49 protein-coding genes (2 of these 49 cut by a window edge) are annotated in these 57,671 nt (G+C 69.2%); 13 read left to right on the top strand and 36 right to left on the bottom strand.

Features of this window, described 5'->3' with window-relative positions:
• The 5 genes in view from hutI to hutH are tightly spaced (at most 37 nt apart) and all read right to left on the bottom strand, a layout consistent with a single transcriptional unit that may run on beyond the window.
• Window positions 1–1,219: the 5' portion of an imidazolonepropionase gene (gene hutI, locus HWX31_RS31790; RefSeq protein WP_174963406.1), read on the bottom strand. It extends 5 nt beyond the left edge of the window; 1,219 of the gene's 1,224 nt are visible here — the first part of the coding sequence; the start codon lies at window positions 1,217–1,219; its stop codon lies beyond the left edge, outside the window.
• 9 nt (window positions 1,220–1,228) lie between these two features.
• Window positions 1,229–1,867 carry a HutD/Ves family protein gene (locus HWX31_RS31785; protein ID WP_174963404.1) on the bottom strand — a complete coding sequence of 213 codons (639 nt, stop codon included), beginning with the start codon at window positions 1,865–1,867 and terminating at the stop codon, window positions 1,229–1,231.
• A gap of 2 nt (window positions 1,868–1,869) precedes the next feature.
• On the bottom strand, window positions 1,870–3,558 hold the full coding sequence (gene hutU / locus HWX31_RS31780) for a urocanate hydratase (protein WP_059963416.1): 1,689 nt from the start codon (window positions 3,556–3,558) through the stop codon (window positions 1,870–1,872).
• Window positions 3,559–3,595: 37 nt separating this feature from the next.
• Entirely contained in the window at window positions 3,596–4,291 is a 696-nt protein-coding gene (gene hutC, locus HWX31_RS31775; protein ID WP_059609901.1) for a histidine utilization repressor, read from the bottom strand.
• Window positions 4,292–4,295: 4 nt separating this feature from the next.
• Window positions 4,296–5,819, bottom strand: a complete 1,524-nt coding sequence (hutH, locus tag HWX31_RS31770) for a histidine ammonia-lyase (protein ID WP_174963402.1) — start codon at window positions 5,817–5,819, stop codon at window positions 4,296–4,298.
• A gap of 216 nt (window positions 5,820–6,035) precedes the next feature.
• Between hutH and HWX31_RS31765 the strand changes: the two genes are divergently transcribed.
• The gene (locus HWX31_RS31765; RefSeq protein WP_244143898.1) at window positions 6,036–6,971 is read left to right on the top strand and encodes a glutamate/aspartate ABC transporter substrate-binding protein; all 936 of its coding nucleotides are present in this window, start codon (window positions 6,036–6,038) and stop codon (window positions 6,969–6,971) included.
• A 7-nt stretch (window positions 6,972–6,978) separates the two neighbouring features.
• Here HWX31_RS31765 and HWX31_RS31760 read toward each other — a convergent pair whose 3' ends face one another.
• On the bottom strand, window positions 6,979–7,752 hold the full coding sequence (locus HWX31_RS31760) for a 4'-phosphopantetheinyl transferase family protein (RefSeq protein WP_174963400.1): 774 nt from the start codon (window positions 7,750–7,752) through the stop codon (window positions 6,979–6,981).
• 33 nt (window positions 7,753–7,785) lie between these two features.
• On the bottom strand, window positions 7,786–8,850 hold the full coding sequence (locus tag HWX31_RS31755) for an alpha/beta hydrolase family protein (protein WP_244143897.1): 1,065 nt from the start codon (window positions 8,848–8,850) through the stop codon (window positions 7,786–7,788).
• Between the two features lie 81 nt (window positions 8,851–8,931).
• Between HWX31_RS31755 and HWX31_RS31750 the strand changes: the two genes are divergently transcribed.
• A complete protein-coding gene (locus HWX31_RS31750; RefSeq protein WP_174963396.1) occupies window positions 8,932–9,873 on the top strand; it encodes a LysR substrate-binding domain-containing protein in 942 nt (313 codons plus the stop codon).
• A 34-nt stretch (window positions 9,874–9,907) separates the two neighbouring features.
• Here HWX31_RS31750 and HWX31_RS31745 read toward each other — a convergent pair whose 3' ends face one another.
• Window positions 9,908–10,888 carry an acetyltransferase gene (locus tag HWX31_RS31745; protein WP_174963394.1) on the bottom strand — a complete coding sequence of 327 codons (981 nt, stop codon included), beginning with the start codon at window positions 10,886–10,888 and terminating at the stop codon, window positions 9,908–9,910.
• Between the two features lie 341 nt (window positions 10,889–11,229).
• Between HWX31_RS31745 and HWX31_RS31740 the strand changes: the two genes are divergently transcribed.
• Window positions 11,230–12,597, top strand: a complete 1,368-nt coding sequence (locus HWX31_RS31740; RefSeq protein WP_174963392.1) for an MFS transporter — start codon at window positions 11,230–11,232, stop codon at window positions 12,595–12,597.
• Window positions 12,584–13,633, top strand: coding sequence for a lactonase family protein (locus tag HWX31_RS31735; RefSeq protein ID WP_174963390.1), 1,050 nt, complete (start codon window positions 12,584–12,586; stop codon window positions 13,631–13,633). The genes HWX31_RS31740 and HWX31_RS31735 overlap by 14 nt, the downstream gene beginning before the upstream one ends.
• A gap of 17 nt (window positions 13,634–13,650) precedes the next feature.
• Here the strand turns inward: HWX31_RS31735 and HWX31_RS31730 are convergent, their stop codons facing one another.
• Window positions 13,651–14,235 carry a hypothetical protein gene (locus tag HWX31_RS31730; protein WP_174963389.1) on the bottom strand — a complete coding sequence of 195 codons (585 nt, stop codon included), beginning with the start codon at window positions 14,233–14,235 and terminating at the stop codon, window positions 13,651–13,653.
• Between the two features lie 269 nt (window positions 14,236–14,504).
• On the opposite strand from HWX31_RS31730, the gene HWX31_RS31725 reads away from it, so the two are divergent.
• Window positions 14,505–15,605, top strand: coding sequence for a fatty acid desaturase (locus HWX31_RS31725; RefSeq protein ID WP_174963386.1), 1,101 nt, complete (start codon window positions 14,505–14,507; stop codon window positions 15,603–15,605).
• A 494-nt stretch (window positions 15,606–16,099) separates the two neighbouring features.
• Entirely contained in the window at window positions 16,100–17,194 is a 1,095-nt protein-coding gene (locus HWX31_RS31720; protein WP_244143896.1) for a glycoside hydrolase family 191 protein, read from the top strand.
• 110 nt (window positions 17,195–17,304) lie between these two features.
• Here HWX31_RS31720 and HWX31_RS31715 read toward each other — a convergent pair whose 3' ends face one another.
• Genes HWX31_RS31715 through HWX31_RS31705 form a run of 3 tightly spaced genes read right to left on the bottom strand, consistent with a single transcriptional unit; the run spans window position 17,305 to window position 22,934 of the window.
• Complete coding sequence (locus HWX31_RS31715; protein WP_059749891.1) at window positions 17,305–17,931, bottom strand: hypothetical protein; 627 nt, start codon at window positions 17,929–17,931, stop codon at window positions 17,305–17,307.
• Between the two features lie 22 nt (window positions 17,932–17,953).
• Entirely contained in the window at window positions 17,954–21,871 is a 3,918-nt protein-coding gene (locus tag HWX31_RS31710) for a tetratricopeptide repeat protein (RefSeq protein WP_174963384.1), read from the bottom strand.
• Complete coding sequence (locus tag HWX31_RS31705) at window positions 21,861–22,934, bottom strand: endo alpha-1,4 polygalactosaminidase (RefSeq protein WP_415493195.1); 1,074 nt, start codon at window positions 22,932–22,934, stop codon at window positions 21,861–21,863. Before HWX31_RS31705 ends, HWX31_RS31710 begins: the two co-directional genes overlap by 11 nt.
• 472 nt (window positions 22,935–23,406) lie before the next feature.
• Between HWX31_RS31705 and HWX31_RS31700 the strand changes: the two genes are divergently transcribed.
• From HWX31_RS31700 to pelG, 5 genes are all read left to right on the top strand, one after another.
• Window positions 23,407–23,634: a hypothetical protein gene (locus HWX31_RS31700; RefSeq protein ID WP_174963379.1), complete on the top strand. Its 228-nt coding sequence runs from the start codon at window positions 23,407–23,409 to the stop codon at window positions 23,632–23,634.
• A 76-nt stretch (window positions 23,635–23,710) separates the two neighbouring features.
• On the top strand, window positions 23,711–25,156 hold the full coding sequence (locus HWX31_RS31695; protein WP_174963377.1) for a PelD GGDEF domain-containing protein: 1,446 nt from the start codon (window positions 23,711–23,713) through the stop codon (window positions 25,154–25,156).
• Entirely contained in the window at window positions 25,143–26,075 is a 933-nt protein-coding gene (locus HWX31_RS31690) for a lipopolysaccharide N-acetylglucosaminyl transferase (protein ID WP_175934007.1), read from the top strand. The genes HWX31_RS31695 and HWX31_RS31690 overlap by 14 nt, the downstream gene beginning before the upstream one ends.
• A gap of 15 nt (window positions 26,076–26,090) precedes the next feature.
• Complete coding sequence (pelF, locus tag HWX31_RS31685; RefSeq protein ID WP_425129535.1) at window positions 26,091–27,764, top strand: GT4 family glycosyltransferase PelF; 1,674 nt, start codon at window positions 26,091–26,093, stop codon at window positions 27,762–27,764.
• Between the two features lie 102 nt (window positions 27,765–27,866).
• Window positions 27,867–29,237 (top strand): exopolysaccharide Pel transporter PelG, encoded by a 1,371-nt coding sequence (gene pelG, locus HWX31_RS31680; protein ID WP_174966155.1) that lies wholly within the window; start codon window positions 27,867–27,869, stop codon window positions 29,235–29,237.
• A 47-nt stretch (window positions 29,238–29,284) separates the two neighbouring features.
• Here the strand turns inward: pelG and HWX31_RS31675 are convergent, their stop codons facing one another.
• The 14 genes from HWX31_RS31675 to HWX31_RS31610 all read right to left on the bottom strand — a co-directional run bounded on the left by HWX31_RS31675 (window position 29,285) and on the right by HWX31_RS31610 (window position 41,345).
• A complete protein-coding gene (locus HWX31_RS31675; RefSeq protein ID WP_059660838.1) occupies window positions 29,285–29,905 on the bottom strand; it encodes an HAD family hydrolase in 621 nt (206 codons plus the stop codon).
• A 76-nt stretch (window positions 29,906–29,981) separates the two neighbouring features.
• Complete coding sequence (locus tag HWX31_RS31670; RefSeq protein WP_174966156.1) at window positions 29,982–30,587, bottom strand: type II secretion system protein; 606 nt, start codon at window positions 30,585–30,587, stop codon at window positions 29,982–29,984.
• Window positions 30,584–30,973 carry a type II secretion system protein gene (locus HWX31_RS31665; RefSeq protein WP_059609923.1) on the bottom strand — a complete coding sequence of 130 codons (390 nt, stop codon included), beginning with the start codon at window positions 30,971–30,973 and terminating at the stop codon, window positions 30,584–30,586. The genes HWX31_RS31670 and HWX31_RS31665 overlap by 4 nt, the downstream gene beginning before the upstream one ends.
• Before the next feature lie 13 nt (window positions 30,974–30,986).
• The gene (locus HWX31_RS31660) at window positions 30,987–31,520 is read right to left on the bottom strand and encodes a type II secretion system protein (protein ID WP_174966158.1); all 534 of its coding nucleotides are present in this window, start codon (window positions 31,518–31,520) and stop codon (window positions 30,987–30,989) included.
• Between the two features lie 24 nt (window positions 31,521–31,544).
• On the bottom strand, window positions 31,545–33,848 hold the full coding sequence (locus HWX31_RS31655; protein ID WP_175934006.1) for a type IV pilus secretin PilQ: 2,304 nt from the start codon (window positions 33,846–33,848) through the stop codon (window positions 31,545–31,547).
• Window positions 33,849–34,478, bottom strand: a complete 630-nt coding sequence (locus HWX31_RS31650; protein ID WP_174965698.1) for a hypothetical protein — start codon at window positions 34,476–34,478, stop codon at window positions 33,849–33,851.
• The gene (locus HWX31_RS31645; protein ID WP_174965699.1) at window positions 34,475–35,038 is read right to left on the bottom strand and encodes a hypothetical protein; all 564 of its coding nucleotides are present in this window, start codon (window positions 35,036–35,038) and stop codon (window positions 34,475–34,477) included. Before HWX31_RS31645 ends, HWX31_RS31650 begins: the two co-directional genes overlap by 4 nt.
• Complete coding sequence (locus HWX31_RS31640; protein WP_174965700.1) at window positions 35,035–35,565, bottom strand: hypothetical protein; 531 nt, start codon at window positions 35,563–35,565, stop codon at window positions 35,035–35,037. The genes HWX31_RS31645 and HWX31_RS31640 overlap by 4 nt, the downstream gene beginning before the upstream one ends.
• Window positions 35,562–36,428, bottom strand: coding sequence for a hypothetical protein (locus HWX31_RS31635; RefSeq protein ID WP_174965701.1), 867 nt, complete (start codon window positions 36,426–36,428; stop codon window positions 35,562–35,564). Before HWX31_RS31635 ends, HWX31_RS31640 begins: the two co-directional genes overlap by 4 nt.
• Window positions 36,409–38,136, bottom strand: coding sequence for a GspE/PulE family protein (locus HWX31_RS31630; RefSeq protein ID WP_174965702.1), 1,728 nt, complete (start codon window positions 38,134–38,136; stop codon window positions 36,409–36,411). The genes HWX31_RS31635 and HWX31_RS31630 overlap by 20 nt, the downstream gene beginning before the upstream one ends.
• Before the next feature lie 12 nt (window positions 38,137–38,148).
• On the bottom strand, window positions 38,149–39,351 hold the full coding sequence (locus tag HWX31_RS31625; RefSeq protein WP_174965713.1) for a type II secretion system F family protein: 1,203 nt from the start codon (window positions 39,349–39,351) through the stop codon (window positions 38,149–38,151).
• A 56-nt stretch (window positions 39,352–39,407) separates the two neighbouring features.
• Window positions 39,408–39,857: a type II secretion system major pseudopilin GspG gene (gene gspG, locus HWX31_RS31620; RefSeq protein WP_174965714.1), complete on the bottom strand. Its 450-nt coding sequence runs from the start codon at window positions 39,855–39,857 to the stop codon at window positions 39,408–39,410.
• Between the two features lie 183 nt (window positions 39,858–40,040).
• Window positions 40,041–40,715 carry a response regulator gene (locus tag HWX31_RS31615; protein ID WP_244143895.1) on the bottom strand — a complete coding sequence of 225 codons (675 nt, stop codon included), beginning with the start codon at window positions 40,713–40,715 and terminating at the stop codon, window positions 40,041–40,043.
• Window positions 40,716–40,748: 33 nt separating this feature from the next.
• Entirely contained in the window at window positions 40,749–41,345 is a 597-nt protein-coding gene (locus HWX31_RS31610; RefSeq protein ID WP_415493198.1) for an SCO family protein, read from the bottom strand.
• 622 nt (window positions 41,346–41,967) lie between these two features.
• On the opposite strand from HWX31_RS31610, the gene HWX31_RS31605 reads away from it, so the two are divergent.
• Window positions 41,968–43,101 carry a sensor histidine kinase gene (locus HWX31_RS31605; RefSeq protein ID WP_174965703.1) on the top strand — a complete coding sequence of 378 codons (1,134 nt, stop codon included), beginning with the start codon at window positions 41,968–41,970 and terminating at the stop codon, window positions 43,099–43,101.
• A gap of 32 nt (window positions 43,102–43,133) precedes the next feature.
• Here HWX31_RS31605 and HWX31_RS31600 read toward each other — a convergent pair whose 3' ends face one another.
• Window positions 43,134–43,925: a response regulator gene (locus tag HWX31_RS31600; RefSeq protein WP_244143894.1), complete on the bottom strand. Its 792-nt coding sequence runs from the start codon at window positions 43,923–43,925 to the stop codon at window positions 43,134–43,136.
• Between the two features lie 556 nt (window positions 43,926–44,481).
• On the opposite strand from HWX31_RS31600, the gene HWX31_RS31595 reads away from it, so the two are divergent.
• Window positions 44,482–45,114 carry a lytic transglycosylase domain-containing protein gene (locus HWX31_RS31595; RefSeq protein WP_174965704.1) on the top strand — a complete coding sequence of 211 codons (633 nt, stop codon included), beginning with the start codon at window positions 44,482–44,484 and terminating at the stop codon, window positions 45,112–45,114.
• A 53-nt stretch (window positions 45,115–45,167) separates the two neighbouring features.
• On the opposite strand, the gene HWX31_RS31590 is transcribed toward HWX31_RS31595, so the two are convergent.
• The 9 genes from HWX31_RS31590 to HWX31_RS31550 form a co-directional block, all read right to left on the bottom strand.
• On the bottom strand, window positions 45,168–45,677 hold the full coding sequence (locus HWX31_RS31590) for a hypothetical protein (protein WP_059616276.1): 510 nt from the start codon (window positions 45,675–45,677) through the stop codon (window positions 45,168–45,170).
• 138 nt (window positions 45,678–45,815) lie between these two features.
• Window positions 45,816–47,030, bottom strand: a complete 1,215-nt coding sequence (ccsB, locus tag HWX31_RS31585) for a c-type cytochrome biogenesis protein CcsB (RefSeq protein WP_415493197.1) — start codon at window positions 47,028–47,030, stop codon at window positions 45,816–45,818.
• An 81-nt stretch (window positions 47,031–47,111) separates the two neighbouring features.
• Window positions 47,112–47,783, bottom strand: a complete 672-nt coding sequence (locus HWX31_RS31580; protein ID WP_059650009.1) for a c-type cytochrome — start codon at window positions 47,781–47,783, stop codon at window positions 47,112–47,114.
• A 156-nt stretch (window positions 47,784–47,939) separates the two neighbouring features.
• Window positions 47,940–49,325, bottom strand: a complete 1,386-nt coding sequence (locus HWX31_RS31575) for a cytochrome C (RefSeq protein WP_174965705.1) — start codon at window positions 49,323–49,325, stop codon at window positions 47,940–47,942.
• Window positions 49,326–49,480: 155 nt separating this feature from the next.
• Window positions 49,481–51,133 carry a c-type cytochrome gene (locus HWX31_RS31570; protein WP_174965706.1) on the bottom strand — a complete coding sequence of 551 codons (1,653 nt, stop codon included), beginning with the start codon at window positions 51,131–51,133 and terminating at the stop codon, window positions 49,481–49,483.
• Window positions 51,130–51,966 (bottom strand): LolA-like protein, encoded by an 837-nt coding sequence (locus tag HWX31_RS31565; RefSeq protein ID WP_174965707.1) that lies wholly within the window; start codon window positions 51,964–51,966, stop codon window positions 51,130–51,132. Before HWX31_RS31565 ends, HWX31_RS31570 begins: the two co-directional genes overlap by 4 nt.
• Before the next feature lie 44 nt (window positions 51,967–52,010).
• The gene (locus tag HWX31_RS31560) at window positions 52,011–52,829 is read right to left on the bottom strand and encodes an outer membrane lipoprotein-sorting protein (protein ID WP_244143892.1); all 819 of its coding nucleotides are present in this window, start codon (window positions 52,827–52,829) and stop codon (window positions 52,011–52,013) included.
• A 63-nt stretch (window positions 52,830–52,892) separates the two neighbouring features.
• On the bottom strand, window positions 52,893–53,387 hold the full coding sequence (locus tag HWX31_RS31555; protein ID WP_174965708.1) for a hypothetical protein: 495 nt from the start codon (window positions 53,385–53,387) through the stop codon (window positions 52,893–52,895).
• Window positions 53,388–53,430: 43 nt separating this feature from the next.
• Window positions 53,431–57,671, bottom strand: partial view of a choice-of-anchor Q domain-containing protein gene (locus tag HWX31_RS31550; RefSeq protein WP_174965709.1) — the 3' portion only. 4,069 nt of this gene lie beyond the right edge of the window; the window shows 4,241 of its 8,310 coding nt (coding positions 4,070–8,310); its start codon lies beyond the right edge, outside the window; it ends in the stop codon at window positions 53,431–53,433.

The following is a 57,671-nucleotide window of genomic DNA, read 5'->3' as shown; positions in this document are numbered from 1 at the left end:
CGTTCGTGCGGCGAAACACGGTCGCCCCGCCGCGCACGACCTGCTCGCACAGCGGGCGGCCGATCCAGTAGGCGAGCTCCGCGAGCGAGCCGACCGACCACACCGCGAAATCGGCCTGGCGGCCGACTTCGAGCACGCCGTGCCGGCCTGCGCGGCCAAGCGCCGCGGCCGCATGGCGCGTGACGCCCTGCAGCACTTCCGGCACCGTCATCCGGAACAGCGTGCAGCCGAGGTTCAGCGTCAGCAGCAGCGATTCGAGCGGCGACGTGCCCGGGTTGTGATCGGTCGCGAGCGCGATCGGCACGCCATGCTTGCGCAGCAGGTCGAGCGGCGGCAATTGCGTCTCGCGTATGAAGTAGTACGCGCCGGGCAACAGCACGGCGACCGTGCCGGCCGCCTTCATCGCTTCCACGCCGGCTTCGTCGAGAAATTCGAGGTGATCGGCGGACAGCGCGTGATAGCGCGCGGCAAGCGCGGTGCCGCCCGCGTTCGACAGTTGCTCCGCGTGCAGCTTGACCGGCAGCCCGCGCCGCGTCGCGGCCTCGAACACGCGCTCGGTCTGCGCGAGCGAGAAGCCGATCCGCTCGCAGAACACGTCGACCGCGTCGACGAGCCCTTCGTCGGCGAGCGCCGGCAGCATCCGTTCGCACACCTCGTCGATGTACGCGTCCGCGCGGCCCGCGTATTCGGGCGGCAGCGCGTGCGCGCCGAGGAAGGTCGTGTAGACGGTCACCGGGAAGCGCTCGCCGAGCTGCCGCGCGACGCGCAGCATCTTGCGCTCGCTCGCGAGGTCGAGCCCGTAGCCCGACTTGATCTCGATCGCGGTCACGCCTTCGGCGAGCAGCGGCTGCAGGCGCGCGGCGGCCTGCACGAACAGCGTCGTCTCGTCGGCCGCGCGCGTCGCGCGCACCGTCGACACGATCCCGCCGCCCTTCCGCGCGATCTCTTCATAGCTGACGCCCGCGAGGCGCTGCGCGAATTCGTCCGCGCGCGTGCCGCCGTACACGAGGTGCGTGTGACAGTCGACGAGCCCCGGCGTCACCCACGCGCCGTGCAGGTCCTCGCGCGCCCAGTGCGCATAGCCGTGCGGCAGCGCGGAGAACGCGCCGAGCCAGACGATCGCGCCGGTTTCGTCGACGGCAATCGCCGCATCGTCGATCGTCTCGTCGGGGTGGCCGTGCGGACACAGCCTCAGGTGATGCCAGACAGTCGGTTTCATGCGTTCCGTTCAGTTCGTATCGGTAGCGTCGAGCGACACGGCGAGCAGCGCGCCGTCGCCGCTCATCGCGACGTCAAGCGCACGCTGCAGCCCGTCGAGCCGCAGCGTGTCCAGTTCTTCCAGCGTGTGGGTGGCGCCGTCGAGCGCGACCTGCACCGTCCCCGCCGCGCAGAACAGCAGCACGGTGTCAGCACGCGCGATGCGATGCGTGCCGGCGCGCCACACGGCGACCGACCCGCGCGTCGTCGCGCGGCGCGTCATCAGGTTGAAGTCGCGCGTCGGGCCGTCGTGCAGCGTCGCGTCGATCGCCGTTTCGCCGGCGAAATCCGCGCGCGCGAGCGGCGCGTCGAGCACGTGCCGCGCACCGCCTTCGCCGGCGAGCGTCATGCCCGCGCCGGACAGCAGCATCAGCGTGCGGTCGACGCCTTCGAAGCGCGAGAACGGCCCCGCCGCGGCGACGTCCGCGACGCTCACGCGCCACGCGAACGCGTCGAGCGCGGCGCCGGGCGGCGCCCCGAAGGAAGTCCCCTTGGGGGAATGCGCGGCGATCTCGCGCGTCACGCCGCCGCCGTTCTTCCACGGCGACGCGACGAGATCCGCTGCACGGATCATCGTCGCGTTCACCGGCGCCTGGTCGTGCGCCGTCATGCTCAGCGGCCGAGCATCGGCAGCTTCAGGCCGGCTTCGCGGGCCGTCTGCTGCGCGAGTTCGTAGCCGGCATCCGCATGGCGCATCACGCCCGTAGCCGGATCGTTCAGCAGCACGCGGCCGAGACGCTCGTGCGCTTCGGCGGTGCCGTCCGCGACGATCACGACGCCCGAGTGCTGCGAGAAGCCCATCCCGACGCCGCCGCCGTGGTGCAGCGACACCCACGACGCGCCGCCCGCGGTGTTCAGCAGCGCGTTGAGCAGCGGCCAGTCGCTGACGGCGTCCGAGCCGTCCTTCATCGATTCCGTCTCGCGGTTCGGGCTCGCGACCGAACCCGTGTCGAGGTGATCGCGGCCGATCACGATCGGCGCCTTCAGCTCGCCGTTCTTGACCATCTCGTTGAACGCCTGGCCGAGGCGGTAGCGATCCTTCACGCCGACCCAGCAGATCCGCGCGGGCAGGCCCTGGAACGCGATGCGCTCGCGCGCCATGTCGAGCCAGTTGTGCAGGTGCGGATCGTCGGGGATCAGCTCCTTCACCTTCTGGTCGGTCTTGTAGATGTCCTCAGGATCGCCGGACAGCGCGACCCAGCGGAACGGGCCCTTGCCTTCGCAGAACAGCGGCCGGATGTACGCCGGCACGAAGCCCGGGAAGTCGAACGCGTTCTCGACGCCCATTTCCAGCGCCATCTGGCGGATGTTGTTGCCGTAGTCGAGCGTCGCCGCGCCGCGCTGCTGCAGCGCCAGCATCGCGCGCACCTGCACGGCCATCGACTGCTTCGCGACCTTCACGATGCTCTGCGGATCGACCTTCTGCGCTTCGCGCCATTGCGCGACCGTCCAGCCCTGCGGCAGGTAGCCGTTGATCGGGTCGTGCGCGCTCGTCTGGTCGGTCACGCAGTCCGGCGTGATGCCGCGCTCGACCAGTTCCGTGAACACGTCGGCCGCGTTGCCGAGCAGGCCGATCGACACCGGCTTGCCGGTGCGCTTCGCTTCCTCGATCATGCCGAGCGCCTCGTCGAGGGTCGTCGCCTTCTTGTCGACGTAGCGGGTCTTCAGGCGGAAGTCGATGCGCGTCTCGTCGCATTCGACCGCGATCATCGAGAAGCCGGCCATCGTCGCCGCGAGCGGCTGTGCGCCGCCCATGCCGCCCAAGCCGCCCGTCAGGATCCAGCGGCCCGACGGGTCGCCGTTGAAGTGCTGGTTCGCGACCGCGAAGAAGGTTTCATAGGTACCCTGAACGATGCCCTGGCTGCCGATGTAGATCCAGCTGCCGGCCGTCATCTGGCCGTACATCATCAGGCCCTTGCGGTCGAGCTCGTTGAAGTGGTCCCAGGTCGCCCAGTGCGGCACCAGGTTCGAGTTCGCGAGCAGCACGCGCGGCGCATCCTTGTGCGTGCGGAACACACCGACCGGCTTGCCCGATTGCACGAGCAGCGTCTCGTCCTCGTTCAGGTCCTTCAGCGACGCGAGGATCTGGTCGTAACACTCCCAGTTGCGCGCCGCGCGGCCGATGCCGCCGTACACGACGAGCGCATGCGGGTGCTCGGCGACTTCCGGGTCCAGGTTGTTCTGGATCATCCGGTACGCGGCTTCCGCGAGCCAGGTCTTGCAAGTCTTCTCGCTGCCGCGCGGCGCGCGGATCGTGCGCGTCGGATCGAGACGGGGATCGATGTGTTTCGGATGGTTCATGACGACTGCTCCCGAGGGAAATGGAAAATCAACAGATTCAGAAATGCCCGGTGAAGCGATAACGGCTGCCGGGATGCCACAGATTCGCCACCGAGGCGACGACGCCCTGCGACCAGGTGCGCCGATGTAAAACCAGACACGGTTCGACGTCGTCCATCCGAAGCTGCTCGCGCCGCTCCGGCGCGGGTGCGGCCGCTTCGATCCGGTACTCGACGCGCTGCAGCGGAGCCGCGCGCATCAGGTACTGGTTCGGCGTCGTGTTCGTAAAATCCTGCTCGGCGTAATCCGGCGCGACCGCCGGATTCACCCATCGCTCTTCGAGCTGCACCGGCTCGTCGTTCTCGAAATGCAGCACCTGCGAGTGAAACAGCTTCGCGCGCACCGCAACCTGCATCTCGTCCGCAAGCGCCTCGTCGGCCCTCACGATCTCGAGGCCGAGCACGCTCGCGCGATGCGCGTGCCCGCGCGCGGCCACCTCTTCCGAGATGCTGCGGATCGCCACCAGCGTCGACTCGTACTTCGGCCGCGCGACGTAGGTGCCCGCGCCCTTCATCCGCGTGAGCACCTGCTCGGCCGTCAACTCGCGCAGCGCGCGGTTGACGGTCATGCGCGCGACCTTGAACTCGCGGGCCAGCTCGTTCTCGGACGGCACCTGGTCACCCTCCTCCCACTCGCCGGCGTGGATGCGGGCCAGGATGAAATCCTTGATCTCCTGGTAGACCGGTGCGCTCATGGGCTTACTGTTCCGACGCGAACGAGAACGGCGCGACCTTCGCGAACGCGCGCTCGCCAACCAGCTTCGCGATCACCGCGATGTCCGGCGCGAAGTAGTGGTCGAGCTCGTAGTGCGCGACCTTGCTGCGGATCGTCTCCATCACGGGCGCCAGCTTCGGGCTCGTGTGATGCGGCGCGCGCAGGTCGACGCCCTGCGCGGCGGCCAGCAGTTCGATCGCGAGGATGTGCTTCGTGTTGTCCGCGATGTCGGCGAGCTTGCGCGCGGCGAACGTCGCCATCGACACGTGGTCTTCCTGGTTCGCCGAGGTCGGCAGCGAGTCGACCGACGCCGGGTGCGCGAGCGTCTTGTTTTCCGACGCCAACGCGGCCGCCGTCACGTGCGCGATCATGAAGCCCGAGTTCACGCCGCCGTCCTTCACGAGGAACGGGGGCAGGCCCGACAGCGTCGCGTCGATCAGGAGCGCGATGCGGCGCTCGGCCAGCGCGCCGATTTCCGATGCGGCGAGCGCGAGGTTGTCGGCCGCGAACGCGACGGGTTCCGCGTGGAAGTTGCCGCCCGACAGCACTTCGCCGGTGTCCGGGAAGATCAGCGGGTTGTCCGACACGGCGTTCGCCTCGACCAGCAGCACGTCGGCCGCATGGCGCATCTGGTCCAGGCACGCGCCCATCACCTGCGGCTGGCAGCGCAGGCTGTACGGGTCCTGCACCTTGTCGCAGTCGCGGTGCGACTGGTTGATCGGCGAGCCTTCCAGCAGGTCGCGGTAGGACGCGGCCGCGTCGATCTGGCCTTGGTGGCCGCGCAGCTCGTGGATGCGCGCGTCGAACGGCTTCACCGAGCCGGCCGCCGCGTCGACCGACAGCGCACCCGCGACGAGCGCGGTGCGGTACAGGTCTTCGATCGCGAACATGTTGTCGAGCGCCAGCGCCGTCGACGCCTGCGTGCCGTTCAACAGCGCGAGGCCTTCCTTCGCCTGCAGCGTGAGCGGCGCGAGGCCCGCGACGCGCAGGCCGTCGACCGCGCTCGCGCGCTCGCCGCGGATGAACACTTCGCCGACGCCGAGCAGCACGGCCGACATGTGCGCGAGCGGCGCGAGGTCGCCCGACGCGCCGACCGAGCCCTTCACCGGGATCAGCGGCAGCACGTCCGCATTGAACAGCTTGATCAGCGCGTCCATCACTTCGCGACGGATGCCCGAGTGGCCGCGGCCGAGGCTCGACAGTTTCAGCGCCATCAAGAGGCGCACCGACGAGCGCGCCATCGGCTCGCCGACGCCGACCGCGTGCGACAGCACGAGGTTCTTCTGCAGCAGTTCGAGCTGATCGTGCGGGATGTGCGTGCTCGCCAGGCGGCCGAAGCCCGTGTTGATGCCGTAGGCCGGGTCGCCCTTCGCGGCGATGTCGGCCACCGCCTTCGCGCCGGCGTCGATCTTCGCGAAGCTGGCGGGGTCGAGCACGAGCTGCACCGGTTCGCGGGCGATCTTGCGCAGTTGCGGGAGGGTCAGGTAACCGGGGGTCAGCGTAATCATGTGAGCAATCCTGTCTAGACAAGTTCGAGATGGATGCAGTGTAGCCATCCGAACTTGTCTAGACAACCCGTTTTCCCCCGATTTCGACTCGGGAGTTTCCCTGATGCCCGGAACGGTCCGCAGGCCGGCGCGCCCTGGATCGGCATTTATCACATGTTGCGATTATTTTTGTCTTGGCAACATACGATTCATACCATCCGCTTTGGAGAAGTCGCCATGAACACCCCGTCCCGTTCGTCCCCTTGGTCCGGTTTCGCCGCCCTGCTCGCCCGCTGCACGTTCGCCGCCGCCTGCGCCGCGGCCTGCGCGCCGCTCGCCGCGGAGCCGCTCTCCGGCACGCTCGCGAAGATCCAGCAAAGCAACGTGATCGCGATCGGCCATCGCGAGACGTCGGTGCCGTTCTCGTACGTCGACGCGAGCGGCAGGGTGATCGGCTTCTCGCAGGACCTGTGCGACCGCGTGATCGCCGCGGTCAGGGCGCGCACCGGCAAGCCGGACCTGCAGGTGCGCTTCATCCCGGTCACGTCGCAGAACCGCATGCCGCTCGTGCAGAACGGCACGGTCGACCTGGAATGCGGCGTGACGACGAATCTCGCCGCGCGTCACGCGCAGGTCGCGTTCTCGACCACCTTCTTCGTCGCGACGACGCGCCTGCTCACGCGCACGACGTCCGGCATCCGCGACTTCCCCGACCTGGCCGGCAAGACCGTCGTGACGAACCAGGGCACGACGTCCGAGCGGCTGCTGCGCAGGATGAACGAGGAAAAGAAGATGAACATGCAGATCATCAGCGCGAAGGACTACGGCGAGGGGCGCCTCACGCTCGAATCGGGCCGCGCGGTCGCGTACATGATGGACGACGTGCTGCTCGCGGGCGTGCGCCAGCTCGCCGCGAAACCGGCGGACTGGACGATCGTCGGCACGCCGCAATCGTCGGAGGCCTACGGCTTCATGCTGCGCAAGGACGATCCGCAGTTCAAGGCGCTCGTCGACGGCGTGCTCGCGCAGGCGATGAAGAGCGGCGAGATCAATGCGCTGTACGACAAATGGTTCATGAAGCCGGTGCCGCCGAAGGGGCTGTCGTTCGACTTCCCGATGAGCGACGTGATTAAGGCGCGCTACGCGGCGCCGAACGACACGCCGCTCGAATGAGCGGCGCTCACGCGCGCGTCCACGCGACGCACGCCGCGTAGCCGGGCGCCGCGTCGAGCCACGCCGCGTCGAAGCCGGCCACGCCGGCCGCGGGCGCGGCGGGCGAGACGACCTCCACCGCCGGCGTCGCCGCATCGCGCGGCGGCACCACCGCAAACGCCCGCAGCCCGCCGCCGATGCCGGTGCCGAGCGCCTTGAGCAGCGCTTCCTTCGCGGACCACACGTGCATGAACGCGTCCGCGCGCGCGGGGTCCGGCAGCGCGTCGAGATAGGCGGCTTCGCCGGGCGTGCACACTTCGCGCGTCAACCCGCGCCAGTCGGTCGCGCGGTCGCAGCGCTCGATGTCGACGCCGACCCGGCAGTCGGCCGACCACGCGATCAGCGCGTGATCGCCCGCGTGCGACACGTTGAAGTCGAGCGGCGGGTGATGCGCGTGATGCGCGGGATCGAGCGCCGGGCGGCCGGCTTCGCCGACGATGAGCGCCACCGCATGCGGCGCGATGCCGAGCTGCGCGCCGAGCACGTCGCGCAGCGCGACGCGCGTGCCCGCGCTGCGCACCGCGTCCTGCGATCGCAGAAAGCGCCCTGCCCGCGCACGCTCGGCGTCGCTCAACGCCGCATACGCGGGCGACGCGAGCGGCACCTGCCAGTCGAAATCGACGCGCACGACCTGCACGCCCGCGCGGCGCGCGGCCGCCGGCACGTGGAGCGGATGCGCACGATAGGCACGATGCGCGGCGGGCGCGTCGCAGGCGGAATCGGGAACGGACGGATTGGGCATCGATGCGGGACCGGCAGGACGAAAGGTCTGATGTTAATCGATCGCCGTGCGCACGACCGTGCCCGCCGGCGCATGCCACGCCCGCGCCGCCGCGTGGCGCGCATGGACGACGCCCGGCGCATCGGCCGGCAGCGCGCCGTGCTGCAGCCAGTGCAGTGCGACCGGCCACAGCGTGCCGGCGAAGCGGCTGTGGAAGAACGCGAAGTGCCCGATCGCATCGACGCCGATATCACGCGGCGCGATCCGCAGATGCGTGACGTCGCTGCCCGTGTAGTAACCGATCAGCCGCTCGATCGCGGCGACGGTGCCGAATGCGTCGTCGTCGAGCCCGATCGCGAGCATCGGCGCGGTGAGCGCCGCGAAGCGCTCGGGCAGCTCGGCGCGGCTCGCGACGTGCTCGGCGTGCGGCGCGCGCGCATAGGCGTCCTCGAAGCGCGGCCGCGACCGCGCCCACGACAATGCGACGCCGCGCGGCGTGTCCTCCATCCAGCCGAGGCGCTTGGCCGGCACGTAGCCGCAGGCCGCCGCGAGCATCGGCATCGCGACGTGCCACTTCCACCACATGCGCCGCCGCTCGGCCGGCAGGTAGTCGCGCCAGTATGCGTACTGCGCGCCGACCGTCAGCACGCGCCGCACCCGGCGATTCGACGCCGCCAGCCCGAGCGCGAAGCCGCCGATGCTGTGCGCGACCACGTCGAGCGGCTGGCCGGGAAACGCGTCGCGCGCGTACTGCAATGCGGCCTCGCAATCGAGCCGCCCCCAGTCGAGCCAGTTCGCGCGCAGCCCGGCGAGCCGCGCGGGCCGCGACCCGCCGATGCCGCGATAGTCGTAGACCAGCACGTCGCGCCCGTGCGCGAACAGCCATGCGGCGAAGCGGAAGTAATAGTCGCAGCGCACCGACGTCGCGCAATTCACGACGGTGACCGGCCGTCCGGCCGCGCCGCCGCTGTCGACTGGAGTTGGCGCTTTAGCGCTTACTCCAGTCCCATGCAAAGCTGTATGCCGCCACGCGTGACCGCGCAGCACGTAGCCGTCCGCCGCGCGCAGCGTGACCGGCTCGGGCGGCAACGCGCCGGCCGCCTCGTTCGAATCCGTCATCGTGTCTCCTCGCGCGGGCCGAACTTGACGCATCGCGCAAACTCAACCAATCTTGCTGCTTCGTTCGCATGAATCCAACGCATGTCAACGCCTCTCGTCCGTCTCCCGTCTCTGGACCTCGTGCGCGGCTTCGTCGCCGTCGGCCGCCGCATGAGCATTACGCTCGCCGCGCAGGATCTGTGCGTGACGCAATCCGCGGTCAGCCGCCAGGTGCATGCGCTCGAAGCGCATCTCGGCGTCGCGCTGCTGCAGCGCGGCTACCGCAAGATCGCGTTCACGCCCGAAGGCGAGCGCCTGTTCCGCATCGCCGACGCCGCGCTGCACAGCCTGCAGGACGCCGTCGGCACGCTCACCGCCGCGCGCGAGCGCCAGCCGGTCACGATCACCGCGAGCATCGGCGTCACGGCGCTGTGGCTGCTGCCGCGGCTCGGCCGGCTGCAGGCTCGCCATCCGGAGATCGACCTGCGCGTCGCCGCGAACGACAAGGTACTCGATTTGCGCGCCGAAGGCATCGACCTCGGGATTCGCTACGCGCCCCTCGACCGTGCGCCGGAAGGCGCGCTGCACCTGTTCGACGAGACGGTGGTGCCGGTCGCGCACCCCGCGCATGCGACGCGGCCGATCGCGGATGCCGCCGCGCTCGCGGGCCACGTGCTGCTCGAATTCGACGGGCAGCCGCAGACGCAGTTGCAGTGGCACGACCATCTGCGCGCGGTCGGGCTCGGCGACGCGCGCCCGAAGAGCGTGCTGCGCTTCAACCAGTACGACCAGGTGATCCAGGCGGCGATCGCCGGCCAGGGCATCGCGCTCGGGCGGCTCGCGCTCGTCGCGCCGATGCTCGCGGACGGCCGGCTGACGGTGCTCGGGCCGCGCCGGCCCGCCCCGCAGAACGGCTACGCGTACTGGCTGTACCAGCGCGACCCGACGCCGCGGCGCGAGGTGGCCGAGGTGCGCGACTGGATTCGCGCGGAAGCGGCCGAATGCGACGCGGCCGTGCGCGCGCAGGCCGCCGCGCAGGAGTAACGCTCCCCTGCGTGCGGCCGAACGCGACCCGACGTCAGTCCAGCCGGAACGCCGCCTCGAAGCGCGCGACGAACGCGTCGAATTCCGCTTCCGGCAGGTGGTTGATGCCGGCGGCGCGCTTGCGCCCGCCGCCGGTCGGGAAGGTGCGGCAGAAGTCGTCGGCGCCGAGCGGCCGGCCGTCGGGCACGCGCACGCTGACGCAAAGCCCGCCGTCCGCGCGCGGCGACAACACCGCGAGCGCGACACCGGGCGCATTGCGCACGCGCTCGTTCGCGAGCATGCCCGTCGCGCGCCGCGCCCACGCCTGATCGGGCATCCGGATCAGCGTCGCGCCCGGCACCTCGCGCAGCGGCGCCAGCGCGCGGGCGCGCGCCAGGTCGTCGCGGCAGCCGTCGCGCAGCGCGGCGAACACCGGCGTGCCGCGCACGAAGTCGAGCGGCTCGGCGCACGGCAGCATCGCGTCGGCCAGCGCCGCGGGATCGAAATGCAGGTCGCCGACGCAGTCGCCGTACGCGTTGTAGTTCAGGTAGCGCCCGAGCGCCGCGAGCGTGCGCGCGTGCTCCGCGTCGATGCCGTGCGCGTGCGCAAGCGCGTCGCCGAGCGCCGGCAGCTCGTCGCCGAACGCCGCGACGATCGCCCAGTGCACGTGAGCGCCGCCGAGGTAGCGGTTCACGAGCGCGCTCGTGCACACGTCCGCCGCCGTGTCGATATGCGCGTCGAAACCCGGATCGTCCGGCAGCGCGCCCGCGAAGTGATGGTCGAAATAGCGGATCGCGACGCCGTCGCGCAGCAGCCGGGCGACGGCGTCGCGATTCTGGTCGTGCGACACGTCCAGCACGGTGACCCGGTCGCCCGCGCGCGCGTCGACCCGCGCCAGCAGGCGCACGTCGCGCTTCACGCCGGTGACGAGCGCGCCCCGCTCGCCCTCGGCGAGCCGCAGTTGCTGAAGCGCGCACAGGCCGTCCGCGTCGCCGTTGAACGCGAAGAAGTGCCGTCGGCCGTCGAGTGCCCGCATCGTCCGTTTCCCTGTTCTGCAACGCGGCGTGGCGCTGGAGCCGCTGCCGGTCGCGTCGATCACCCGATATTTTGACGCGACGGCGAGCACGGCCGTCAATACCGCGCCGCCGGGGCAGCGGCAATCCGGTGCCCGACAGGCTAACCATGTCATACGTCATCAGATATCAAATCGACTCTTCCAAGCCGATCCGATCGCAACGAAACCCGGAAACCTGCAACTTCCCGGGTAAACCCGCGACGCCGGCGAGCGCGCCTGAGCGTAACATGTCATACGACGACATACTACATAACCTCGCCGCGCCAGCGCCCCAAACGCCGTCGCCCCGACCGGAGACACCCTTGAACCCGCCCTCGCCCGCCCGATCCGGCCGCGACCCGCTCGCGTCCGCCGTCTCCAAAGTGAAATGGCACGTGCTGCCGCTCGTGCTGATCATGTTCATCGCGAACTACATCGACCGCGTCAACGTCGGCTTCGTCGACCGCCATCTCGAGGCGTCGATCGGCATCGGCGCGGCCGCCTACGGGCTCGGCGCCGGGCTGTTCTTCGTCGGCTACGCGCTGTTCGAGGTCCCGTCGAACCTGCTGATGCAGCGCTACGGCGCGCGCGTATGGCTCGCGCGCATCATGGCGACGTGGGGCCTCGTCGCGGCGTCGATGGCGTTCGTGTGGAACGACACGTCGTTCTACGTGCTGCGCTTCCTGCTCGGCGCGGCCGAGGCCGGCTTCTTCCCCGGCGTCGTGCTGTACCTGACGCAATGGCTGCCGCCGCAGGAGCGCGGCAAGGCGATGGCGATCTTCCTCGGCGGCTCGGCGTTCGCGTCGGTGCTGTCCGGCCCGCTCACGGGCGCGCTGCTGTCGGTCCGCGGCCTCGGCCTGCAGGGCTGGCAGTGGATGTTCCTGATCGAAGGGCTGTTCTCGGTCGTGCTGTGCGGCGCGAGCTGGCTGCTGCTGAAGTCGCACATCCGCGACGCGACGTGGCTCACGCCGGACGAGCGCAGCGCGCTCGAACACGCGCTCGACGACGAGCGCGCGAAGCGCGACGTGCGTTCGCGCGTGCACGTGCCGGCGCTCGCGCTGCTGAAGGATCCGCAGATCGCGCTGTTCTGCTTCCTGTATTTCTCGATCCAGCTGACGATCTACGCGGCGACCTTCTGGCTGCCGACGATCATCCGCAGGATGGGCGGCCTCACCGACTTCCAGGTCGGGCTGTACAACACGATTCCGTGGATGATCGCGATCGGCGCGATGTACGGCTTCGCGGTGCTGTCCGCGAAATGGAAGCATCCGCAGCGCTGGCTCGCGTGCGCGCTCGTGCTGGCCGCGTGCGGGCTGTTCGCGTCGACGTCGCACGATCCGGTGTGGTCGTTCGCGTCGATCTGCTTCGCCGCGCTCGGCTTCAAGGCCGCGTCGTCGCTGTTCTGGCCGATCCCGCAGGGCTACCTCGACACGCGCGTCGCCGCGGCCGTGATCGCGCTGATCAACTCGATCGGCAACCTCGGCGGCTTCGTCGCGCCGACGGCGTTCGGCTATCTGAAGCAACATACGGGTTCGATCACGGGCGGCCTGTATGCGCTCGCGATCGCGTCGCTCGTCGCCGCGCTCGCCGCGCTGTTCGCCCGCACGCACCGGCGCGGCGACCCGCCGCGCGGCTTGCCGGCCGACGAACCGCTCACCTCCTCCCCGATGCTCCGCCATGCCGAACACTGACCGCCTGACCGTCATCGTCTCGAACGCCGTCGACGGCGATCTCGCCACCTTCTCCCTGGACGCCGGCGGCACGCTCGCGCCGCTCGGCCGGCATCCGGCCGGCGACGCCGTGATGCCGCTCGCGCGCAGCGCCGACGGTTCGCGGCTGTACGCGGCGACGCGCGGCGAGCGGCCGTCGATCGTCGCGTTCGACGTCGATCCGGGCGCCGCCGCGCTCACGCGCGTCGCGTCGGCCGCGATCGACGCGAGCCTCGCGTACCTGACGCTCGACGGCAGCGGCCGGTGGCTGCTGGGCGCGTCGTACGGCGGACACGCGCTGAGCGTCTACGACGCCGCGCGCGTGCGCGACGGCGACGGCGTGCCGCTGCAGGTGATCGGCGGCATCCCGAACGCGCATGCGGTGATCGTGTCCGCGGACGACCGTTTCGCGTACGTCAGCTCGCTCGGCTCGGACCGGATCTTCTGCTTCGAGCTGGCCCACGACATGCGCGGCCTGCGCGCGATCGAGCGCGGCGAGGCGCGCGTCGAACGCGGCTTCGGGCCGCGCCACCTGCGGCTGTCGCGCGACGGCCGGATGCTCGTCGCGGTCGGCGAGTTCGAGGCCCGGCTCGCCGTGTTCGCGCGCGACCCCGACAGCGGCCGGCTCGGCGACGCACGCGTGACGCCGCGCCCGGCGATGCTCGCGCAACTCGCGCCGGGCCACGCTCGGCCGCCGGCGCCGGCCGAGCCGGCCGTCTGGGCCGCCGACCTGCACCTGAGCCCGGACGAGCGCTTCGCCTACGTGTCGGAGCGCACGACGAGCCGGCTCATCTGCTATCGCCGCCATGCGGACGGCGCGTTCGAAGCCGTGCACGCGACCGACACCGAAATGCAGCCGCGCGGCTTCGCGATCGATCCGTCGGGGCGGTTTCTCGTCGCGTGCGGCGAGCGCTCGGAGCACGTGTCGGTGTATGCGATCGCGCCCGAGAGCGGCGCGCTGTCGCTGCGCACGCGCGTGCCCGGCGGACGCGGCGCGAACTGGATCGCGATCGTGTGACGCGGCAAGACGCGCGTTCATGACGCGCTCCGGTCGCGCGCGATCGCCAGCGCGGCGTCGACGTCGCCACGGCGATAGGCGGCGCGAACGGCAGCCGCCCGGGCCGCCAGCACGTCCTGCGCGGGAAGCGCCCGCAACCGCACAACGACGCGCGGCAACGGGGCAAGTTGCTCCCGCAGGCGAACGATCAACCGGCAGCACGGCGACGCCGCCTCGGGCGCGTCAGGGTGCAACGCAGCGTCGGCGAGCCCGGTCACCCACCGGACGGCCGGATCGTGCCGGGTCGCGTCGAGATGCGGCAGATAACGCGCATCGCCTGACAGCGCAATCAGCAGCGCAGCCCAGTTGATGCCCGGCCACACGTAATGCCGGGTCAGGTCGGCCAGCAGCGCATCCGTCAGCGCGGACAGGCTTTGCTGGCACACGTAATGGAAGTCGAGCGGCGCGTACCGCACCTGCGGATAGCCGCGCAGCACATGCTCGAGTTCGGCGCCGGCGTCGACGACGTCCGCCAGGAACCGTTCGGCCGAAGCGGGCCGGTTCAACCTGAGGGACGGAACGTGCGAGAGCAGGCGGTAGACATCGTCGGGCAGGTAATGCATCGCAAACCTCATTGTCGCGGGAGCCGGACAGCGCGCGACGAGCGGCAACGCATCGCCTCCTCGCTTCGCCCCGGATCGGGCCGCGGCATGTCACCCCGGCATCTTGCCCCAACCTCTGCCGCATGAACATCACGCGCGTCGAAGGCAACGGCCCGCAATGGCCCGAAATGACACCGCCATTGGCACCGCCGGCCCTCGCGCGCCGTGTGGCGCACGCCTATGCTTGACGCATCGGCATAGCGCCCCACTCTTTTGCAGGAAACCGGTCGATGAGCCAGCGAGCCCGCATCACGTTCCGCAACGACGCGGAGAAAGTCGCCTACGTGCGCCGCGAGGTCAACGCGGCGAGCGACGCGATTCGCGCGCGCTTTCCGCTGCTCGATAACCAGAACCTCGTCGGCGCGGGCGTGATGGCCGTGTGCGTCGCAGCGCTGCTCGCGATCGCGTGGCTGCATGCGCGCGGCGCGCTCGCGTGGTACGTCGCGCTGCCGCTCGCCGCGTTCGCGACGTCGCTGATCCACGAGCTCGAACACGACCTGATCCACCTGATGTACTTCAAGAGGACGCCGTGGGCGTACCACCTGATGATGGCGCTGTGCTGGCTCGCGCGGCCCGGCACGATCAATCCGTGGACGCGGCGGCGCATGCACCTGCATCACCACAAGGTGTCCGGCGGCGAATCGGACCTCGAGGAGTTCGGGATCACCAACGGCGAGCGCTGGGGCGTGAAGCGCCTGCTGATGCTCGCCGACGGGATGCTCGCGGTCGCGCTGCGCCCGGCCGCGATGCGCCGCAAGCTCACGCAGTACGTCGCCGCGCAGCCCGTGCAGCACGCATCCGAACGCGCGCGGCTGCGTATCGAGCAGGGATCGTCGTACCTGCCGGTCGGGCACCTGTACTACGCGCTGTGGCATGCGTTCATCGTCTACCACGTCGGCCTGTTCGCGCTTGGTGCATTCGGCCATGCGGTCGCCGTGCCGCCGTTCGTCGAGCACGCGATGCGCGTCGTCGATTTCCTCGCGGTGGTCTGGCTCGCGCCGAACTTCGTGCGCAGCTTCTGCATCAATTTCGTCAGCTCGAACATGCATTACTGCGGCGACATCGATTCGCGCAACGTGATCCAGCAGACGCAGGTGCTCAATCCGTGGTGGATGCTGCCCTTTCAGCTGTTCTGCTTCAACTTCGGCAGCACGCATGCGATCCACCATTTCGTGGTGCGCGACCCCTTCTATATTCGCCAGCTCACGGCGAAAACCGCGCATGCGGCGCTGCGCGAAGCCGGCGTGCGCTTCAACGACGTCGGCACGTTCGCGCGCGCGAATCGCTGGGGGCCGTATCGCCCGGCGCGCGGTGCGCAGGCCGACTTGTAACAGAAACCGTAACGAGCGGTAATTCCTTCGCGTTCATACGAAATCCGACGCATGCCGCGCGATGCACCGGCACCGCGCGGCATCGCGCTTTTCTGCGCCCATTCCTCTGTTCTTACGTGTTGTTACGCGGTATACATCTCGTTACCTTCGAAAAAATCCTGCTCGGTTAAAGTCGGTCTCCAATTGATTTAAATCATCCGATTTAATTATCGATTGGTCTTATTAATAACAATCTTGCTCTCTCCATCAGCCCGGCGCGCGGCGGTTGCGTGCGACGGCGGAGAGTTGGCGGCGTCCAAAGCCGCCACGCGTTCGGCTCTGTCGGTGTCACGGCAGGCCCGTCGAACGTCGCTTGCCGATTCCCCTGATTGCAGCTGCGCACCCTCACGGGCGCCGCGTCGTCGCGCGCGCCGTTTCGTCGCGGCGTTGTGTCAGGGGGTGTCCTCCGGTTGCGCGCAACCGGCCTCCGCACCACATTGAACAGGAATCTACCGATGCGAAAGATTGCCCCGTTGGCTCTCTCCCTGATCCTCCCCGTCATGCTGGCCGCCTGCGGCGGCGACGACGGCGGCACCCAATCCGCCAGCGCCCTGAAATGGAACGGCGGCTGGGGCGGCTGGGGCGGCTCGACCTCCACGTCGTCGACGGGCTCGACCTCGACGTCCGGAACGACCTCCGGCACGACGTCGGGCACGACCTCCGGCTCCACGACAACCACGACCACGACCGCGACGAGCGGCCCCGGCTTCCCGGTTGCCGCGCCGTGGATGACCTACTACGGCGACGCGTCGGGTCTCGACCTGAACCGCGCGGCCACCACGTTCCGCGTGATGGACATCGACCTCGATCCGGGCACCGGCAACTTCACCGCCGCCCAGGTCGCGACGCTGAAGAACAACGGCCAGAACAAGGTGCTGAGCTACCTGAACCTCGGCTCGTGCGAGCACTGGCGCGACTACTGGAACAGCGCGCCGAGCGGCTTCGTGTCGTGCGGCGCGAACAAGACGGCACAGCTCGGCTCGTACCAGGGCTATTCGGACGAGACGTGGATGAACGTCGGCAACGCCGACTACCAGAACCTGATCCTCAACTACGTTGCGCCGCGTCTCGTCGCGCAGGGTGCGGACGGCTTCTATCTCGACAACATGGAAATCGTCGAGCACGGCACGTCGACCAGCAACGGCCCGTGCGACGCGTCGTGCAGCCAGGGCGGCCTCGACCTCGTGCGCAAGCTGCGCCAGAAATATCCGAACCTGCTGATCGTGATGCAGAACGCGACCAGCGACGTCACGCGCCTCGGCACCACCGGCGGCGTGAAGTACGCGAGCCTGCTCGACGGCGTCGCGCACGAAGAGGTCTACCAGCCGAGCTACGACCAGGGCGCGGAGCAGGAACTGCTGAACTGGAAGAGCATGAACCTCGCGCCGGGCGGCCATCCGTTCTGGATCGCGACCGTCGACTACGTCGGCTCGTGCACGAACACCGCCGACGCGTCGAGCGCATACACGTCGGCCCGTTCGAACGGCTTCTCGCCGTACGTGTCGGACGCGAGCGCCGGCCAGGGCACGGTCTGCTACTGGGGCTTCTGATCCCCGTGATGCGTCGCGCGCCGCGCGCGTGACGCAACCGGAGGCCGGGCGCCCCGCCCGCCTCCGGCTTCACCCCTCCATGCGGCGCCCGCCCGGGCGCCGCACGCACGCTACGACCGCGCGCGCCGCTCGCCGGACCCGACGACGGGCGTCAGCAACTGCCGCACCAGCCCCTGCGCGACGCTCGTCGCCGCATCACGGCTCCAGCCCGTGCGGCTCGCGGTGCCGCTCCACACCACCGCGCCGGTCTGCAGGTCGATGATCTGCAGCGCGATGCCGATCGCCGGCTCGCCGTCGACCCCGACCTTGTACCGCCACTCGTTCACCGCACCCGTCAGCCCGTAGCGCAGGTGGTTGTCGGTCGCCCACTTCTTCGCCTTGCCGACGTCCGTGCCGGTCCAGTCGACGAACATCCCGTCGTCGCCGGGCGCGCGATACTCGCGCACGTCGGTGTAGCCCTGCGCGCGCAGGAAGCCCGCGACGATCGACGCCGCGCGCTGGCCGGCGTTCGCGGTCTCGGTGTTGTTCTCGATCGGCAGGACGGCCCAGCCGGTGTTCGCCATGCGCAGGTCGCTGTTGCCGCCGTTCGCCTCGAACGGCGACACGGGGCCGCTGTCGACCTGCGCGCAGCCGGCGAGCAGCGCGCCCGCCGCGGCCAGCGCCAGCCACCAGCGGCGGGCGGTCCTTCCGTGCCGCGCCGGCTTGTCCGCCGCATGCGGCGATGCGCTCTCGTTCATTTCGCTCTCCTTGCTTGACGGGTCAATACATCCAGCGATAGCGGATGCCGACTTCGGTGAAGGGCGTCGACTGGTTCGACGACGCGCTGGCATGGGTGATGTAGAGGCCGAGCTGGTCGTGGCCGAGCACGCTGCCGACGACGCCCGCCGTCACGCGCTCGCCCCACTTCGCATTCGAGTCGTACAGCGGGCCGACCTCGAGGAACGGCCGCCAGCGGCGCGAATAGCCGTCGAGCAGCCCGTTGCCGAAGCCGCCGAGCAGCGCGACCTGCGTGAAGTTTCGCGGCACGAACAGCGGCGCCGTCAGCGGCACGCCGTTCGGCGCCATCTGCTGCAGCAGCGCGCCCGGCGTGCCGTTCGCGGTGTACGCGCCGTGCGTGACGGCGACGCGCACCGTGAAGTCCGGATACGCGATGCGCAGCTTGTAGCCGCCGTCCGCGGTGATCAGCGTGCCGTGGCCGAGGTACGAGCGGTCCTGCCCGTAGAAGCGCGCGTATTCGACGCGCGCCCGCGTGAAGACGTGCGGGTCCGGCTGGAACGCGACCGCGCCGACGACGTTGTCCTTCACGCCGCCGACCTGCAGCTGCGACGATTCCGTCGCTTCCTGGTTGCGCCCGAGCGAATAGCTGAAGCTCAGCGGCCGGCCCTCGAACAGCGCGCCTTCGATGCGCACCGTCGTGAAGTCGCGCAGCGCATTGCGGCGGCCGAGCACGAGCGCTTCGCGATCGATCGTGCCGTAGCGGCGCAGCACGCCCTCGAAGTTGCGGTCCTTGCCGGGCACGCCGGGCAGCGACGCGTCGCCGTGCTGCGCGCGGTCGACGTAGCGGAACGCGAACGCGAGCGTCGGCGTGATGCGCACGCCCGCGCCGATGCTGGTCTCGTAGAACAGCAGCGGCCCCGTATGCAGATACCGGAAGCCCGGCGCGATCGCCTGCGCGGTCGGCATCACCGCATCGACGTAGGTCGCATGCATCGCGTCGTTGTCCGGCAGCAGGTTCTGCGCCCGCGCCGCATCCTGCTGCGCCGCTTCGACGCGGCCCGCGCGCTGCTCGACGGCGATCTGCGTCGCGACCGGCATCGGATCGGTCGGATCGTCGAGCATCTGCGTCAGTTTCGCCGGATCGTCGTCCGCGAGCGCGAGCGCGGCCTTCGCGTACGACGGCTGCGACAGGTGACGGGTGTAGCGCCACGCGAGCCAGTCGCGCTCGAACTCGTACGCGTCGTGCGACTGGCTCCACGCGAGCAGCGCCTCGCTCGCGACCGCCGAATTGCGCTCGTCGCGGCGGGTCAGCGACTGGGCGGTCGCCGGCGGCAGCATCGACAGGTCGCCGAGATCCGCCGCCGCCTTCGACGCCGGCGCGGCACCCGCCTGCTCGTCGCGGCGCAGCAGCTCGATCAGCAGCCGCTTCGACGCATCGCCGCCCGCGAAGCGGTCGGTGAGCGCGATGAAGCGCACGCGCGCCATGTCGTATTCGTCCGGCGTCATCCGAGGCGGCCGGCGCTGCTCGATCCGCTCGCGATGCAGCTTCTTCCATGCGGTGCGCCGGATCTGCCACGCCTCGTCGGTCTGCCCGTCGAGCTCCAGCGCATCGGCGACCGTCAGCCGCCACAGCATGTCGTCGCGATGCGACGGCAGGTTCAGGCGCAGGAAATGCAGCGCGGCGCGCGCATCGCCGAGCTGCAGGTAGGCCGCCGCATACGCGGCCGCGAGCGGCGTGTCGGCGGTCGCGCGCGACCGGTACGCGCGCAGCGCGGCGCGCAGTTCGCTCGCGCTGCCCGCGTCGTTCAGCAGCCAGATCAGCGCGACCTGCGCGTTCGCATCGTCGGGCTGGATGCGCAGCACCGCGCGCACGTCGTCGATCGCCCGCGCGGGCTCGCCGACGAGCCGCCAGTATTGCGAGCGCGCCATCAGGTATTGCGGATCGCGTTCCGCGGCGGCCGCCTGCGCGGGCGTCAGCGAATTCAGCAGCGTCGCGATGCGCTCGTACGCGCGGGCGCGGGTGTAGTAGTACACCGCGCGCCGCAGGTCGCGCAGCTCGCCGGTGCGGCGGTACGCAAATTCGGCGACGCGGCCCGCGTCGAGCGGTTGATCGTCGAGCGCGTCGATCATCTGCTCGAGGTCGCCCGGCGTTTCGCGGCCGCCCTTCAGCAGGTGCCGCGAGCCCTCGACGACCACGTCCGGCTTGCCGGCCAGCTTGCCGAGCGTCGCATACAGCCGCCAGTACGCGTCGGTGTTCGCCGCCGTGCCTGCCGCGGGCTTCGCCTTCTCCAGCGCCGCGAGCGCCTCCGCATAGCGATGCTGGCCGTACAGCGCCACCGCGATCTTCGTCGCATACGCGGGGTTCGGGCCGTAGTCGTGCTCGAGCGTCTGCCAGGTGCGCAACGCCAGCGCGTCGTCGCCGGTGCGCTCCGCGAGCGCCGCGGTGCGTTCCAGCACCGGCTGGCGCAGCGCGCCGTGCGCCTGCATCGCGAGGAAGCGGATCGCCGCGCCCGGGTCGGCGCGCCCCACCTGGATCGCGACGTACGCATCGATCCATTCGAGCTGCTTGCGGCGATCGACCTTCGCGCCGCCCCGCTCGAGCTCGTGCTGCATCGCGGCGAGCAGCGCGCGATCGTCGCGCAGCGCGGGCGCGAGCCGCAGCACCTGCTGCCACGACGCTTCGTCGTTGCGCGTCTTCGCGAGCCACAGGTACGCGTCGAGCGCGACGCGCGGCCGGTTGTTCCAGGTCGCGACCTGCGCGAGCCGCTCGTGCCACACGACGGAATTCGGGTCGCGCGCGAGCGCATGGCGCGCGACCTCCTCCGCTTCGCGCAGCTTGCTGTTCTGCAGGTAGACCTTGAATGCGAGTTCCTCGTCGGACGGCTCGGCCGCTTCGCCGGACGCGTTCCCGGGCTTCGCCGCCTTCTCCGCCGCCGACGGCGCGACGTCGTTGGCCTCGTCGGCCTCGTCGGCCGACTCGCCCGGCGCCTTCGCCGCCTGCGCGACGCGCACGACGTGCGGCCCGTCGCGCCAGCGCCATACCGCGAGCGTGAGGCGCGGCGCGTCGGCCGCGTCGCGGCGCGCCGCCGACGGCGCCGCGTCCGCGCGCTTCGACGCGCCGTGCAGGTTCATGAGCTGGTTCGTGTAGTCGGCGGCCAGGTCGGGTCGGCCCGCCGCCATCGCCAGCGAGATCAGGAAGCGCAGCGTGCGCGCATCGGTCGCGAGCTCGCCGACGTGCTCGCGCGCGGCGAGCATCGCATCGCCGAGCAGATTGCCGCCCTGCAGCGCCCGCAGCCCCGCGAAGAACAGCGTGCGCCGCTCGGCTTTCGACGTCGCGCGCTCGCTCGCCGCGAACGCCGCGTCGGCGGCCTCGCGGTAGTGCCCGCCCGCGAGCTGCGCAGCCGATTCCTTGTTGAGCCAGAAGATCGCGCGCGCCGGCTCGCGCATCGCGAGGCGATGGTAGCAGCGCGCGGCGAGCCCGCCGTCGTTCAGCGCGGTCGCCTTGACCGCGAGCATCTGCAGCTGCGCCGGCGACAACGGCGCGTTCAGCGCATCGTTGAGCAGTGCATCGAGTCGCGCGATCCGGCCGATGCGCTCGGGCGCGCCTTCCGGCAGCGCGTAGAGCCGCTGCTCGGCAAGGCCGATGCCGGACAGCAGCGCGCGCAGCCTGACGTCGGCATCCGGCGACGCGCGCAGTTGCGCGATGAGCCGCTCCGCATCGTCGTAGCGGCCTTCGCCGATGTATTCGCGCGCGAGTTGCTCGACGGCATGCGCGTTGTTCGGGTCGGCGCGCAGCCACGCGCGCAGATACGCGACGGTGAGCATGTCGGTCTCGCGGCTGTCGAGCAGCGCGCGTTCGAGCGTGCCCCGCGGAAACACCGCGACGAGCGACAGCGCGACGGCCGCGCCGAAGCCCGCGATGCCGAGCGGCGAAACGATTCGTTTGCGGTCAGATTGCACGGTCGGCCCCCATGTCGACGAATGGCGCGCGACCGGCCGCCGGCGCTGCGTCGCGGCGTTCCGCGCGCACGGCCTCGCGTGCCGCGAGCGCCGCCGCGCGCAGCCCCTGCGCGAACGCGCCGACGCCGACGACGTCGAGCGCCGGCCCCGTCACGTACGGAATCACGCCGGCCGCGCGGATCCGCGCCGCGGTGTCGTGCGCGCACGCGTCGTCAGCCGGCGGGCAATAGTCGATCGACACGACCGGCAGGCCGTACGCCTTCGCGGCGCTCACCTGCAGCATCAGCCACGCGCGATCGGCCGGCGTCACTTCGGTATAGCGCTGCTGCGCCTGGTTCCAGCCGCGATAGAGCGACTCGAACGCGACCGCATACACGCTCGCATGCACGCGCGGCAGCAGCTCGAAGCCGCGATTCAGGATCAGCCGCGCGGTCGGAAAGCGCGCCTTGATCGCGTCGATCACCGCGACCACGCCCGCTTGCTGACGCGCGCGCTCGGCATCGGTCTTCGCGATGATCTGGTAGGAGTCCAGCGTATCGAGGAAGAAGCCGCGAAAGCCGCGCGCCCACAGCGGCGCGATCACGTGCTCGACATAGAACGCCGGCCATTTCGGCATCGCCTGATCGACGACCGCCGAGCCCCACGCGCGATTCTCGCCGCGCAGCCATGCCTTCGGGATGTCCTTGAAATACCGGCGCGCGGCCGTCACTTCGCCGACGCTCACGTAGGCGAGCCACGTCGTGCGCGACGTGTCGGCCGCACCCGGGTCGAAGTCGCTGTCGGGCTCGACGACGACGCTGCCGAACGACGACAGCGCGACGACCGGCACGTGCGCACCATAGAAGAACGCGAAGGTGGGAAGCGGCGCGACGGCCGCGCCGGCGGCGCCCGCGCGCGCTTCGCCCGCGTCGGCCGTGGCAAGCGGCGCCGCGAACGTGGTGGCGGAATCGGCTGGAAGCGGAGCCGTGTCGAGAGAAGCGGCCTGCGCCGACGCCGACAGCGGCGCGAGACACGCAATGAGCGTCCTCGCGCCGACCAGGCGACGTCGAATCCTCCCCAACATGACCATGCCCCCCGGGCCCAACGGCTGTTGGCTTTGCACTGCGAACCCCTGTGTTGTCATTCTTGCGTCGCGGCGCGCCTTCCCTGTTTCCGTGTCCCGAAGCACACGAACGCGCCGCGCTGTCGAATCGATCGCGCATGAAAGCGCGATGCCTTGGATGAAGAAATAGACCAAGACATTTCGAAGTTCAAGGCGGGAACCTTGCAGGATCACGAAACGTCGGGGCGGACTTTCCCGTAGTGCATGCGGACAATGCGAACCCTTGCCGCACGCTGTTGCACATCTGTTACGCGCCGCCGCAAGCCGGCCTGCGCCACGCGCCGACGGCCGGCGGCGACGGCAATGCGCGATCCCGTTGCACGCGCACCCGGCAGATGCCGCCCCACATGTGCGCGGCAGGCCGCGCCGGCCCGCGGCGCACCGATACGGGTGCAGATGTATCAGCGATGAAACGAAATTCGAGCGATTCAGCGTGCGCGCTGCCGCGGCGCACCGTCCGTCCGCGCTTGCGCAAGGTGGCCCGATCACTGGTACGTTATTTGCGTTTCCGCGAGGGGCAGCATCGACGGCGCAGGCCGTCACCGTACCGGTGATCGGCGTCAGCTTCGACGCCGGCGTCGAAGCCTGCGGCGGTCAGCCGATCTCCAGCATTGTGCTGCCCGCGGGCGACGTGCTGACGATTCCGGGTCCGGCACCGTGAGGCTCGGGAGGACGGCAGGCACACGGCCCGCACGGCCGCTACACACGACAACGATCCGGATGCGCGAGGTTAAGCGATGGCCCTTGACACCAAATCGACACGACTCGACGCGGGCATGGACGCGCAGGCCGACGCGCCGCCGCGCGACCGGCGCCCCGGCCTGCGCGCGCGCTTCGCGCGGCGTGCGTCGGCCGCGCGTTTCGCGTCGCTGCTGCCGCGTGACCACGCGGCGGCGTATGTCGCGCTCGAAACGCTGGTGCTGTCCGTCGTCGTCTTCGCGCTGTGCCGCGTGCTGTCCCCCGCCGATCCGCTGCTGATCGGCAAGGCGTTCCCGTGGATGTGGCTGCTGCCGCTGTTCGTCGCACTGCGCTACGGCACCGTCGCCGGCCTCGGCGGCGGCGTGCTGCTGTGCGTCGCATGGGGGGTGTTCTATGCACGCCTGCCGCTCGCCGACGTGTTTCCGCGCGACTTCTTCGTCGGCGGCTTCATCACGATGCTGGTCGCCGGCCAGTTCAGCGACACGTGGGCCACACGGCTGTCGCAGGCACGCGTGTCGAACGCCTACCTGAGCGAACGCCTGTCCGTGCTGACGAACAATCAGTACCTGCTGCGGCTGTCGCACGACCAGCTCGAGCAGGACCTGCTGGTTCGGCCGTCGACGCTGCGCGACGCGCTCGCGCGGCTGCGCGCGATGATGCTGCACGACGACGCCGGCCCGGACGCGGCGCTGCCCGGCGCGCAGCGCTTTCTCGACACCGTCACGCACGCGTGCCAGCTCGAGGCGGCACAGATCCACGCGCTGCACGACGGCGTACCGGCCGCCGTGCCCGTCGCCGCGACCGGCGCGCCGTTCGATTTCGACGCCGACGATCCGCTCGTCGTCGCCGCGCTCGACGAGCTCGCGCTCGCGCACCTGCAGTCGCTCGACGCGCGCGACCGCGCACACACCCGCTACGTCGCGTGCGCGCCGCTGATCGGCGCCGGCGACGAAGTCATCGGCATGCTCGTCGTGTCGCAGCTGCCGTTCCTCGCGCTGACCGCCGACAACCTGCAGCTGATGTTCGTGATGGGCAGCTACTACGCGAACGGCGTGCGTCACGCGGCCGTCACGCGCGACGTGCTGCAGGCGTTCCCGGATTGCCCGTACGACTTCGCGCTCGAATATGCGCGGCTCGCCGACCTGCAGCGCACGAGCGGCATCGCGTCGTCCGTGGTGCGGCTGCGGTTCGACGCGAGCCACCAGGCGCAGGCGATCTTCGATCACATCGAGCGGACCAATCTCGACTTTCACGTGCAGTGGATCGTGCGTGCCGGCGGCACGTGCGCGCTGCTGTTCCTGATGCCGCTGTGCGACGAGGTCGCCGTCGACGCGCAGCTGCAACAGATCGAAGCCGACGTGCACAACCGCTTCGGAGTCGGCTTCACGGACGCGCGCATCGTCGCGCGCTGGGCGCCGCTCGCCGGCGCGCCGTCCGACGGCGTGCTGCGCCAACTGCTGGCCGACCGTGATGACCTCGCGTGACCCTGCCCCGCGTGCGTCGCGCAACGCCCGCGCCCGCACCACCCGCGCCGCGCCGCCCACGCCACCCGCGCCACCCGCGCCGCCCGCTTCGCCGCGTCGGCGACCGGCGTGGCCGGGCGGGCGCGCGCTGCTCGCGTCGCGCGAGGCCGGCCGCTGCGCGGCCGACGCGATTGCGCGCCTCGCCGCGCGCCTGCGCGCGTTCGCGTTTCCGCGTCTCGACGAAGGCGCGCTGATCGCGCTCGTGCGCGAGCCGCAGTTCGCACCGCACCTGCTCGCGACGCTCTCGTATGCGCAGGAACACCAGGTGAAGGAAGGCCTGCTGAACCGGCAGGCGGCGGTCGGCCGCCGCGTGACCGCGCTCGTCGCGATGCAGACGATGCCGGTGCGCGCCGCCAGCCCGATCCTGCACGGGCTGCTGAACGATCCGGCCGACGACGTGCGCCTGCTCGCCTACGGCATGCTCGACAAGAGCGAGAAGCGCGTCACGCAGCAGATCGACGTCGAACGTGCGCGGCTCGCGCGGCGGCTGTCCGACGACGAACGCTGCCGCGTCGACAAGACGCTCGCCGAACTGTATTGCGAGCTGGTCTACGCGCGTCTCGTCGAAGGCGACGTCTACCGCAACGCGCTCGAGCAGGGCGACGCACACGCGGTGTGCGCGCTGCGCCACCAGCCGCTCGACGGCGCGCTGTGGCGGCTGCGCGGCCGCCTCGCGTTCGAGACCGGCCGCCTCGACGACGCCGACGCGATGCTGAAAAAAGCGATCGACTGCGGCTTTCCGCGCATGCGGGTGCTGCCCTATCTCGCCGAGATCGCCTACCTGCGGCACGACTACGCGGCGGTGCGGCGCTGCCTCGACGGCCTGCCGGCGGTGCCGCCGCACCGGCTCGCGCCGATCGCCGACTACTGGAATACGTGACGAGGAACGTCCACCATGATGCGCGACTCCGGTCTCGACACGCCCCCCGGCAACCGGCCGGCCACCGTCACCGATGCGCTCGGCAACGTGCTGCCGCGCGCGGCGTGCGCGGACATCGGGCTGCTGCTCGAGGGCACCTATCCTTACGTGAGCGGCGGCGTGTCGTCGTGGGTGCACGACATCATCCGCGCGTTTCCCGAGTACACGTTCGGCCTGTGCTTTCTCGGCAGCAAGCCGGACGACTATCCGAAGATGTCCTACCCGCTGCCGGCCAACGTCGTCCACCTCGAGCTTCACTACCTGTACGACGCCGATCCGCCGTCCGGGCACGTGCACAGCGTGCCCGGCAACCGCGACGCGTTCGAGCGGATCGCGCTGCTGCACGAGCAGCTCCGGCGGCCCGCCGACGCGCCGCTCGACAACCGGCTCGTGCGGCGCGTCGTCGACGACCTGACCGAAGAGCACCGGCTCGACGAGGCGCAGTTCCTGTACAGCCAGGAAGCGTGGACGTTCCTGACCGACCAGTATCGTGCGTACTGCAGCGACCCGTCGTTCTCCGACTATTTCTGGTCCGTGCGCCTGATGCACCGGCCGCTGTGGAAGCTCGCGCGCATCGCCGAGCAACTGATCCCGATGCGCCTGTATCACGCGGTGTCGACCGGCTACGCGGGCTTTCTCGGCGCGTTGCTGCGGCACCGCCAGGGGCGGCCGCTGCTGATTTCCGAGCACGGCATCTACACGAAGGAACGCAAGATCGAGCTGTTCCAGAGCCAGTGGATCCGCGACAACCGCAACCTGATCGAATACGACGCGTCGCACATCGGCTACTTCCACGAGATGTGGGCGCGCTTCTTCGAGGCGCTCGGCAAGATGACCTACGCGGCCGCCGACGACATCGTCGCGCTGTACGAAGGCAACCGGCGCCGCCAGATCTTCGACGGCGCGCCGCCGCCGAAGACGCACACGATTCCGAACGGCGTCGACCTGCGCCGCCTCGCGCCGCTGCGCCGGCTGCGGCCCGCCAGCGCGCCGAAGGTGCTGTGCCTGATCGGGCGCGTCGTGCCGATCAAGGACGTGAAGACCTTCATTCGCGCGATGCTGACCGTGGTGCGGGCGATGCCGGACGCCGAGGCCTGGATCGCCGGGCCGGAAAGCGAAGACCCGTCGTACGCGGCCGAGTGCCGCGAACTGATCGACCGCCTCGGCCTCGCGGGCAAGGTGACGCTGCTCGGCATGCAGCGCATCGACGAGCTGCTGCCGAAGATCGGCGTGCTGGTGTTGAGCTCGATCTCGGAGGCGCTGCCGCTCGTGATCCTCGAGGCGTTCGCCGCGGGCGTGCCGGTCGTCACGACCGACGTCGGCGCGTGCTGCGAGCTGATTCACGGCTCGGACGCCGACGACGCCGCGCTCGGCGCCGCGGGCCGGCTCGTGCCGATCGCGGACCCGGCCGCGCTCGCGCACGAGGCGCTCGCGCTGCTCGCCGACGACCACGCGTGGTGCGCAGCTCAAGCCGCCGGCATCGCGCGCGTCGAGCGCTTCTATTCGCAGGAGCGGATGGTCGGCGCCTATCGCGCGCTGTACTCGATGCTGGCCGGCGCGCCGGACCGGCACATGCCGGATGCGGGACGCGCGGCCGCCGCCGCGTCGGCGTGTCCGTACGCGGGCGCGCGGCCGGCGGCGCGCGGCTAGCGGCCAGCGGCGCGCGGCCAGCGCCGCGAACGAAGGGCTTGCGCCGGCCGCCGGCACGCCGCTGCAAGCGACGGCAACCGGCCCGGGACGAAGGAGCGATCGATGTCCGCCATCGGAATCAAGCTGCGCCGGCTCATCCGGCACAATTCGCTGCTCGGCATCATGCGCGCGTATGCGTATGCCGGGATGGTCGGCGCCGGGCCGTGGATCTGGTCGATCGTCGGCATCCTGCTGGTCGGGCTGCTCGGCGCGTCGCCGCTGTTGCCGAACGCGATCGTGTCGGATTTCCAGGTGTCCGCGACCTACCTGATCGCCGCGAGCCTGATCGTCACCGGCCCGATGCAGCTCACGCTCACCCGCTTCACGAGCGATCGCCTGTTCGACCGGCAGCTCGACGCGATCCTGCCCAACTTCACCGGCGCGCTGCTCGCGGTCACGGCCGGCGCGATCATGCTGGGCCTGCTCGCCGCCGGCTTCGCGTTCGACGCGCAAAGCGCGCTGTATCGCGCGCTGATGGTCACCGGCTTCGTGCTGCTGTGCGACATCTGGACCGCGAGCGTGTTCCTCGCGGGGCTCAAGCAATACAGCGGCATCCTGCGCGCGTTCTTCGTCGGCTACGCGGTGACGACGGTGGCCGCGGTCGCGCTGAAGCGCTTCGGCCTCGAAGGGCTGCTGTACGGTTTCGTGCTCGGCCAGACGCTGTTGCTGCTGTTGCTGCTGATCCGGGTCTACGGCGGCTTCCCGGCGTCGCGCGTGGTCTCGTTCGACCTGCTGCGGCGCGCGCACCACTATCCGGCGCTGCTGCTGATCGGCTTGCTGTACAACCTCGGCATCTGGATCGACAAGATCATGTTCTGGTATTCGCCGAGCTCCGGACAGGCGGTGATCGGGTCGCTGCATGCGTCGGTCATCTACGACATCCCGATCTTCCTCGCCTATCTCGCGATCACGCCGGGCATGGCGGTGTTCATGCTGCGCGTCGAGACCGAGTTCGCGGGGCACTACGGCGCGTTCAACACCGCGATCCGCGAAGGCGGCTCGCTGCAGCAAATCGAATATGCGCACGACGCGATGGCGCAGTCGCTGCGCAGCGCGCTGTTCGACATCGTCAAGGTGCAGACGCTGACCGTGCTGGTCGTGCTCACGACCGGCCCGCTGCTGCTCGAGACGATGGGCATCTCGCGGCTCTACATGCCGCTGCTGTCGGTGCAGGTGATCGCGACCAGCCTGCAGATGGTGTTCCTCGCGATCATGAACAGCTTCATCTATCTCGACCGGCAGCGGCCGGCGCTCGCGCTGATCGCGCTGTTCTGCGTGCTGAACGGGTGCCTGACCGCGGCGTCGCTCGCCGCCGGCCCGGTGTTCTACGGGTACGGATTCGCGATCGCGCTGCTCGTCGTGGTGCTCGTCGGGATGAGCTGGCTGGACCGGAAGCTCGATACGCTCGAATACGAGATCTTCATGCTGCAGTAAGCGGCGCTCGCGCGCCGCGATCCGCTGTCCACGCCAGGCGTCGGTCGTCACGCATCGATCGGCGGCATCGGCCCCTGCCCGCGAATCCACGCCCAGTTCGCGCGCTCGGCCATCTCCTTGTCGCCGCGGCTGTCGCCATACGCGAACAGCTGCCGAGGCGGATGCTCGCCCCACCACGCGCTCAGCCGCGCGACCTTCTGCGGCCCCCAGCAGTTCTCGCCGTCGAGCCGGCCGGCGAACGCGCCGCGCTCGAACGCGAGCCGCGTCGCGAGCACCGCGTCGAAGCCGGCCGCCTTCGCCCACTTCTCGAGGTACAGCGACGGCGACGCGCTCACCAGCACGAGTTCGTGGCCGCGCGCGCGATGCTCGCGAATCCGCTCGAGCATCTCGGGCCGCACGAGCCGCGGCAGGTCCGTCGCGACGAAGCGGCACGCGGCCGCCTCCAGCGCGTCCTCGCGCATCGGCCCGAACGCGAACCACGCGAACTTCGCCTTCGCGTCGCCGCGCGACAGCCGTCCCGCCTTCATCGCGGCGATCCACGGCAGCGCGCGCAGCCCCGCCCACGCGAAGCGCGGCGTGCCGATCGCGGAGCGGACGAAATGGCGAAAGCTGTCGGAAGTGGTGATGGTGCCGTCGAAATCGAACGCGGCAACGATGCGGTCGGTCATGAAAATCGGTCGGAAAGTCGTTCGGAAGCCCCCGAAGATAACAGAGACTTCGCCGCGCGCGCCGATCCGCCGCGCGTCACCGCAACCCGGACCGCTGCTGCCCCGGCAGATACCCGCCGAACCCGGACAGGCTCGGCGCGCTGGCCGCCGCATCGGACGCGGCCTGCGCGGCGGCCGGCGCCGCATCGCCGGCCGGCATCGCCAGGCCCGGCGCGAGGTAAAGGAACTTCCACTTCGCGTAGGTCTGCTCGCCGTCGAAATCCGCGTATTGCGGCGGAAAGCCCGCGCGCTTGACGGTGGCCCGGTCGACGCTGCTGTAGACGCCGTAGAAGCGGTCGGCTCGCCACAGGAACATCCAGTCGGTCCGTCCGGTCAGCGGGTCCGGATACGCGCGCCGCAGATGATGCATCGGCTTCGGGAAACGGGTGTCGTCCACCAGATCGTCGACGCTCGCCGGGTACGCGCGAGCCAGGCCGTAGTAGCGCACGATCGCCTTGCGGTACTGGTCGCCGGCGAACAGCAGCTGCTTCTCGTCTTCGCGGCGCCGTTGCAGCGCCCAGACGTCCAGCGCGCCCGCCAGCGCGATCGACATCAGCATCAGCGCGATCAGCAGCGCGAGCAGCACGAGCCCGCGCTGACGCGCGGCATGCGCCCGGCACGCGGCCCGGCCGGCCGCGCTCATCGCGCCGCTCCCGCCGCGTGCGGCGGCTCGCCCTGTGCGCTGCTCGCGGGCGCCACGTCGTAGACCCCCGGCTTGGTCTCGTCCGGCGACGCGATCACCGCCCATTTGTCGTCGCCGTTCACGGGATCGACCGGGACCACGCGCAGGTAATGCTTCGCGACCAGTTCGTCGAGCGTCTCGGGATACTGGCCGTTGTCGCCGAAGTACTGGTCGATCGCGTTGCGCATCACCGCGATGTTCTGCTGCCGGACCTGCTCCTTGCCGCGTTCGATGCTGTGCAGGTAGCGCGGCACCGCCAGCGTCAGGAGCAGGCCGATGATGGCCATCACGACCACGATTTCGATCAGCGTGAAGCCGCGCGATCTGCGCATGCGAGCGGGTTTCATGATGGGTGCACCGTCACCATTGTCTGTACGGGATGCCGTTGATGCCGACGCGCGCGGATTTCGACGTCACGTCGAACACGTCCTTGCCTGCCGCGTCGGTTCCGGACGATGCGCCGGACGACCCGCCGGCCGCCTGATCCGGCGGCTGGCCGTAGGCGCGCACGTTCCAGGTCTCCTCGGGCGGCGTATCCGGGTCGCCGGTGAAGAACGGATCACGCGGCACGCGGCGCAGGAACATCAGCAGGCCGCCCTTGGGGTCCCGCGCGTCCTTCACGCCCGTCACGAGCACGCCCAGCGACGGCGGATAGCCGGACGCTTCGGCATCCTTTTCGATCTTCCCCGCGTCGCTCGCGTCCTTGTATGCGTCGAGCGCGGTGCGGATCTCGCGCAACGCGGCGCTCAGCTCCTGCTCTTTCTGCCGCTGCACGATCAGCTCGGAGAACGGCATGATCGCGAGCGCGAGGATGCCCACCAGCGCGAGCGTGATCACCATCTCGATCAGCGTGAAGCCGCGCCGGGCGTGATGCCCCGTGCCGCCGATGCGCATCGTGCCGTTCCGGGTCGCCACGGTTCAGTTCCCGCTCTGGACCGGGTGCAGCGGGTTTTCGCTCGGGATGTCGCCCGCCGGCATCCGCAGCGTCGACGGCGGCGGCGCGGCCGCGGCCGGGGCTGCGGCGGGCGCCGGGGGTGCCGCAGGCGCCGGCGATGCCACCGGCGTCACGGTGGTGCCCGGAGCCGGTTCCGCTTCGTTGCCCGCCGGTTCGGCCGCCTGCGCCGCGCCCTGCGCAGGCTCCGCCGCCTTCGCGGGCGCCGTCGCCGGCGCGGGCTGCTGTCGCGAGAAACGCCCGCCGTACGGTTCCGGCGGCGGCGTCGTGCGCGGTGCGGCCGGCAGCTGCCCGAACGCGCCGCTCTCCGGCGAAGGCAGCGCGCGGGTCGCCGCCGCGCCCAACGCCGAAGCCGCACTGGCGCCGGACGTGCCGCCGCCGACGCTGCCGGGCACCGGCCGCGCCTTGGGCCGCGCGGCCGCCGCGGGCTCCGCGGCCGCTTCCGCGTTCAGCGCCACGGGATCGAGCCGCAGCTCGTCCGCGTGCACGTTGACGTCGGTGCCCGACCACACTTCCTGCGTGTCCGCATCCGCCGCGACCTGCGGCCGGATGATGTGCGGCGTGATCTGCAGCACGATCTCGGTCTTCTTGTGATCGCCTTCGTGATCCGAGAACAGGCGGCCGAGCAGCGGCAGCTGCCCGAGCCCCGGCACCTTGTTCGCATTGCGGCGGTCCTCGTCCGAGATCAGCCCGCCCATGATCTGGGTTTCGCCGTCCCGCAGCCGCAGGCTCGTCGATGCGCTGCGCGTGCCGATCTGATACGCGAGCGAGCTCAGCCCCTGCGAATTGCCGCTCTGGATCGTATTGGTGATGTTGCTGACCTCGAGATTCAGCTTGATGCCGACGTCGCCGTCGCGATAGACCTGCGGCTCCACTTCGAGCTTGATGCCGACATCGAGGTACTGGATCATCTGCGTGAACGACGGGCCGCTCGTGCTCGGCGTGCTCGAGCTCGAAATCACCGGCACCTTGTCGCCGATCATGATGCGCGCCTTCTCCTTGTTGCGCGTGCGGATGCGCGGGCTCGCGAGCAGGTTCGCATCGGTGTCCGTGAGCTTGAAGTCCGCGGTGGCGGACAGCCCGCTGACGTTCAGCGCATTGACCGGCAGATGGTGCAGCGCGCCCCAGGTATTCACCGTGCTCGGCGTCGACACGGTGAACGAGTTGGGCCAGTTGATGCCGAGCTGCGACATCCGCTCGTGCGACACTTCCAGCACCTCGACTTCGAGCATCACCTCCGGCTCCGGCAGGTCCTGCGCGGCGATCATCTCGTCTGCCACCTTGATCATGTCCGGCGTGCCGCGAATCGTCACGGTGTTCGCGCGCTCGTCGATCACGACTTCCTTCACTTTCAGCAGGCTCTTCAGCAGCGACTGGATCTGCTTCGCGTCGACGTTCGACAACTGGAACGTGCGCACCTTGAGTTCCTGGTATTCGAGCTCCTTCGCCGGCGTCGCCGGGTAGATGAACAGCGTGTTCGCGTTCATCTGCTTCTTGTCGAGCTGGTTCTGCAGCAGGATCATGTCGACCGTGTCCTGCAGCGACGCGTTCTGCACGAAGATCGTCGTCTTCAGGTCGGCCCGCACGTCGCGATCGAAGATCACGTTCAGTCCGGAGGTGCGCGACAGCGCCTCGAAGACCATCCGCACGTTCGCGTCGCGGAACTGCAGCGATACCGGCGTGCGCATGATCGACGACGCGGCGAGCTTGTCGTCGCGCTCCGCGTGCTGCTGCCGGCGCTTTTCGTCGAGCTCCCGCTGCATCCGCAGCGCCATCGCATTGGCCGGATTCTCGACCAGCACGCGGTGCACGCGATCGGCCGCCTGCGCATACGAGCCGCGCTTCATCATCCGGTCGGCTTCCTGCAGGATCGCGAGGTGCTTGCGGTCCTGCTCGATCATCGCGCCGATCCTGCGCGCGCGCTCGCTGCGCGGGTCGAGCTCGGTCGCCATGAAGACGGACCGGGCCGCGGCGTCGAACTGGTTGTCCAGGCGAAGCCGGTCGGCGTTGTCGAGGAGTTCGTCGATTTCGGCATCACGGTCGTGCATCGCGTCGATCTTCACCTGCGCGTTGGTCGGATCGTCGTGGAGGTTCGGCACGTGTGCGCAACCGCCGCACGCGAGCACCGCCGCGGCGATCGCCAGCGCGCGCTTCGTCGTGGTCCGGCTCGCCGGCGTGCAGCGGGAATCGAACGGGGTGACAGGCACGACGCCTGTCGATGGACCGCTGTTCCCGTCGCGGCGCGCCCCCCGTGTGCGTGAGGTTTTCATCTACTTTCCCTCCACTGGAATGGACACCACCTGCGTCTGGTTCAGCGGCAGATAGGTCAGCACCACGTTCGACGCCGATACGGAGTCGACACGGTACTGGCCATCGATCACGTCGCCGGGCGACACGATCAGCAACTGATCGCCGTTGCTGAGAAATACCTGCGGCTTGTCCGCCTTCGCATCCAGTTCGCCGACGTAGGAAAACGGCACCGGGGGCGCCGTCGGCGGCGCCGGGCGCGCGGTGGGCGGCGGCGCCTCGACGGGCGGCGGCGGCTGCCATGACGACGCGGTGAACGGATCGTTCGCCGATGCGACGGACACCGGCGCGCGCAACGCGGCGAGCTGCTCCCGCGGCGTCGGCGCGGGCGTGGGCGTATCGGCAGATGCACGTGGCGCCGCAACGGCCGCAGACGCAGATGCCGCAGACGCCGCTTGCGACGGCAGCGCACGATGCCCGGCAACCGGCCGAGCGCCCGCGTCGTCGCGATGCAGGCGGTCGAACGCCGCGCGCGGCGACGGCGCCGGCGACGCCGCGACCAGCATGCGATACCCGACGACGCCGGCGACGATGCAGCACAACGCCAGCGCGATGCGTGCGACGGCAGCGGGTTTCAATGCGGCCGGCTTCATGGCTGCGCGCTCCGGTAAACGAGCTCGAAACGCACGCGCGCGTCGAGCACGTTGCCGTTCACGGCGGGACGCTCGACGTGGATTTCCTGCAGCGCCGCATTCGGCACGTTGTTGAGCACCCGCGCGACGAATCGACGGATCGCGCCGTACTGATCCTTGACGGGCAGCAGCACCTGATAGCGCGCGAAGCGCGCGCCCGAATCGGTCGTCACCTGGTACTCGGCGGCCCCGAGCGTCAGGTTGCTGTCGCGCGCCTGCGCGAAGATCGACGCGATGTCGTCCGCGCTCTGCGAAAAGCGCGGGAACAGGTCGGGCAACGCGTCGAGCGCGACCGCTTCCGCCGCCGCGTGGCGCCCGCCCGCCGGATGGCCGCGCGCCGCCCGCGCGAGCCCCACCGGGTCCCGCAGCGCGCGCGTGTCGGCTTCCACGTTCGAGGCGGCCGCGTACAGAATCGCCGCCGCGCCGAGCGTCAGCACGCCGGCGAGCCCCGGCAGGCCGAACGCGCGCCGCAATTCGTAGCGCAGCGTGAGCAGCGAGTCGCGCAACCGGGCCGCTTTCATGATTTCCTCCAGACCGCCGTGATCTGGAAGCGCACCGGCTTGCCCGGCACGTTGTTCTCGATCACGTGACCGTTGAGCACCGCTTCGCGCAGCAGCACGCTCGCCTGCAGATACTTCAGGTAGGCGACCATCGCGTCGAGGTTCTTCGCTTCGGCGGTGATGCGGATCTGGCTCTGCGCCGGGTTCTGGTCGATGCCGATCAGCGCGACGTCGTGGTCCGGATAATCCTCGACGATCGAAAACAGGTCCTGCCACGGCACCGTCAGTTCGCGCAGGACCGCCTGGCCCTGCTTCTCCGCAAGCTTCGCCGCCGGGGTCGGCGGCGGCTTCGCGACATGCCGCTGCGCGAGCGTCCGATGGCGGACGGCCTCGATCGCCGCCTGCGCGCGATCGTTTTCCGCATACGCGTGCCACAGCCGTGCGCCGCACGCGATCAGCAGCACGGCGGCGGCAGCCAGCAGGATCACGCCGCCCGCCGCGGGGCGCGCGCGGCGCCGGCCGAAGTCGATGTCGACGAGCGGAATCATTGCGCCGCCTCCATCAGCCGGCGCGCGAGCGACCCGTCGAGGGCCGGCTGCGGCGGGCGGATCGCCGCCGCGAAACGTTCGGCGAACGGCGCGGGGTCCATGTCGATGCCGCACAGGTAGATCCGGCATTCCTCGCGCTTCAGGCCCGCCCGCGTCGCCGAACGCTCGAACAGTTGGCCGGCGAGTTCGGCGAGCCGCGACGCGTCGCCCGCATCGCCCGCGAACAGGCGCTGCGCGTCATAGGCGGCCCAGCCGACGCGTTCGATCATCACCGCCTGCATCAGCTCGCCGGCGACGAACAGCAGCAGCGCATCGCCGTCGCAGCCCGCCGCGATCCGGTTCAGCATCTGCGGAAGACACGCCCGCACGCTGCGGATGCGCATCGCGCTGGCGGCGCACGCTTCGTGCATGCCGTCGTGCAGCGCGCGCGGCAGCGCGCTCGCGAACAGCGCGCGGCCGCCGTGCTGCACGCACCAGCGCACGACCAGCGCATCGCCGTCGATCCCGCAGGTGTCCGAAAAATGCGCGAGCGCGACGGCTTCGAGCTCGCGCGCGCGCAACGTGCGGAAGTCGCCGCGCAGGATCGCGTGGTTGCACCAGAAATCGTCGAGCACGACGTATGCACTGCGTATCATCGGCGCGGCGCTTGGCTCCGCGCCCTGCTGCGCGGCGCCGAGCGCGGCGCGCAGCGCATCGAGCACGCCCGGCTCGGTGCCGAACTGCGCATCGGGAATCGCGACGCTGACCGGCTCGGCGACCGGCGCCCGCTTGCGCAGGTACCACCGTCCGCGCGTGCGGGCGCCGACGACGACCTCGCGGGCGCCGACGCCGATCGCAACCGGACTATTCAACCATCGTGACACGGTTGATCTCCTCGAGTGTCGTTTCGCCGCGCCGGACCAGCTCGATCGCCGCCGAGCGCAGCGTCGTCATCCCGCCGCGCAGCGCCGCCGCCTTGATGTGCCCGAGCGGCGCGCGCTCCGACAGCAGTTGCCGCAGCTCGTCGTTCATGCGCAGCGCCTCTGCGATCGCACGCCGCCCGCGATAGCCGCTGCCGCGGCACATCGCGCAGCCCGCGCCGCGGCGAAACAGGTAGCTGCCGGCCGCGTCCGGGTCGATGCCGGCGCGCACGAGCGCGTCCGCGTCGACCGTGTCCTCGGTCAGGCAGTCCGCGCAGCACTGGCGCAACAGCCGCTGCGCGATCACGCCGTTGAGCGCGGACACGAAGCTGTACGGATCGACCTCCATGTTCGTGAAGCGGCCGATCACGTCGAACACGTTGTTCGCATGCACGGTCGTGAACACCTGGTGCCCGGTCAGCGCGGCCTGCACGGCGATCTGCGCGGTTTCGGGATCGCGGATCTCGCCGACCATGATCTTGTCCGGGTCGTGCCGCAGGATCGAGCGCAGCCCGCGCGCGAACGTCAGGCCCTTCGCTTCGTTCACCGGAATCTGCAGGATTTCGCCGAGCTGGTACTCGACCGGGTCCTCGATCGTCACGATCTTCTCGAGGCCGTCGTTGATCTCGGTGAGAATCGCGTAGAGCGTCGTGGTCTTGCCGCTGCCGGTCGGCCCCGTGACGAGCAGCATCCCGTACGGCATCGACGCGATCGCGCGCATGAAGCGCGTGTCGGCCGGCTGGAAGCCGAGCGCCTCGAGCGTCAGGCCGCCCGCGGCCTGCGACAGCTGGTAGCGGTCGAGAATCCGCAGCACCGCGTCCTCGCCGAACTGGTTCGGCATGATCGACACGCGGAAATCGATCTCGCGCCCCGCGTACAGCGCCTTGAAGCGCCCGTCCTGCGGCACGCGGCGCTCCGCGATATCCAGCTCGGAAATCACCTTCACGCGCGACAGCACCTGGTCCGCGACGTCGCGCCCGTCGATGCGGCCGACCACGGTGAGCACGCCGTCGACGCGGCACTTGATCATCAGCCCGTTCGCGCGGCATTCGAGGTGGATGTCGCTCGCCAGCATCTTGAGCGCGTCGTAGATCGTCGAGTTGAGCAGCCGCACCACCGGGCTGTCGTCGCTGCTGATGCCCTGCAGCGTCAGCGCGAGCGACGCCGGGTCGGCGGTGCGCTGGATCGGATCGTCGAACGCGAGCGAGTCCATCGCGCGCACGTCCTTCTCGCGCACGGTCAGGTATGCATTGAGGTCGCCCGCGCTCGCGAGCGCCCAGCCGTACGGCACCGCCGGCCGCGCGCGCATCCGGTGCTCGACCCAGCCGCGGGTGCGCGCATCGAGCGGATCGGCAACGGCGAACAGCAGCGCATTGCCGTCATCCGGGTGGCGGAAGCACACGCACAGCCGCGCCGTCGCGTCGACGAACGGCACCACGTCGAACTCCGGCTCGAGCCGGTTCAGCTCGCGCATGCCGATCGGCTTCATCCGGAATTGCGCGGCGAGCTGCGCGCGCAGCTCGTCCGCGCCGAGCGACGTGCGCGCCATCAGCTCCTCGAGCGCGCGAATGCCTGAACCGTGCCGCTCGGCGAGCGCGCGCAGCGTGTCGCGCAGTTCGGCTCCCGCGTCGGGGAGCGTTTCCGATGGGGGGGTGACGGTATCCACGTGCATGCCTCAGGCGGTCTATTGAATGCTCGACGCGATTTCGAAGATCGGCAGGTACATCAGCACGACGATTCCGCCGATGACCACGCCGATCACGATCATCATCGCGGGCTCGATCAGCCGCGAGATCAGGTCGATCGTGCGCGCGACCTGCGCCTCCTGGAACGCGGCGATCCGGTCGAGCACGCGGCCGAGGCCGCCGGTCTTCTCGGCCACCGTCAGCAGCCGGTACGCGATCGCGTTCGCGAGGCCGGCCTGCTGGAATGCGTCGGAGATCCGGGCGCCGTTGCGCACCTGCTGCAGCGCGAGCCCGAGCGCGGCCCGGTCCGCGCCGCCGACCAGTCCGCGCGCGAGGTCGAACGCGCGCACGGCGGGAATGCCGCCGTCGACCAGCATCGCCGTCGTGCGATAGAACTGCGACTGGCGAAACACGCGGAAGTGCTGCCCGATGCCGGGCAGCGCCAGCAGGCGATCGGCGAGCCAGATCCGCAGCGCCGGCCGGCGCAACGCGATGGCCGTCGCCACGGCCAGCACCGCGAGGCCGATGCCCAGCCCGGCGCCGTGCGCGTGCACCATGCCGCCCCACGCCATCAGCAGGCGCGACATCAGCGGCAATTCGCGCCCGCTGTGCTCGAGGAGCGTCGCGAACCGGGGCACGACGAAGCCGAGCAGGAACAGCACGACGGCCGCGCCGACGAACAGCAGGACCGTCGGATAGATCGCCGCCGACACGACGCGCGCGCGCAGCTCGTGGAGCGTCGCGCTGTTGCGCGAATAGCGCGTCAGGCTGCCGGCGAGCCCGCCGGTCTGCTCGCTCGCCTTCACGCACGCGACCAGCACTGGCGGGAAGACGTCGCCTGCATGCTCGAGCGCCGCGGACAGCGACTGCCCCTCTTCCAGTTGCCGCAGCAGGTCGCGATAGACCTGCGCGGACGCCTCGCGCCGCTCGTTGCCGCCGAGCGTGCGCAGCGCGTCGACGACGCCGACGCCCGCGTCGAGCAGCGCCGCGAGCTCGCGCGCGAACAGCTCGACGTTCAAGCGCGCGCCCGGCATCCCGAGCCGGTTCGCGCCGCGCCGCTGCCGCCGCGCGTCCGCGCTCACCGACACGACGCGAAAGCCGCGCGAGCGCGCGAGCGCGGTCGCGCTCGCCGGTGAATCGCTGTCGACGCGAAGCGTCTGGACCGAGCCACCCGTATCGAAGACACGCAGCACGAACTTCACGTCGACTCTCCTTGCCAGCCCGCTCACGGCAGGCGCGAGCACCGCGCCCCGCCTCCCTACCACGACGAGATCGTCACGTTCTCGCCGGTGCCGCCGCCGCGCCCGTCCTTGCCGAGCGAAAACAGGTCGTAGTCGCCATGCTCGCCGGGCGAACGATACTGGTACGGCCGATCCCACGGGTCCACCGGCACGGCCTTCTGCAGATAGGGGCCGCTCCACCGCGCCGCGTTCTGCGGCTTGTTCACGAGCGCGTCGAGACCTTCCTCGGTCGTCGGATAGGTACCGACATCGAGCCGGTACTGATCGAGGGCCTGGCCGAGCGACACGATCTGCGCGCGCGCGATCTTCACGTTCGACTTGCCGACCTGCTCGAAATACCGTGGCGCGACGAGTCCCGCGAGCAAGCCGATGATGACCATCACGACGAGCAGTTCGAGCAGCGTGAAGCCGCGGCTTGCGCACGCGCGGCAAAGCGGCGCGGCGCCGCGCCGCACATGCCCCGGCACGCCGGGCTGGATCGAGGACGATTCGTCGCGCACGGCTTCCTCCCTGTATCGACCCGCCGCTTCAGCGCCGCTGAAGCCCTTGAATGCATTCTTGTTCAGGTCGATACGGGCCAGAAGTAGGGAGTGCCGTCCATCGGCATGGGTAAAGCCCCCCCAGTTGCTCCACCCGTTTTTGGCGGGTTTTCACACCCGGTCGTCGTCGCTCAGCGCGAGCACGCCGATGTCGATCGCGAAGTGGACGAGGCCGGCGAGGTTCGCGATGCCGAGCTTGCGCATCAGGTTCGCGCGATGCTTTTCCACCGTCTTCGGGCTGAGCTTCAGGCACTCGCCGACCTGCCGGCTCGTGTGCCCTTCGACGACGAGCCGCAGCACCATGCGTTCGCGGCCCGTCAGCGCATTCCACAACCGCGCCTTGTGCGCCGACTCGTCGCGCAAGCCCTGCGCGCATGCGCGGGATCGATACGCGTCGAGACTGATCACGCATTTGCCCTGCATCACGAAACGCATCTCGCGGACCAGATCGGCGAACGACGCATCCTTGACCACGTAGGCGGCCGCCCCGGCGGCGAACGACTCCTGCACGTGACCTTCGCTGCGGTGAACGGTGAGCACGATGATGCGGGCATGCGGCGCATCGCGCTTGATCGCCGCGATCGCCTCGAAGCCGCTGCCGCCCGGCATCGACAGGTCCATCAGGATCAGGTCGGGCTGCGTGAGCGCGGCGAGGCGGCAGGCTTCGTACCCGCCGCTCGCCTCGCCCACGATGCAGTAGTCGTCCAGCTCCGAAACCATGCGGCACAGGCCGACGCGCAACAGATGCTGGTCCTCGACCACCAGCACGCGAGTCTTCTTGTCCAATTTCGTCGCTCCTTGCCTGCCGGACGCGTGCGGCTAGTCCGACGCGACGACGTCGCGATACGCCGCGAGCAGTTCCGACGGCGTCGCGAAGCCGTCGATGCGCATCCATTGCCTGCCTGGCGCTGCGCGCAGGAATGCCACCGGTACGTGATTCATCTTGTCGCCGCGATACACGTTGAACGCGCGCTGCGCGGCGATGCTCGCGTCGACCGTGCCGGTGTAGTGCTGCCACTCGGGGCCGGCCCCGAATCTCGCCGCATAGGCCCTGAGCCGCGCGGGCGTGTCCTCTTCCGGGTCGATCGAGATCGACACGATGTGCACCTTGTCGCGGTCGCCGCCGAGCTCGCCCTGCAGCCGCTCGAGCGTCTGGCTGATCATCGGGCAGATGGTCGTGCAACTCGTGTAGATGAACGTCAGGATCACCGGCCGGCCGTCGTTCAGTTCGTCGACCAGCGACACGGTCTTGCCGTCGTCCCGCACGAGTTCCACCGGCGGCAATGCATAGTCGGCCATCGAGTGCGTCGTGCCGGGCGCGACAACGTGATGCATGTGCATGTCCGCGCCTTCGGCGGCGCTTTCGGTGGCGCTTCCGGTGGCACCTTCGGCGGCGTTCCCGACGGCGTTGTCGATCGCGCTTTCGGTGGCTTCGTCGGCCGCTTTTCCGCCGGTGTTCGCCGGAGCCGCGTCGGGCGCCTGCTCGACCGGCGTCTCCATCATGCTCCCGGCGTCGTTCTCGGTGGCGCTGCCGGCAGCGTTCGGTCGAGCATCGTCGGCCGCGCCGCTGGTCACGTTCCCGGTCGCATTCCCGGTCGCACTCTCGGTCGCATTCCCGTTGGCGCCTGGCGCCGCGCTCCCGGTCGCGCTTTCGACCGCGTTCTCCATGACGCTCCCGGCGGCGCTCTCTTCAGGCGCCCCCCACGCCGCAGCCGCGGCAAGCGCGGCGCCCGCGAGCACGAATGCGCCCGCCGTCGATTTCGCAGTCCCTTTCATGTCCGTCTCCCTGGCGATAAGCGAGGCCGCGATGGCTTCTCCACCTCGCCCGTGCAGTGTCCGGAATCTGTCGGCGACGGTCATTGGATGACGCTCCCCAAAGGCCGGTAGGGTAAGTCCGCTTGGTGGATTACCCATCGTCCGCAGCCGGGATGCCCCCCACGCCGCGCACCCGCATTCACCCGATTGCCGCATGCGCCGGTCGCGGCCTAGAATCACAGCGATATTACGGTTTCCTGATAACACAGCATCGGGAGCTCTCATGCGTGAACGCCAGCCCGAAGGACCGCAGATCAGGCTGCTCGACCTGATCGACGCGATGCGCAAGCTTCGCAGCGCGGTCCGCCCAGGCGATCGCGGCGCCGGCATCGTCACCGATGCGCGCGGAGCAGCGCTTGCCATTCTCACGCCCGACGGCGTCTTCGTCTCCGTGAATCGCAGCGCCGCGGCGCTGCTCGGCTACTCGAACGACGATCTCGTCGGCAAGCACCTCGCCGACCTCGCGCCCGACGACACCCATGCGGAATTGACAGACGATTTGTCGACGAGCGCCCGCAGCCCGTTTCACACGTTCGGCGCGATGCTCTGCGGACGCACCGGCCATCCCGTCCAGCTCCTGCTGCATCAGCAGCCGCTCCCGGCCCGGGACGCGGGCGCCGGCATGCTGCTGACGCTGTTCGAGGAACCGCTGAGCTTCGAGATGAAGCAGCACGGCACGGCCGCATCGCTCGATGCCAATGCGCGCGCTTGCCAGACCTGGCTGATGCTGGGTCAGCAGAAGGAGCGCCACCGGCTGAGCTCGGAACTGCATGACGGCATCGGCCAGGCGTTGACGCTCGTCAAGCTGATGAACGAGGACGCGCTCATGCGCCTGCGCCGCGGCGACGTCGACGAGGCCGCGAGCCTGCTCGACGCCACCGTTCAACGCATCCGCGAGACGATCGGCGACGTGCGGCAGATCTGCGGGGAACTGCGGCCGCTGATGCTCGACCGGCTCGGCCTGCCCGCGGCACTGGCTTCGTTGTGCCGGCGCATCGAGCGCGACACGGAAACGCTGTCGGTCACGTTCAATTGCGACGTCGACGACGACGACGTGCCCGAGCATCTGAAAGCGGACATGTTCCGGGTCGCGCAGGAGGCGCTCAACAACATCGTCAAGCACGCGCAGGCCAGCGAAATCTCGCTCGGCCTGCAGCACGTCGCCGGCGGCCTGCTGCTGACGATCCAGGACAACGGCGTCGGCTACGAGCACCGCCCGCTGGCGACGGAAGACGCGCGCACGACCGGGCTCGGCCTGATCGGCATGCAGTACCGCGTCGAGTCGCACGGCGGCACGTTCTCGATCCGGTCGTCGGCCACGAGCGGCACGCTCGTCTCGGCGACCTGGCTACTGTGACGCGACGCGCGCGTCGCGCTCAGCCGTCCCGCTCAGCCGTCCGCTTCGCCCAGCGGATATTCGCGCAGCGGCGCCCTCGCGTCGGCATCGTCGTCGCCCGCCTGACCGCCGTGGCCGGTCGAGTGAGCGGGCAAGTCGTTCGCATTGGGCTCCGCGCACTTCGCCGCCAGCGACGTCAGCAGCCCCATGTTCATCGCGACGAGCACCAGCTCCGTCAGGTTCGCGATATGGAGCTTGTGCATCATGCTGGCGCGATACTTCTCGATCGTCTTCGGGCTCAGGTTCAGGTACTGGCCGACCTGCCGGTTGGTGCGCCCTTCGGCGATCAGCTTCAGCACGCTGCGCTCGCGCGCGGTCAGGATGTCCCAGGCCGTCTTCGGCGCGGGCATTTCGCGGCCGGTCACGAACGAATCGACCATGTACCCGTACACGTCCGCGCTCAGGTGCTTCTTGCCCTGCATGACCGTGCGCATCGCCAGCAGCAGCTCGTCGAACGAGACGTCCTTGAGCACGTAGCCGTCGACGCCCGCACGCAGCGCTTCCCGCACATACTCCTCGCTCTGATGCACCGTCAGGGCAACGATGCGCACCTGCGGCGAGCGCCGCTTGATCGTTGCACTGGCATCGATGCCGTTCATCCCGCGCATCGACAGATCGATCAGCATCAGGTCCGGGGCAAGCGCGATCGCCTGCTGGCACGCCTCCTTGCCGTCCCTCGCCTCGCCGACCACCTCGTAATCGCCCTGCGCGCACAGCATCGAGCGCAGGCCGTTTCTCAGCAGATCATGGTCTTCTGCAATTACCACGCGACATTTGGTGTTCACGTCTTCCACTCCCGGTTGCCCCCCAACCCGGCCGCTGCGGAACGTTCGATATGGCCATGTCGTATCCGCAGGGCCGGCAACGCTCGCTGGGTATCGTTCCCAGTCCTGATTTATCCATGCACTTGCCTCCGCAACCGACCGTCATGTCGCTCGATTGAGCAAGGTTCGCGCCACCGGCCGGCCGGCCAGCCCCGGCCCGAGCCCGGGCGCGGTGCGGCCGCCCCGAAACGTCCGGCGCGATTCCGGCAGGTTTCAGGAATGCATCGTTTTGAATTTTTTACCGTGTCAGTGCGAATACGGATAGCGGAATTACCGCTCGTTTTTCGCAACGAGTGGAAATGATCGAATCGCGACAACGTTAAAGCAGGAAGAAACCTTGCGGCCCACAGCAAGAATTGTAATCGGCTTTGGTTTACTTCCATTACCAATGATTACCGACGTAACAATCTTGCACAACCCGTCACGTCCGGCGACACGTGCATCGAAGTGTAGGGAGGCGCCCCATTGCGGCACGGATTTTTCGTACACCACAATTCAGGTGCAGGAGATCCGGAAGATGCACCACCGCCTTTCATCCCGCCCGGGAATCGCCATCGTCGCCGCATGCGTGGGGCTCGGCGCCGCATGGCCGTGCGGCGCATGCGCGGAGATTTTCGGTGCGGTCACGAGCAACGGCGTCATCGTGTTGACGAACGAGCCCGGCAAGGCCGGCCTGAAGGTGATCGTCGCGGGCCCGCCGGCCGATGGACCGGACGCGCAGCGCGCGTCGTCGAAGCCGGCCGACGGCGCCGTGCTGTCTCGGTTCGCGGACGTGATCGACGAAGCGAGCCACGCGTTTCGCGTTCGCCCCGAACTCCTGCGCGCGGTGATCGACGTCGAGTCCGGCTACAACCCGAAGGCGGTGTCGGACAAAGGCGCGCTCGGCCTCATGCAGTTGATGCCCGACACCGCGCGGCGCTTTTCGCGCGGAGACATGCTCAATCCGCGCGAGAACGTGCTGGCCGGCGCGCAATACCTGAGATTCCTGCTCGACCTGTTCAAGGAGAACGTCGAACTCACGCTGGCCGCGTACAACGCCGGAGAGAGCGCGGTGATCCGCGCCGGCTATCGCGTCCCGGCGTTCGCGCAGACGCGCCTTTACGTGCCGCGCGTGCTCGCACGCTACAGGCAGCTGCTCGCCGCGAACTAGCCGATGCGCGGTGCCAACGCCGTGCGAACGGAAGCGTCGCCCCGCTCGGCCGCTCAAGGAAACGCGGGAATGGTCGGGTCCTCGCCCTCGAGGTGCGCGTCCGCGTGGTGAAGCCTGATCAGGTCTTCGATTTCGTGCACGCGGTCCTTCGCGACGTCGATCATCATCAGCAGCTCGCCGCGCTCGATCCCGTCCTCGAACCGCTTCAGCCGAGTATTCGGCACGTCGACGCCGATCATCGACGCCGCCCATGCGCCGAAGCCGGCGCCGGACAGCGTGATCGTCACCACGGCGCCGCCGGCAATCGGCAGGCCCGCCGGCGGAAAGGCCAGCGCAAGCAGCGCCATCGCCATCCCGGTCGCGCAACCGACGGCCGTGCCGCGCGCCAGCGACGGCAGCAGATCGCTGCGCTGCGCCAGCGTCGCCGTCGGCAAACCGTCAAGCACGGTGCTGCGGTTTGCAACGACGTGGATGTGCCGCCACTCGACCCGTTGCAGCAGAAGCTCGTTCACGATCAGATGCGCGCACTGCGGCGTCGGCAACAGAAAATAGATGCGTCTCACGGCTCCTCCCCCTACCTTGCTTCACGAATGCACGGATGCACCTGACGACATTCTCGTCCGGCGCGCCGCCCGCCTGAAGTAGGAACCTTCGCCGACATGCATGGGTAGAACACGGTAGACGGCGCCATGCGCGCCGCTTCAAAGCTGCCCGTAGCTGTGCAGCCCGGACAGGAACAGGTTGACCCCGAGGAACGCGAACGTCGTGACGATCAGGCCGGTCAGCGCCCACCATGCGGCGGCCGTGCCGCGCAGGCCCTTCATCAGCCGCATGTGCAGCCACGCCGCGTAGTTCAGCCACACGATCAGCGCCCAGGTCTCCTTCGGGTCCCAGCTCCAGTAGCCGCCCCACGCCTCGGCCGCCCACAGCGCGCCCAGGATCGTCGCAATCGTGAAGAACGCGAAGCCGACCGCGATCGACTTGTACATCACGTCGTCGAGCACCTCGAGCGCCGGCAGCCGGTCGCCGAGCACGCCGCGCTCCTTCATCAGGTACGCGACCGACACCATCGCCGACAGCGCGAAGCTGCCGTAGCCGATGAAGTTCGCCGGCACGTGGATCTTCATCCACCAGCTCTGCAGCGCCGGCACCAGCGGCTGGATCTGCTGCGCGTCGCGCGCGATCGAATACCACATCAGGAAGCCGACCGCCGCGCTGATGATCAGCAGCACGAACGCGCCGAGCGCACGCGTGCCGTAGTGGCCTTCGTAATACAGGTAGAGCAGCGCGGTGATCAGGCTGAACAGCACGAACACTTCATACAGGTTCGACACCGGAATATGGCCGACGTCGGCGCCGATCAGGTACGACTCGTACCAGCGCACCATCATCCCGGCGAAGCCCATCAGCACCGCGACCCACGTGAGCTTCTGGCCGATCGCGGCGGCGGACGCCGAACGCGCGAGCGTGCCGATCCAGTAGAACACCGTCGCGAGCACGAACAGCGCGCTCATCCACAGGATCGCCGACTGGCTCGACAGGAAGTACTTGAGGAAGAACGCCGAGTCCGCGCGCGCCAGGTCGCCCTGGTAGATCCGGATCGACAGCAGCGCCAGCACCGCGATCGAGGCCATCAGCAGCCGGGCCGGCTTCCAGCGCCAGCCGAGCGTGACGAGCGCCGGGACGGCGCCGACCAGCACCGCCTCGTCGTAGCCGTTCATGAACGCGGCGTAGCGCGACAGTGCGAACGCTGCGCCTGCGACCATCGCGAGCGCGAACAGCCAGTCGACGGCGGCCAGACGCAGCAGGAACGGGCGCGCGCCGTCCGGCGCCAGCAGCGGTTCGGCAGCCCGTCGCCGCTGCCGCGGCTGGCGGGCCAGCACCGCGCCGCCGCGAGAGGAGTGCATGATCTTCATCGTCGTCACCGTGCCGGAACCGCGTACCGCGGGAATAAAAAGCAGCGCCCCGCCCCGGGGGGAGACGAAGCACTGAAATGTTCAGCGATCCTCGGGCGGACTCGCCGACGCCTCGGCCTCCGGCGGAAACGCCTCGACGAACGCCGCCACCGCGCGCATGTCCTGCTCCGACATGTTCGCGCACACCTCCTTCATCGGCGTGCCGCGCGGCCGGGTGTCCGTTTCGCGGAAGATCCTGAGCTGCTTGATCACGTAGTCCGCATGCTGGCCGGCGAGACGGGGAAACCGGCTGGCGCCCTCGCCGTGCTGGCCGTGACACCCGATGCACGCCGACACGCCCTTGTCCGGCAGGCCCGACTCGAAGATCGCCTTGCCCGCGCTGATCAGCGCGAGATCGCCGATGTCGCCGAGCGTCGTGCTCTGGCTGGAGAAATACGTGGCGAGCTCGTCGATCTGCGCGTCGGTCAGGTGCGTGAAGCCCCACATGTACCGTTTCGCATTCGGATCGGTCCGCGCGTGCAGCTTGAAGTCCGTCAGCTGATCGACGAGGTATTCCTTGCGCTGCCCGGCGAGCTTCGGGAACATCGGCGACACCGACACGCCGGTCGCGCCGTGGCAGTTCGAGCACACCTGCAGCGCGATGGTCTTGCCCGCCACGGCCGGGTTGTCGACTTGTCGCGAGCGCTCCAGGTCGTGGCACGCCGACCCGGCCAGCAGCATCGCAAGCGACACGATATGGGCCATCTTGTTCATGTTACGAATCTCCTTGCCGCAACTTCCGCCGCCCCCTGAAGCGATTCCGTTCGGCGACGGTGCGCATGCGCATCGACACGCGATGCGAGATGCGCGCCGCCCTCCCGTTGCGCGTGCTCCAGTCGGCCACGCGCACCGGAAACGCCGGACGGAAAGTCAGAACGAAGCGACCCATAGGTACAGGAACAGCGTGTCGTTGTCCCTCGCGTTGCGCCCCATGCCGTCGTAGTTGGTCGTCGCGCCGAGGAACTTGGTGAAGTGCGTGTACTGCAGGCCGACGCGCACGTATTGCACCGGTATCCAGAAGATCTCCGGCGTCCAGCCCTGCGTGTTCGGATGGAAGTTCGCGCTGGCCGCGTACAGCATGCTGTCCGGCGTGCCTGTCGTGTTGAAGAACGACAGACTGACGCCGTATTTGTTCTGGTAGATGTACGACGCCTTGAGCCGCAGCGAGTTGAGGTTCGCCGCCGTGTTGTCGCTCAGCACGAAGTTGTTCGGGTCGTGAATGTTCTCGCGCACGTAGCGCGCCTGCGCGGTGATCGTGTGCGGCTCCAGCAGGTATTGGTACTGCGCGTCGAAGCCGTAGTCGCGATAGCGCGTGACGCCCGTGCCGAAGATCGGGAAATTGTTCGGGTCGTTCGGATAGATGTTGACGCTGAACCCGAACGCGCCAACCATCAGGCTGTGAGGGCCCCAGTCGTGCGTCAGCGCGATGCGCGCATACGGGTTGTAGCCGCGCAGATAGACCTGCGGATGGTCCGGGTTCCCCTCTTTGTTCCCGTGGCTCAGGAACGACCAGATGCCGTCGGCCGTGCTGTATGCGGTCAGCTCCGCATAGACCGTCTTGTTCCAGTACAGGTACGCGCCCGTGCCGACGGTCTGCATCGAGAGGCTTCCCTCGATCACCGGCAGGTTCGGGATCTTCGCAACCGGGCTGATCGTCGACGCAATATACGGATAGCCCCATGCCGGCGCGGTGTTGAACACGTCCTGCACGGTCGGGTTGTTGTGCACCGTCACGCCGAGGATCAGGTCGTTCGCGGCGGACATGATCCGGTCGACGAAGCGGAAGTCGGTGTTGTCCGATGCCCAGTGGCCTTTCCATTTTCCGCTGCCGTCCTGGTGATCGTAGTTCGTATAGGTGAACTGCGCGAAGCCGCCGATATGGTCGGTGATCTTTCCGGCGAGGAACACGCTCGCGAAGTCGAAGATCGGCAGGCCGTTCTTGGTATTGATCGGATTGCCGTTGGCGTCGCTGTTGAACCTCGTCTTGCTCAGGTCGCCTATCGCCATCGCGGCGAGCGGAATCGTGCGCTCGCCGATCGTATAGCCGCTCAGCTTGAACATGCGTCCATACGGCGTGAGTTCCGGGAATTGCCCGCCGGCATGACATGCGACACAGCTTTGCCCGGTCTGCCGCGCGAAGATCGGCAGCGCCTGTGCCGCGCAACACTGCAGCAGCGCGAGCGCTGCGAGCGCGACCTTCCAGCCTCGACGAAGCCCGTGACGACGCGCGCCGCGGCCGACAAGAAAGTTCGTCATCGCCATTCTCCCCAACACACTGTGTCGCCACGCTCCGGCGCAGCACGCGAGCATCGCGCGATGTCCTCATTGTGCGATGCGTCACGCGGAACCGGCATGGGGCAACCTCCTCTTGTCGCGTGCTGATCTCTACCCGTTCAACGCATGGCGGCCGCTCAGGGGACGATCCAGCCCCCGTCCGCGGAAAGCTTCATGCGATCCGGCCCGGCGAACCGGACGATATAGCCGCCCTTCGACGCGAAGCGCTGCCCGGGGGCAAGCGTCAGGCGCGGGTAGTAGCCCGTGAGGATGCGGCGCTCGAGCATGTCCTGGATGCGCTCGACGAGATACTCCCGCACGAACGCGTCGACCAGGTGGCTGAGCGTTTCGGCAAGCAGCCCGCATGCGAGATACGTGTCCGCCTGCACTTGCGGCGCGACCATCGGAATCTGCCGGATCGTGAACCAGCCGAACGCATAATCGACGCGCACGCGCCGCCCTTCCGGCAAGTCGAACGGGTACGCGATGCGCGTCACGCCGCGCCAGCCCGGCGGCAGCGGCGTGTTGTCGAGCCCGCCGAGCAGCCCCGACATGAAGACCGTGTCCGACACGTGCGGCACGTGGTCGAGCGCCGCGATATCGGGCGGCCGCAGCCACAGCACGAGCACGTCGTCGCGCGGCATCCGGTGCAGCGCGCGCGCGACGCTGTCGCCGGGCGCAAGCGCGTGATTCGACACTGCGAAGCCGCGCCCTTTCAGCGCGGCGGCCAGCGCTTGCGCGCCCCGCTCGCCGTTGTCGCCCGCGCGATAGACCTGCCACACCGTCTTCTCCGCTTTCGCAGCCGGCCTCGCCCCGGCCTCGTCCAGAATGCGCTTCGCGATCAGGTCCGATTCGAGCAGCACGCCCTTCGAGAAGTACACCGAATAAAAGTCGTGATCCGTTTCGACCGGCACCTCGACGTTCGGAAAGAGGCAAGGCACGGCCTCCTCCTCGCAGAAATCATGGACCGGCGCCCAGTTCCTGCCGCCGAGCCCCGACACCACCGCCAGCACCGGCTGCCGCGCGAGATCCTGTCGCAGCTGCTCATGCCACGTGTCCGGCGGCCCCTTGAGTTCCCACACATGCAGTTCCCAGCGGCGATTGACCATGAACATCATCTTGCGCGTCGAGCGCAGCGGCGGCGTCGCGCCGAACGGAAACGCGTTCTTGTCCGCGAAGTAGTGCCGCAGGACGTCGAGCGTGCCCGCGCGCTTCACCGGGTCCGCGTCCGGCGTGATGATCGTCGCGAAATGCAGCACCGCGTCCGCCACGCCCGACGGCCGGCGCTGGTCGAGGCGCTTCAGGTAGCCGGTCAACGCGGCCATGTCCGCATCGCCGAGCGCGTACCGCGGCATCAGGTTGCCGAGCGGCTTGCCTTCGGAATCGATCCCGTCGCGCACGGCTCTCGCGAGCAGCGCCTCCGTGTACGGCTCGCGATCGGTGCGCATGCCGGGCACGTACGGAATGTCGAGATCCTCGGCGGTTTGCGCGCGCGGATGAACCAGGTAGCGCCACGTGATCGGCGGGATCGTGTTGTTGCCTTCCTTCGAGCCCAGGCCGCTGCGCCGATGGCAATTGATGCAGGCGGCGGCGGCGCCATGCAGACGCACGCCGTCCTGGTGCACCGCTTCGAGCGGTTCACCCGAGCCCAGGCGGCCGCGCTGGAAGATCGCCTGCCCCGCGTCCGCCGCCGCCGGCTCGCCGCAGCGCGCAGCGCCCGCCGGCACGATCAGCGCGGCCAGCAGCACGCCCCGCGCGAGGGCGCGCAGCCGCCCCCCGACGCCGTTCATGGCCGTGGCGTCGGCCGACCGGTGCGCGACTGCGGCGGCGTCACGTCGGCATCGATCGAAACCGGACGGCGCCGGTCCGTCGAGACCGGCCTGGTGAAAATCGCATCGTCGAGCGGCGGGTTCAGCGACACCTTGTCGATGACCAGCGTGTCCTTGTTCGGCGACGACGCCGCGCCGGTGACGATCCTGAGCGGAATCCGCAGGCCGTCGATGGTCCGGTAGTCGCTGTAGTTCACGTCGACGGTCACCGCGCCGCGCGGCCCGCGCACCTCGCGGTCGACCCTCACGTCCAGGAACGTCTGCGCGTCGATCCACACATGGCGCAGCGCGCCCGAGGGCAGCTTCACCGCCAGCCGATACACATTGCGCCCGTCGATCCGGTCGACGCCGTCGAGCGCCACGCCGACGCCCTTCGCGTCATGGTCGATCAGCGGCCCGTCGATCACCTGCTCGTCGCGCGCGGACACCAGCTCTTCCATCGTGTAGGGCCGCACGCTCGCGCTGCCGCCCGCGTTCGCGCCGAGCTTCCAGCCTTCGTGGCCGTCGAACGCACGCACGCCCTTCTGGCCGAACACGGTAATCTCGAAGCGCGTCTTGTTCGGCCGTTTCATCGCGAGGATGAACGGCATGTCCCGCACCGGCGCGTTCGCGCTGTCCACATGGCCGGACCAGACCATCGTCCGGATCTTGCGCCATGCATCGAGCCCGCCGCGCGCCTCGACGTTCTTCTCGACGATCTGCTCCGCCGTCAGATCATGCCCCGGCATTTGCCCGCACGCGCACAAGGCCGCCGTCACACAGCCGGCGAACACCCACGCTTCGATTCGTCTCATGGCCTCCTCCCCCTCCGTTCGGATGCCTGACCAGTGACGCGCGGCTACCGGCTCGCCGCCTTCGCGACGGTGAGCGGCGGCTTGCCGAACATCGCATCGTCGGCCGGCTCGTTCAGCGCGACGTGCTCGATCGTGATCTTGCGTGTCGCCTTGACGCCGCTCACGACGGTCTCGAGCGTATGCGGCACGACGACGCCGTTCTCCTTCTTGTAGTCGCGATAGAAGATCGCGACGCTGTGCATCCTGCCGTCGAGCACGCGCGGCTCGCCGTCGATCTTCCGTTCGAGGAAGGTCGACGCATCGACCCACAGGCGCCGCTGCCCGCCATCCTTCGTCGTCAGCTTCAGCACGTACGCGCGATGCCCTTCCACCTGCTCGGTGCCGAGCGCCTGGATCGTCGTGCCCTTGTTCGCGTAGTCGATCAGCGGGCCGTCGAGCTCGGCCGACGCCGCGGCCGACTTGAGCTGCGCCGGCGTATACGGGTCGACTTCATTGCGCCCGAGATACGGCCTCACGGTCCAGCCCTTCGAGCCGTCGAACACCTGCAGCGCCGTCTGCTGCTCGAACACGATCTCGAGCCGGCTCTTGTGCGGACGCTTCAACGTCAGCGTGAACGGCAGCCGGACGTTCTTCTTGCCGCCCGCATCGAGCTGCCCCGTCATCTTCATCGTCGACACCGCGCGCCACGCCTGCAGCCCGCCGCGGGCGGCGACGTTGCGCTCGACGATCTGCGCGGCGCTCAGGTGCGCGGCCGACGCGGCCTGTGCGTTCCCCGCCGCCGACGCTGCGAGTGCAGCCTGGGCGCAAGCCAGCAAGCCGGCGGCACCGGCCGCCGAAATCGACTTGAAAAGAAACCGGTTCATGACTTTTCTCCTCGCATGCGGCCCGCCGGCCCCCGCCGTGCGTCCCGATGCGTTCGTGTGCGATTACTCGACCACCAGCCCGTCGATATGGAGCGTACCGATCAGCACGCTGACCCGGTCGCCGCGCTTGATCGGCTCTCCCTTGTTGGAAAACACCATCCAGTACGCCTGGCCCGCCTCCAGTCGGCCCGACTGCCGCAGTGCGCCGATCTGGTCCATCACCGGAATCACGAGCAGCGCGTGACTCGCTTCCCCGTACAGATAGACGGTCGCCTTCGGGTCGCCGAGCGGCTGCGCCTTCTCCGGATCGGTGACCCGATAGCTGAAGCGGATCAGGTTGCCCGACGCGGTGCTGCGCACGTGCAGGTCGTCGACGCCTTTCGCCATCTGGTAATAGGCCTTCGCCTGTCGCGGCAGGCTCACGGGCAGGTACGGCGAGTGAGCGCGCGCGGCCGGCGCACCCTGCCCGGCCGCGGCCGGCAGAGGCCGGACCGCGGCGACGCACGCGCCGCCCGCGAGCAGCAGCGCGGATGCCGTGCGGAAGGTCGAACGTTTCATGGCAGCGTTCCTCCTGCGGGATCGGGCGTCGCCTGCGCCGTGCTCAACGTCCGTCGTTTCCCAGCGCGAGCGGGTCGGTCGTCCCGCTGCCCGTGGTCGGCTTCGTGTACTCGACCGCGCCGATGTCGTATCCCTTGCCTTGCGGCCTCGGGTTGCCGAAGATGTCGTGATTCGGCGCACCGGTTGCCGTGCCCGCGCCGATCGCCGGCGACGTGCTCGTGATCGAGTAGTTGCCCATCATCACGTCGTAGCCGGTCGCGCCCGGCATCAGCGCCTCGTTGACCAGCGACAGCGGTCCGTACAGCATGTTGATCCACTGGTTGCCCTCGTCCGGCGTCGCCGTCGGCAGCAGGCCGAACAGCGGGTTCGGCAGCACCGCGTCGGCAATCCCGGGCGGCACGGCAAAGCCGTTTCCACCGGCTTCCGGCGGCACGCGCGAGCCGTTGCAGTACTGGCCCACCGTCTGCGGATTCGCCGCGAGGTTGGTCGCGCCGTAGCCCGTCGTGCTGGTCAGGATCGAATACTGCGGGTTCATCGTCAGTCCCGATTGATGGTTGGTGGGCCCCGTGTCGCCGTACGCGCCGATGTCCCAGTAGAACGGCGGCGTCTGGCCACCCGTCACGCAGGTGCCCGTCGCGAGCCCCTTCTGGTTCAGCACCGGGTTCAACGTCACCGCGTTCTGCACGCCCGGGATGGTCGGATCGGGCTGCGGGCTCACGGTGATGTAGAACGAGCGGTTCTGCCAGAACACGTTGTTGGTCAGCACCGGGTTCGAGAACTGCGTGCAGTTCGGCGCGTTCGCGGGGCACGTGACCTTCCCCGTGAACGTCGCGGGCGGCACGAACGCGTTCTTGAAGAGCTGCGTGTGCGGCGCGGTCTCCAGCCCGGCCGGCTGCTGCGTCGACGTGCCGATGTAGCCCGTGCACGTCGTGTCCGAGCCGTTCGGGTTGACCGTGCATCCCGGCGGCAGCACGTTCGATTGCGACGCGGCCGGCGTATTGAACAGCACCCCTGCCGACGCCGTCGCATCGTTCGCGATCACCGTGTTGTTGACGAAGTTCACGCGCACCGCATCCTGCAGCGACACGCCGCCGCCCGACCAGCCGGCCACGTTGTCCGCGATGATGTTGTTGATCACGCTCACCTGGTACCAGTTGTTCGAATTGCCGAGGCTGCGCTGCACGTCGGTGCCGTTGATGCTCTGCAGCCGCAGGCCGCCTCCCTTGCCGCTTTCCGCGGTGTTGCCCATGATCAGGTTGCCGTCGATCACGAGGCCCGGACCGACGCCGTCGGACAGCTGCGGCGCGCAATCGACGTCGACGGTGGAGTTCTCGCAGAACGTGCCGTCCGGGGGCACCCCCTGCGCGATGATGCCGCCGCCGTACGTCGGCAGCGTCGGGTTGTTGCTCTGGTTGAACAGCACCACGTTGTGCGACAGGTCGCCGTTGTAGCTGAAGCCGAAGTGCGAAATGCCGCCGCCGTCACCACCGCTGATGTTGCCGCATACCCAGTTGTAGTTGAAATGGTAGTAGTCGGAACCGGAGCAGAACGTCACGCCGCCGGCCGCCGCAGGCGTGGTCGAATTGATCTCGTCGCCGTACGACGCGTTCGCCGTGACCGCGTTGTGATGCACGTTGACATGGTGGTTGTACATGTATGCCAGCTGCGTCACGCCGTCCGACGCGATCGTCCCGTCCGGCACCTCGACCTGGCCGATCGTGATGCCGCCCGTGAGCGTGCCCGCGTTGCCCGTCACCCGGTTGTTCGACACCTCCGTGTAGTGGTTCCAGCCGTGCAGGAAGATGCCGCCGCCGCCCTGCGAGCTGTTGTTGAACGTGATCCCGTCGATGCGCGACGGATTGCACAGGAAGTTGCTGTAGTTCGGGTTGTTCGGGTCCGTCGTGCAGTCCTTCGTCGTGAGCGGCGTGCAGACGCCGTTCGCGGTGCAGTTCGTGCTCGGTTGCACGCCCTTGCCCAGCACCGTGACGCCCGCGCCTTCATACGCGCCCATCAGCGACGGCTCCATCAGCAGTTCGCCCAGGTTGCCGTTGAGGGTCGAGTCCCAGCCGACGGTCGGCTCCAGCGGGATCGGGTCCGCGTGCCCCTGCATCTGCGTCGAGCAGGTGTAGGTGTTCGACGGATCGTACGGGTTGTTGGTCGGCCCGATCGGCTTCGTCGGGTCGTAGGCCGTGATCGGCCCGCCGTCCAGCGACACGCCGAACAGGCAGTCGACCAGCCGGCGCCACGGGTCCATCTTGCCCGACGGATGCGTGTTCGCGTTGACCGTCACCGACGGCGCGCCGATGCCTTGCAACCGCACCGGCTTCCACATCACCAGCATCTCGTTGTACGTACCCGGACCGACGACGATCAGGTCGCCCGCGCTCGCATGGTCGATCGCGCTCTGCAGCGCGTTGCCCGCGCCGTTTTCTCCATTGACGTAGGTCGGCGGCTTGCCGCCGATCGTGACGGTCACCGCATCGATCGACTGCTTGCCGCTGTTGGTCGACACCACCAGCTCGCCGCACTGCGTCGCCGGCGCGCCCATCTGCTGGATCGTGCAGGTCGACGGCGTCGTCGTCGACGGCGCGAGCGGCTTGCTCAGGTCGGGCACGCTGACGACGATCTTCGTATCGCTCCACGACTGGACCGGCGCATTGACGCCGGCAATCGTGACCCGTCCCAGCCCCTGCGTCGCACCGAATCCATAGTGGCGCGTGATGAACTTCTGGTTGAACGGCGCCGTGGACTGGCTCGGCCCCGAGTAAGCGTGGTTCGGCACCTGCTGGTCGCCCAGCGCGTTGATCGTCAGCAGGTGATGCGCCGCGCTGACCCACGGCCCCGCCCCGCCGCCGCTCGCATCGCCGGTCACGCTCGAGATCGCGGGCGTCGCATCCGGATACGCGCAGTCGGGCTGGTTGTATCCGTCGGCGAAGGCCTGCACCGGCACCACCGGCGTGTCCATGTATTGCGTCTGTCCGGGCATGAACGGAATCTCATAGCAGAACTGGCTGTATGCCGGGTTGTACAGCGGATCGGTCATCGTCTTGCCGGGGTTCTTCGGGTCGGGAATCGGGCCCGGGTCGTTCATGCACGCGACCATCATCGTCGGCGCATAACCGGTCGGGTTCGGAGGATTCACTTCCCAGGTCGAGAACGTCAGCCCGTTGTAGATGCCCCACTGATCGGAATACGTGCGCGAGATTTCGTTGCCGGAGAAGTCCTTGAACGAGACCGGCACGTTCGGCACCGCGAACTTCTCGCCGAATTGCGGCGAATACGGATCGAACTCCGACGAGAAGTCGTCGAGCATGAAGCCTGTGTAGTGCGCGCTGACGTGCGTCGAGCTGAAGATCCAGAACTTCGCGAGCACCGACTCCTCGTCCGTGAGCGCCACTTCCTTGCGGTCGCACAGGTGCCGCGACGCGCCCGCGAACGGCGCCACCTCCTTCGAGCCCGGGAACAGGCTGATGTAGTCGGGCACGATGCGCAGCTCGCCGACGCACGGCCAGAACCGTTCGACGCTGCCGGTATCGCCTTCGGCATGCGGCGTCGAACCGAGGTCCGTGGTCGGGTTCTGCGCATTGTTCGCGTTGTAGGTCGAGTTCACCGCCGCCTGGTCGGGGAGGATGAAGATGTTGCCGATCCCGCCGAACTGCTGCGTCACCGGCGCGATGTAGTTGTCGCCGATCAGGATGTTCTTGTCCTCCTCCTTCACCAGTTCGTAGCCCGGCGGCACGACGATCTCCACCACGTACTTGCCGGCAGGCAGCATCGGCGTGCCGTCGACGGGGTTCTTCCCGACGCAGATCGTGCAGTTCGATGCGACCGGCTTGCCGGTCGAATCCGTCGCGGTCACGCTCGGGAACTTGTATGCGCCGTCATACGGCGCCGGCTGGATCTGGTTGAACACGTGCATGCCGTCGTAGCACTTGAATTGCGCGTTCGCCGGCAGCTGGCGATGCTGCGGATCGAGCCAGTTGGTACTGTTCTGCAACGTGAAGTAGAACGGATCGCTCGTGTTCTGCCCCGGGCAGTTCATGTTCGGCGTCACGCCGTCGGCGCGGAAGCCCTGCGCCCAGTCGTCCCAGCTCGTCGTCCTGGTCGTGTCCACGAGCGTCAGGTTGGTGGTGCCGTCCGCGGCCGTGCCCTCCTGGTACAGGTTCACCGTGACGTTCGGCACGTCGGGCGTCCACTTCGTGTGGATCAGCAGCGTCGGATCGTCGAACGGCCGCGTCGACGCGTAGATGACCTCGCCGCGAATCCCGCCGTTCTCGCCCTTCG

The sequence above is a fragment of the Burkholderia ubonensis genome (genome assembly GCF_902833085.1).
Classification (GTDB): Bacteria; Pseudomonadota; Gammaproteobacteria; order Burkholderiales; family Burkholderiaceae; genus Burkholderia; species Burkholderia ubonensis.
The sequence above is the reverse complement of the archived record's forward strand: the minus strand, read 5'-3'. Positions and strand labels throughout refer to the sequence as shown.

Coding starts and splice junctions, on each gene's coding strand:
- HWX31_RS31750 (WP_174963396.1), top strand. CDS start 8,932: ATGTCAACGCCTCTCGTCCGTCTCCCGTCTCTGGACCTCGTGCGCGGC.
- HWX31_RS31630 (WP_174965702.1), bottom strand. CDS start 38,136: ATGCACGTGGATACCGTCACCCCCCCATCGGAAACGCTCCCCGACGCG.
- HWX31_RS31730 (WP_174963389.1), bottom strand. CDS start 14,235: ATGCATTACCTGCCCGACGATGTCTACCGCCTGCTCTCGCACGTTCCG.
- HWX31_RS31565 (WP_174965707.1), bottom strand. CDS start 51,966: ATGAGACGAATCGAAGCGTGGGTGTTCGCCGGCTGTGTGACGGCGGCC.
- HWX31_RS31645 (WP_174965699.1), bottom strand. CDS start 35,038: ATGAAAGCGGCCCGGTTGCGCGACTCGCTGCTCACGCTGCGCTACGAA.
- HWX31_RS31760 (WP_174963400.1), bottom strand. CDS start 7,752: ATGCCCAATCCGTCCGTTCCCGATTCCGCCTGCGACGCGCCCGCCGCG.
- HWX31_RS31605 (WP_174965703.1), top strand. CDS start 41,968: ATGCGTGAACGCCAGCCCGAAGGACCGCAGATCAGGCTGCTCGACCTG.
- HWX31_RS31595 (WP_174965704.1), top strand. CDS start 44,482: ATGCACCACCGCCTTTCATCCCGCCCGGGAATCGCCATCGTCGCCGCA.
- HWX31_RS31560 (WP_244143892.1), bottom strand. CDS start 52,829: ATGAACCGGTTTCTTTTCAAGTCGATTTCGGCGGCCGGTGCCGCCGGC.
- pelG (WP_174966155.1), top strand. CDS start 27,867: ATGTCCGCCATCGGAATCAAGCTGCGCCGGCTCATCCGGCACAATTCG.
- HWX31_RS31745 (WP_174963394.1), bottom strand. CDS start 10,888: ATGCGGGCACTCGACGGCCGACGGCACTTCTTCGCGTTCAACGGCGAC.
- HWX31_RS31555 (WP_174965708.1), bottom strand. CDS start 53,387: ATGAAACGTTCGACCTTCCGCACGGCATCCGCGCTGCTGCTCGCGGGC.
- pelF (WP_425129535.1), top strand. CDS start 26,091: ATGATGCGCGACTCCGGTCTCGACACGCCCCCCGGCAACCGGCCGGCC.
- ccsB (WP_415493197.1), bottom strand. CDS start 47,030: ATGAAGATCATGCACTCCTCTCGCGGCGGCGCGGTGCTGGCCCGCCAG.
- HWX31_RS31570 (WP_174965706.1), bottom strand. CDS start 51,133: ATGAACGGCGTCGGGGGGCGGCTGCGCGCCCTCGCGCGGGGCGTGCTG.
- HWX31_RS31695 (WP_174963377.1), top strand. CDS start 23,711: ATGGCCCTTGACACCAAATCGACACGACTCGACGCGGGCATGGACGCG.
- HWX31_RS31675 (WP_059660838.1), bottom strand. CDS start 29,905: ATGACCGACCGCATCGTTGCCGCGTTCGATTTCGACGGCACCATCACC.
- HWX31_RS31655 (WP_175934006.1), bottom strand. CDS start 33,848: ATGAAAACCTCACGCACACGGGGGGCGCGCCGCGACGGGAACAGCGGT.
- HWX31_RS31765 (WP_244143898.1), top strand. CDS start 6,036: ATGAACACCCCGTCCCGTTCGTCCCCTTGGTCCGGTTTCGCCGCCCTG.
- HWX31_RS31580 (WP_059650009.1), bottom strand. CDS start 47,783: ATGAACAAGATGGCCCATATCGTGTCGCTTGCGATGCTGCTGGCCGGG.
- HWX31_RS31705 (WP_415493195.1), bottom strand. CDS start 22,934: ATGTTGGGGAGGATTCGACGTCGCCTGGTCGGCGCGAGGACGCTCATT.
- hutU (WP_059963416.1), bottom strand. CDS start 3,558: ATGAACCATCCGAAACACATCGATCCCCGTCTCGATCCGACGCGCACG.
- HWX31_RS31650 (WP_174965698.1), bottom strand. CDS start 34,478: ATGAAGCCGGCCGCATTGAAACCCGCTGCCGTCGCACGCATCGCGCTG.
- HWX31_RS31725 (WP_174963386.1), top strand. CDS start 14,505: ATGAGCCAGCGAGCCCGCATCACGTTCCGCAACGACGCGGAGAAAGTC.
- hutH (WP_174963402.1), bottom strand. CDS start 5,819: ATGATTACGCTGACCCCCGGTTACCTGACCCTCCCGCAACTGCGCAAG.
- HWX31_RS31690 (WP_175934007.1), top strand. CDS start 25,143: ATGACCTCGCGTGACCCTGCCCCGCGTGCGTCGCGCAACGCCCGCGCC.
- HWX31_RS31640 (WP_174965700.1), bottom strand. CDS start 35,565: ATGATTCCGCTCGTCGACATCGACTTCGGCCGGCGCCGCGCGCGCCCC.
- HWX31_RS31665 (WP_059609923.1), bottom strand. CDS start 30,973: ATGAAACCCGCTCGCATGCGCAGATCGCGCGGCTTCACGCTGATCGAA.
- HWX31_RS31720 (WP_244143896.1), top strand. CDS start 16,100: ATGCGAAAGATTGCCCCGTTGGCTCTCTCCCTGATCCTCCCCGTCATG.
- HWX31_RS31715 (WP_059749891.1), bottom strand. CDS start 17,931: ATGAACGAGAGCGCATCGCCGCATGCGGCGGACAAGCCGGCGCGGCAC.
- HWX31_RS31660 (WP_174966158.1), bottom strand. CDS start 31,520: ATGCGCATCGGCGGCACGGGGCATCACGCCCGGCGCGGCTTCACGCTG.
- HWX31_RS31755 (WP_244143897.1), bottom strand. CDS start 8,850: ATGACGGATTCGAACGAGGCGGCCGGCGCGTTGCCGCCCGAGCCGGTC.
- HWX31_RS31785 (WP_174963404.1), bottom strand. CDS start 1,867: ATGACGGCGCACGACCAGGCGCCGGTGAACGCGACGATGATCCGTGCA.
- HWX31_RS31735 (WP_174963390.1), top strand. CDS start 12,584: ATGCCGAACACTGACCGCCTGACCGTCATCGTCTCGAACGCCGTCGAC.
- HWX31_RS31575 (WP_174965705.1), bottom strand. CDS start 49,325: ATGACGAACTTTCTTGTCGGCCGCGGCGCGCGTCGTCACGGGCTTCGT.
- hutC (WP_059609901.1), bottom strand. CDS start 4,291: ATGAGCGCACCGGTCTACCAGGAGATCAAGGATTTCATCCTGGCCCGC.
- HWX31_RS31670 (WP_174966156.1), bottom strand. CDS start 30,587: ATGAGCGCGGCCGGCCGGGCCGCGTGCCGGGCGCATGCCGCGCGTCAG.